Annotated in this window: 29 protein-coding genes (2 of these 29 only partly in view); 13 read left to right on the forward strand and 16 right to left on the reverse strand. The window is 72.6% G+C overall.

The window, feature by feature from the left end; genetic code table 11:
• The 3 genes from WMF42_RS16025 to WMF42_RS16035 all read right to left on the reverse strand — a co-directional run.
• Nucleotides 1-678, reverse strand: partial view of a PLP-dependent aminotransferase family protein gene (locus WMF42_RS16025; protein WP_437692856.1) — the 5' end (the start) only. The gene continues 762 nt to the left of window position 1, outside the view; the window shows 678 of its 1440 coding nt (coding positions 1-678); its start codon is at nt 676-678; the stop codon falls past the left edge of the window.
• A 3-nt stretch (nt 679-681) separates the two neighbouring features.
• Complete coding sequence (locus WMF42_RS16030; protein ID WP_437692858.1) at nt 682-1269, reverse strand: LysE family translocator; 588 nt, start codon at nt 1267-1269, stop codon at nt 682-684.
• Between the two features lie 381 nt (nt 1270-1650).
• Nucleotides 1651-3555: a M6 family metalloprotease domain-containing protein gene (locus WMF42_RS16035; protein ID WP_437692860.1), complete on the reverse strand. Its 1905-nt coding sequence runs from the start codon at nt 3553-3555 to the stop codon at nt 1651-1653.
• A 304-nt stretch (nt 3556-3859) separates the two neighbouring features.
• On the opposite strand from WMF42_RS16035, the gene WMF42_RS16040 reads away from it, so the two are divergent.
• Together WMF42_RS16040 and WMF42_RS16045 are read left to right on the forward strand one after the other, a co-directional pair.
• Complete coding sequence (locus WMF42_RS16040; protein WP_437692862.1) at nt 3860-5323, forward strand: sigma 54-interacting transcriptional regulator; 1464 nt, start codon at nt 3860-3862, stop codon at nt 5321-5323.
• The gene (locus WMF42_RS16045) at nt 5320-8655 is read left to right on the forward strand and encodes a protein kinase domain-containing protein (RefSeq protein ID WP_437692864.1); all 3336 of its coding nucleotides are present in this window, start codon (nt 5320-5322) and stop codon (nt 8653-8655) included. The genes WMF42_RS16040 and WMF42_RS16045 overlap by 4 nt, the downstream gene beginning before the upstream one ends.
• A 44-nt stretch (nt 8656-8699) precedes the next feature.
• Here the strand turns inward: WMF42_RS16045 and WMF42_RS16050 are convergent, their stop codons facing one another.
• On the reverse strand, nt 8700-9488 hold the full coding sequence (locus tag WMF42_RS16050; protein WP_437692866.1) for a hypothetical protein: 789 nt from the start codon (nt 9486-9488) through the stop codon (nt 8700-8702).
• Between the two features lie 391 nt (nt 9489-9879).
• Nucleotides 9880-10671 carry a hypothetical protein gene (locus tag WMF42_RS16055; RefSeq protein ID WP_437692868.1) on the reverse strand — a complete coding sequence of 264 codons (792 nt, stop codon included), beginning with the start codon at nt 10669-10671 and terminating at the stop codon, nt 9880-9882.
• 462 nt (nt 10672-11133) lie between these two features.
• Between WMF42_RS16055 and WMF42_RS16060 the strand changes: the two genes are divergently transcribed.
• The 6 genes from WMF42_RS16060 to WMF42_RS16085 are packed head-to-tail and all read left to right on the forward strand — an operon-like array spanning nt 11134 to nt 19874.
• Entirely contained in the window at nt 11134-12024 is an 891-nt protein-coding gene (locus WMF42_RS16060) for a hypothetical protein (protein WP_437692870.1), read from the forward strand.
• Nucleotides 12024-13049 (forward strand): caspase family protein, encoded by a 1026-nt coding sequence (locus WMF42_RS16065; RefSeq protein WP_437692872.1) that lies wholly within the window; start codon nt 12024-12026, stop codon nt 13047-13049. Before WMF42_RS16060 ends, WMF42_RS16065 begins: the two co-directional genes overlap by 1 nt.
• A 16-nt stretch (nt 13050-13065) precedes the next feature.
• Complete coding sequence (locus WMF42_RS16070) at nt 13066-14163, forward strand: hypothetical protein (protein WP_437692873.1); 1098 nt, start codon at nt 13066-13068, stop codon at nt 14161-14163.
• Nucleotides 14160-15056: an AAA family ATPase gene (locus WMF42_RS16075; RefSeq protein WP_437692875.1), complete on the forward strand. Its 897-nt coding sequence runs from the start codon at nt 14160-14162 to the stop codon at nt 15054-15056. Before WMF42_RS16070 ends, WMF42_RS16075 begins: the two co-directional genes overlap by 4 nt.
• Nucleotides 15053-16240, forward strand: a complete 1188-nt coding sequence (locus WMF42_RS16080; protein WP_437692877.1) for a VWA domain-containing protein — start codon at nt 15053-15055, stop codon at nt 16238-16240. Before WMF42_RS16075 ends, WMF42_RS16080 begins: the two co-directional genes overlap by 4 nt.
• 1 nt (nt 16241) lies before the next feature.
• Complete coding sequence (locus tag WMF42_RS16085; RefSeq protein ID WP_437692879.1) at nt 16242-19874, forward strand: SUMF1/EgtB/PvdO family nonheme iron enzyme; 3633 nt, start codon at nt 16242-16244, stop codon at nt 19872-19874.
• Nucleotides 19875-19951: 77 nt separating this feature from the next.
• Here the strand turns inward: WMF42_RS16085 and WMF42_RS16090 are convergent, their stop codons facing one another.
• Nucleotides 19952-20305 (reverse strand): calcium-binding protein, encoded by a 354-nt coding sequence (locus tag WMF42_RS16090; RefSeq protein WP_199693432.1) that lies wholly within the window; start codon nt 20303-20305, stop codon nt 19952-19954.
• A gap of 194 nt (nt 20306-20499) precedes the next feature.
• A complete protein-coding gene (locus WMF42_RS16095) occupies nt 20500-21837 on the reverse strand; it encodes a phosphotransferase family protein (RefSeq protein WP_437692881.1) in 1338 nt (445 codons plus the stop codon).
• Nucleotides 21838-21949: 112 nt separating this feature from the next.
• On the opposite strand from WMF42_RS16095, the gene WMF42_RS16100 reads away from it, so the two are divergent.
• The gene (locus tag WMF42_RS16100; RefSeq protein ID WP_437692883.1) at nt 21950-24358 is read left to right on the forward strand and encodes an SEC-C metal-binding domain-containing protein; all 2409 of its coding nucleotides are present in this window, start codon (nt 21950-21952) and stop codon (nt 24356-24358) included.
• Nucleotides 24268-25314 carry a hypothetical protein gene (locus WMF42_RS16105; RefSeq protein ID WP_437692885.1) on the forward strand — a complete coding sequence of 349 codons (1047 nt, stop codon included), beginning with the start codon at nt 24268-24270 and terminating at the stop codon, nt 25312-25314. Before WMF42_RS16100 ends, WMF42_RS16105 begins: the two co-directional genes overlap by 91 nt.
• Nucleotides 25315-25336: 22 nt before the next feature.
• Here the strand turns inward: WMF42_RS16105 and WMF42_RS16110 are convergent, their stop codons facing one another.
• The 3 genes from WMF42_RS16110 to WMF42_RS16120 form a co-directional block, all read right to left on the reverse strand.
• A complete protein-coding gene (locus WMF42_RS16110; protein ID WP_437692886.1) occupies nt 25337-26182 on the reverse strand; it encodes a PfkB family carbohydrate kinase in 846 nt (281 codons plus the stop codon).
• Nucleotides 26183-26304: 122 nt separating this feature from the next.
• On the reverse strand, nt 26305-27258 hold the full coding sequence (locus WMF42_RS16115) for a class I SAM-dependent methyltransferase (protein ID WP_437692888.1): 954 nt from the start codon (nt 27256-27258) through the stop codon (nt 26305-26307).
• A gap of 168 nt (nt 27259-27426) precedes the next feature.
• Complete coding sequence (locus WMF42_RS16120) at nt 27427-28197, reverse strand: SDR family NAD(P)-dependent oxidoreductase (protein WP_437692890.1); 771 nt, start codon at nt 28195-28197, stop codon at nt 27427-27429.
• A 118-nt stretch (nt 28198-28315) separates the two neighbouring features.
• On the opposite strand from WMF42_RS16120, the gene WMF42_RS16125 reads away from it, so the two are divergent.
• Nucleotides 28316-29227 (forward strand): LysR family transcriptional regulator, encoded by a 912-nt coding sequence (locus WMF42_RS16125; protein ID WP_437692892.1) that lies wholly within the window; start codon nt 28316-28318, stop codon nt 29225-29227.
• 22 nt (nt 29228-29249) lie between these two features.
• On the opposite strand, the gene WMF42_RS16130 is transcribed toward WMF42_RS16125, so the two are convergent.
• The 6 genes from WMF42_RS16130 to WMF42_RS16155 all read right to left on the reverse strand — a co-directional run bounded on the left by WMF42_RS16130 (nt 29250) and on the right by WMF42_RS16155 (nt 37311).
• Nucleotides 29250-30110 carry an SDR family NAD(P)-dependent oxidoreductase gene (locus WMF42_RS16130; RefSeq protein WP_437692894.1) on the reverse strand — a complete coding sequence of 287 codons (861 nt, stop codon included), beginning with the start codon at nt 30108-30110 and terminating at the stop codon, nt 29250-29252.
• 482 nt (nt 30111-30592) lie between these two features.
• Nucleotides 30593-31342, reverse strand: coding sequence for a hypothetical protein (locus tag WMF42_RS16135; RefSeq protein ID WP_437692895.1), 750 nt, complete (start codon nt 31340-31342; stop codon nt 30593-30595).
• A 7-nt stretch (nt 31343-31349) separates the two neighbouring features.
• On the reverse strand, nt 31350-32432 hold the full coding sequence (locus tag WMF42_RS16140) for a TRAFAC clade GTPase domain-containing protein (protein ID WP_437692897.1): 1083 nt from the start codon (nt 32430-32432) through the stop codon (nt 31350-31352).
• 113 nt (nt 32433-32545) lie between these two features.
• The gene (locus WMF42_RS16145; RefSeq protein WP_437692899.1) at nt 32546-33685 is read right to left on the reverse strand and encodes a hypothetical protein; all 1140 of its coding nucleotides are present in this window, start codon (nt 33683-33685) and stop codon (nt 32546-32548) included.
• A complete protein-coding gene (locus tag WMF42_RS16150; protein WP_437692901.1) occupies nt 33685-36453 on the reverse strand; it encodes a TonB-dependent receptor domain-containing protein in 2769 nt (922 codons plus the stop codon). Before WMF42_RS16150 ends, WMF42_RS16145 begins: the two co-directional genes overlap by 1 nt.
• 174 nt (nt 36454-36627) lie before the next feature.
• Nucleotides 36628-37311: a potassium channel family protein gene (locus tag WMF42_RS16155; protein WP_061612361.1), complete on the reverse strand. Its 684-nt coding sequence runs from the start codon at nt 37309-37311 to the stop codon at nt 36628-36630.
• Between the two features lie 935 nt (nt 37312-38246).
• Here WMF42_RS16155 and WMF42_RS16160 point away from each other — a divergent pair.
• Both WMF42_RS16160 and WMF42_RS16165 read left to right on the forward strand, forming a co-directional pair.
• Nucleotides 38247-52964 (forward strand): SDR family NAD(P)-dependent oxidoreductase, encoded by a 14718-nt coding sequence (locus WMF42_RS16160; RefSeq protein WP_437692902.1) that lies wholly within the window; start codon nt 38247-38249, stop codon nt 52962-52964.
• Between the two features lie 6 nt (nt 52965-52970).
• Nucleotides 52971-57671 carry the 5' portion of a beta-ketoacyl synthase N-terminal-like domain-containing protein gene (locus tag WMF42_RS16165; RefSeq protein WP_437692904.1) on the forward strand. Its footprint extends 180 nt past the window's final position, so only the first 4701 of its 4881 coding nucleotides appear in the window; its start codon is at nt 52971-52973; its stop codon lies beyond the right edge, outside the window.

A 57671-nucleotide genomic window follows, 5' to 3' on the forward strand; every position in this document is an offset into this window, starting at 1 on the left:
CCTCCGCGCCACCGGCACGATGCGGCAGCCCGCCTGCCGCAGACGCCCGAACATCAGGAAATACCCCGGGTTTTCCACCAGCACCGCGTCGCCCGGCTGAAGAAAGGCGCGGCAGATCATGTCGATCGCATGCGTCCCGCCCCACGTGGTCATCAGCCGCCCCGCATCGGCCGCGATGCCCTGCGCGCGCATCAGCATCGCGATGCGCTCGCGCAGCTCGGGCAGCCCCTGCGGCGGGATGCGCGCCGCCATCCCGGCTTCGTTGCGGGCGAGCGCGCGCTGAAGCACCGTCGCCGGGATGGCGTCGCTCAGCCAGGTCGCCGGCAACGCGCCGCTGCTGGCCAGCAGCACGCCGGCGCGCTGGTCGTTGGCCTGCTGCGCCAGCCACACAGGCTCCTGCTGCTCTCCGGCCTCGAGCCACGCCTCGTCGGGCATGGCCGCGGCCGCCTCGCACACGAAGAACCCGGCCGTGCCGCGCGACTCGAGCAGCCCGGCCGCCACCAGGCGATCGTAGGCCGCCACCACGGTGTTGGGGCTCACGCCGAGCTGGCCTGCGAGCTGGCGGATCGACGTCAGCCGCGCGCCCGGCGGCAACTGCGCGCCCTCGATCAGCGCGCGCAGCCGCGCCTCGATCTGGTCGGCCAGGGGAACGGTGGAGTCGCGGTCGAGCGAGAACATGGGTCAGCGCAGGAACAGGAGCGCCAGCACCGCCAGCGCGGCGGCCATCATGCCATTGAACACCCGCTGCCGTCGCGGGTCGGTCAGAAGACGCCGGATCGCCACGCCGAACAGCGCCCACGCCGAGATGCACGGAAAGGTGATGACGAGGCCGATGGCCGACACGAGCAGCGCGCCGCTCACCAGGGCCATGCCCGCCGGCATGAACACCGAGGCCAGCGTGACCGCCTTGACCCAGCTCTTCGGGTTGACGGCCTGGAACAGCGCCCCCTGCGCGAACGACAGCGGCCGCGGCACCTCGGCGCCCTTCATCGCGACGCCGCCGGTGAGCTTCCACGCCAGCACCAGCAGGTACAGCGCGCCGGTCACGCGCAGCACGCCGTGCAGCACCGGATAGGCCGTGAACAGCGCGCCCAGGCCGAGGCAGGCGACGAAGGTCTGGACCGCGCCGCCCACGCTGATGCCGAGGACATGCGGCAGCGAGCCGCGGTAGCCGAAGTTGGCGCCCGAGGTCGTTAGCATCATGTTGTTCGGCCCCGGGGTGCTGGACATCACGAAGCAATAGGTCGCCAGGGGCAGCAGCTCGGTCATCGCGGGTCGCTCCGGTCAGGTGTGGCCCGGAGCGTAGGCAGGCGGCGTTCGCCGGTGAAGGCACAGGGGCCGCGCCGATCGAAGGCACTGTACCAGCCGCGGGACCGGTACAGACGGCGCGAGCGCGCACCTGCTACGCTGGAGCAGCGCAGCCGGACGAGGCCGTGGGCGCGGAGGAGATATGAAGGAGGAATCAGCGGCACGCGGGCCGGACAAGGCATCCTTCTTCACCCCGGAGGTCCGCTTCTTCGACTTCTCGGGCGAGGTCCCTGGTGAGCGATGCAGCGACGGCGGGCGCGTGACAACCGCCCTGCCGCCACCCACGCCGACACAGGTCCCGCGTGGCCCTGGAGCTCGCTCCAGCCACCCCGACACACCCCCTCAGTCGCACCCCCCCACGCTCCACATCCCCGGCGCCTCCACGTGGAGCGTCACGACCTCGTCCTTGTCGACCCCCAGCCCCTCGAGCGCCCCGGTGGTGCGGTATCCAAGGAAGAGCTGCTCGTCGCCGACGTCGAGGACCTGCTTCTGCGCCCGGCCGTGGATCTCGTGCTCCGCCACCGACGCGGTGATCTCGTTGCAACCGAACGGCCCGTAACTCACGTGCGCCAGCATGATCGGCCCGGCTTCGTTGAACCCCGTGATCGAGAGCCCCGTGAACATCCCGTCCCCGTCGTCGCTGCTCGGATCCGTGAACGGCGTGAACGTCCGCTCGCCCTCCAGGTTGTAGAGGTTCGCCACGGTGCTCGGCGCGCCCGGGTTGCTCGCCATGAAAGCGACCTTCCCTTGGCTCGCCGACCTGGCCTCGTCGATCCGGTAAATCCCCACGCCGCCGGAGACCTCCCCGAACCCGATCCACTTCTGCAGCCCTCGGTCGTATCCCTCGTTCTGCCGGTTCTCGACAAGGAAGTACTGGTCCGGATCCGACGTCTCGATCTTGTAGATCGTCGGAGCCACGCTCTGCCCGAAGAGCTCCGCGCCGGCCGACTGCACGATCGGAATGTCCTGCGCCGGCGCCCCCGGCTGGATCACGGTCGGCGCCAGGAACCCGGCCTTGAGCCGGCTCCACGCGCCCATGGCCACGGGCGTCGAGCCGGCGGGCGATCCGGTCGTCGTGCCCCAGCTCCCGCTCGCCATCACGCACCACGCCCCGACCGGGGTCGGGCCCTTGTAGAGATCCGGCAGGCCGATCGCCGAGTGCCCGAGCTCGTGGACGATGACGCCCACGGTGGCCGGCATCGTGGTGGGCACGCCGCGGATCTTGTGGACCTGGCGCTCGCCGATCACCGCGTAGCCGCCGAGGACCTTGCCGTCGAGGGTGATCGGGTCGTCAAAGCCTGTCGCGTGGGCCCAGACCGAGGGCGTCTTGCCGGTGTTCGATGTCTCGTAGCCGGCCACGACGAAGAGCACGTTGAGCTCGTCGCCGCGGACCTTGCCGTCGCCGTTGGCGTCGAACGAGGCGAAGTTGACGAACGGATTCGCCATCACAAGCGCCTCCTTCAAGTAGGGCTGGAGGAGCGCGAAGTCCTTCTTGCTGTTCGGGTGCGCGAACGGCAGCTTGATCCGGACGATGCCGTCGTTGGCCGTGCCGTGCGTCTCCCGCGCGCGGATGAACGAGAACTTCCCGCGCGACATGTCGGCGTAGTAGTGGTTCACCGAGCCAGGGAGGCTCCCGTACAGGGTGTCCTTCCATGTCGCGATGTCGGTCACGAAGCCGCCGGTGAACGCCCCCGGCGCGGTGATCCCGCCGCCCTGCGTGAACTCCAGCAGGATCGTGAGCAGCGGGCGCCGCACCCCGGTGCTCGCGGGCGGGGCCGCGAACGACCGCGCGCCCGGGGAACGCGCGATCGCCGCCTCCCAGAGGTCGTCGAGCGCCTCCTCGTCGATGCGCGCGAGCAGCGCCGGATCCACGGGGCCGCCCAGCGCGCGGAGATCGCGGACCAGCACGCCCGAGGGCACGAGGGCAGGGGCGCCGCGCGCGTCCGAGCCGAGCTCGGCGACCTCGTAGTCGCCCGAGAGGTCGTTGAGCACCACGACGGTGCCGTCCCGCATCCGGAGGTAGTCGAAGTGCTCGTCGCCGATCACCTCGGCGTGGAACATCGCGCCGGTGGGGTCGAGCGGGATCTCGCGCAGCCCCGGCTCGGCGAGCACAGCGGCCGCCGGGCGGCTCACGCAGACGGCGCTCGCCAGCGCGGCCAGCGCGACGAGCCCGAGCCTCGCCCCGCGCCGCGCCCCGAAGATCGCCCGCTGCTCCACCGTGTCTGCGCCGCTGTCACGAGATGTCATGTCCGCATCCTCCTCGATCCGCGTTTCGTCGCGTTCGAGGGGGCACATCGCAACGCGTGTGCCGCGCCCGGACGGCGCGGATCGCCGCGCTCTCAGGCCGATTCCGGGGTCTCCCGCGAGCGCGTCGCCGCTGCGTCGCCGCGCGATGACACCTCGCCGGGACACCCGTCACGCGCGCATGACGGCCGCTGTCACGGCGGCGTTACAGCCGATCCAACCATGGATCCCAGGGGCAGCGCGCCAGCGGTCCGCGCTCCCGCGGGCGCGCCGGTTCCGGGTTGACGCGCACCCCCTCAGGGGCACCATGGCGCTCATGGGCGAGGATCCCGGGGCGACCTGCACGCTCACGAGCTTCGATCAGGGCCGCGCCCTGCGGCTCCCGGCCGTCACCGTGACGGTCACCCTCCCGGACGGGCGCACGCTCGCCGCGCCGCTCGATCTGCGCCCGCTCATCGTCGGCGCGGGCGCCGACTGCGATCTGGTCCTCGCCGATCCCCGCGCCTCGCGGCGGCACTGCGAGATCCGGATGACCGAGCGCGGCGTGCTCCTCCGCGATCTCGGCAGCAAGAACGGCACGCAGGTCCGCGACATCCGCATCGTCGAGGCCTTCCTCCCGCCGGGCGTCCCCGCCACGGTGGGCAGCTCCGAGCTCGTCGTCGGCGCCGCGGGCCCGCCGTCCGTCCTGCCGCTCTCCGCCGCCGACGCGTTCGGCGACGCGGCGGGCCGGAGCCTGACCATGCGCGCGCTCTTCGCGAAGCTGGAGCGCGCGGCGCCGACGGACGAGACGCTGCTCCTGCTCGGCGAGTCCGGCACCGGCAAGGAGGTCCTGGCGCGCGCGATCCACGCCCGGAGCCGCCGCAAGGACGGCCCCTTCGTTGTCGTGGACTGCGGCGCCGTCGCCCCGAGCCTCGTCGAGAGCGAGCTCTTCGGCCACGTCCGGGGCGCGTTCACGGGCGCGGCGGGGGCGCGGCCGGGGCTGCTCGAGCAGGCGAGCGGCGGCACGCTGTTCATCGACGAGATCGGCGAGCTCCCGCTCGATCTCCAGCCGAAGCTCCTCCGCGCGATCGAGGGGCGGCAGATCCGGCGGCTCGGGTCGAACGAGTGGGTCCCCTTCGACGCGCGGATCGTGGCGGCCACGCACCGGAACCTGCGCGCGAAGGCCCAGGACGGCTCGTTCCGGGCCGACCTCTACTTCCGGCTCTCGGTGGTGGAGGTCCACGTCCCCGCGCTCCGGGAGCGCAAGGACGACATCCCGCTCCTCGTCGAGCGGTTCCTGGCCGCGCGCGAGCCGCCGCGCGCGCTCGCGGACCTGCCGGCGGGCGCGCTCGCCTTGCTGGAGGGCCACGACTGGCCGGGCAACGTGCGCGAGCTCCGGAACACCGTGGCGCGCCTCGTCCTGTTCCCCGAGCTGCTCCACGAGATCGTCGGCGCCGGGCCGCCGGCGCCGCGCGGGAGCTCCGGCCCGGAGCCCGCGAGCGCCGCGCCCTCCGGCGCACCCCCCGCCGGCGCCTCTCCCGCCGGCGCCCCCGCCGGCGCGTCTGCCTCCGGCGCGGAGCCTGCCGCCCCCGCGGACGCCCGCCTCCGCCGGCTCCTCGCGCTGCCGCTGCCCGAGGCGCGCGAGATGGTGCTCGAGGAGCTCGAGCGCGCCTACGTCACCGAGAAGCTCCGCCAGCACGGCGGCAACATCTCGCAGGCGGCCGACGCGATGGGCGTCTCCCGCCAGCTCGTCCACCGGCTGATGCAGCGCCACGGCCTGCGCGCCCGATGATCCCGCCCGCGGACGCCGACGAGCCCTGCGCCGCCGCCCCGCCGGGGCCTCGGCGCGGCCGCGACGACGCGACGCTCACCGGCCCTGTCACGCCCGCCGCCCCTGGCAACGGCCTCGGCGCGGCGGGCGACGCCCCCGCCGCCGCGCCCGAGGCCACCCCGGACCTCCGCCTCGGCGAGGGCGCCTCCGGCCCCGCCGCCGCGCCGGAGGAGCCCTCGCCGATCCCGCCCTCGCTCCACGCCCGCTTCGAGGACTTCCACCTCCTCGGCCGGGGCGGCATGGGCGTCGTCTACAGGGCCCGCGATCTCCGGCTCGGCCGGCGCGTGGCCATCAAGCTCGTCCTGGCGGGCGCGCACGTCGACGGGACGTTCCTGCGCGAGGCCCGGTCGCAGGCGCGGCTCCGCCACGAGAACGTCTGCGAGGTCTTCGAGGCCGGCGTCGCCGATCGCGTGCCGTTCATCGTGATGCGCTACATCGAGGGCCGCTCCCTCCAGGAGGCCCGGGACGACCTCACGCTCGAGGAGAAGGTGCGCGTCGCCCGGACCATCGCCGCCGCGCTCCACGAGGCGCACCGGATCGGCCTCGTGCACCGCGACGTCAAGCCGAGCAACATCCTCCTGGAGCGCGGCGAGGACGGGTCGCACCGCCCCTACCTCATGGACTTCGGCATCGCGCGCGACGCCGGCGAGGGCGGCGCGACCCTCACGGGCGCCGTCCTCGGGACCCCCGCGTACATGGCCCCCGAGCAGGCGGCCGGCAGGGTGCGCGCGCTCGACCGGCGGACCGACGTCCACGGCCTGGGCGCGACCCTCTTCGCGCTGCTCGCCGGCCGCCCGCCGTTCGTGGGGGGCTCGGTCATGGACGTCCTCCGCCAGGTGCTGGAGGCCGACGCGCCGCCGCTGCGGGCCCTGGACAGCGACGTCCCGCAGGACCTCGAGGCGGTTGTGGCGCGCTGCCTGGAGAAGGAGCCCGGCGCCCGCTACGAGTCGGCGCGGGCGCTCGGCGAGGACCTGCAGCGCTTCCTCGACGGCGATCCCGTGCTCGCGCGGCGCGCCTCCCTCGCGCGCCGCCTCGCCCGGCAGGCGCGGCGGCACCGGGCGGCGGTCGCGGGCGCGGCCGCGCTTGTCGTCGCGGCGCTCGTCGTCGTCGGCCTGTTCGTCCGGAGCCGGCGCGCCGCCGCGGAGCAGGCGACCCTCGCGCGTGAGCTCGGCGAGACAGTGAAGGAGATGGAGCTCTTCCTCCGCGGCGCCCACGGGATGCCGCTCCACGACGTCGAGCGCGAGCGCGACGTGGTCCGCGCCCGGCTCGCGGCCGTCGAGGCCCGGATGGCGACCGCGGGCGAGATCGGCCGCGGCCCCGGCGAGTACGCGATCGGCCGCGGCCTGCTCGCGCTCCAGGAGCCGCGCGCCGCGCTCGACCACCTCCGGGAGGCCGAGCGTGCCGGGTATCGGTCGCCGGGGCTCGACTACGCCGCCGGGGTGGCGCTGTCCGAGCTCTACCGCCACGGCCTGGAGGAGACCCGCCGCATCCAGGACAAGGCGCAGCGCGAGGCCCGGATCGCGGCGCTGGAGGCCGAGTACAAGGCGCCGGCGGTCCAGCACCTGCGCGCGGCGCTCGGCGGCGCCATCGAGGCGCCCGCGTACGTGGAGGGGCTGCTCGCGTTCGCCGAGGGGCGGCACGAGGAGGCGCTGGAGAAGGCCCGGGAAGCGTTCGCGGGGGCGCCCTGGCTGCACGAGGCGAAGAAGCTGGAGGGCGACGTGCTCTTCACGATGGGGAGCCGCCACCGCCACGACGCCGCTGCCTTCGACTTCGAGAAGATGAAGGGCCCCTTCGATCGCGCCGCCGAGGCGTACCGGATCGCCGCGGATCACGGCCGATCCGACCCCTCGGTCCATGTCGCCGCGTGCGAGCTCTGGGCCCAGCTCATGAACGCCGCCGGCATGCACGGCGACTCGATGCGCCCGAGCTTCGAGCGGTCGCGGGAGGCCTGCGGGCGGGCGATCGCCGCGAGCCCGCGGAGCCCCGAGGCGTACATGAAGCTCGCGTGGGTCCACAACTGCTTCGCCTGGTGGGTCGCGATCGGGATGCAGAACAGCGAGGACGCGGAGGCGGCGCTCCGCGAGGCGAGCGCGCGCGCCGAGGAGGCGCTCCGGCGGAGCCCGGACGACACCATGGCGCGGTACGTGGCCGCCAGCGTGTTCCGGGCGCGGGCGTACCACGCGAACCTGATCGGACGCGAGCAGGGCGAGGCCCTCGAGCGCGCCATCCAGGGCTACGAGGCCGCGCTCCAGCGCGAGCCGGACTTCGCCTGGGCGCTCAACGAGCTCTGCGCGGTGTACTCCGAGCGCGGCCGCTACCTGTCCCTGCGCGGTCAGGATCCGGGCGGCTCATTCGAGCGCGCGCGGGCCCGCTGCGATCACGCGCTGGCGCTCGATCCAGACTTCGGCCACGCGCGCACCTCCCGGCTGGGCCTCGACCTGTACGAGGTGGACCACCTCCTCCGTACCGGCCGCGCGCCCGACGAGGTGGTCCAGAGGACGCACGGGCTCATCGACGCCATCGGTCACAAGGATCCCTCCTGGAAGTGGGGCCCCTACTGGCGGCTCTGGCTGGACCACGCGCTGGCCATGCACGCTGTCGAGGCCGGCGGAGATCCCGGCCCGGCGCTCGAGCGCGCCAGGGCGAGCGCGCGGGAGATGGCGCCGGACGCTGTCGCGTTCCCGGAGGCGGTCCGGGCGACGCTGGCGATCCTCGAGGCGCGCGTCCGGATCGCGCGAGGCGAGGACCCGACCCCCTCGATCCGGATCGCGCGCGAGGCGCTCGATCGCAAGCTCTCCGAGGCGCCCTGGGACGTCGCGGATCGCATGCAGCGCGCCGAGGCAGAGGTCCTCGCGTTCCAGTGGAGCGCAGCGCGGGGTCGCCTGGACGCGGCGCGGCTCGACGCGGCCCTCGCCTCGCTGAGCGACCTGCTCGACGAGCCGCGCGCCGATCCGCAGCTCTACGCGCTGCTGGCCGAGATCCACGAGGCCCGCGCCGCCTTCCGGGCGGACCGCCGCCAGGACGCCGCCGCCGACATCGCCGACGGGCTCCGGCACGCGGACGCGGCGCTCGGGATGAACCCGCGGTCCGATCGGGCGCTCGTGGCGCAAGGCAAGCTCTGGCTGCTCCGCGCCGCGGCGACGCCCGACGCGGCCGCCCGGAGGGAAGCCGCCCGGCGCGGGGCCGCGGCCCTCGAGGCGGCGATCCAGGCCAACCCGCTGCGCGCCCGGACCGCCGCCGTGCGCCTCGCCGAGGCGCAGCGGCTCGCGGGTCAGGCGCCCGCCCCGCCCTGACCATGCCGGGAGGGGGAGCGAGCCCGCGCGGGCACCCCCTGAGCTCACATGGGAGGGGAAGGCGGCGGCTGGCACCAGTCGGGCTTGTTGTCCGTCAGCCACGTCATCGTGCACGGCTTGCCCTCGCATTCGTAGTGTCCCGACCCACCCACATTGATGCATGAGCTGTGCTCGAGGAGTCCGCCGTAGTTGAGGCCGCAGTTCGCCACGGCCTCCTCGTCTTCGCTGCAGTACCGCTGCTCCAGCGCCGTCTTGGCGTCGATCCCGCACCCCCGAGCGAACAAGGTTGTCGGGTAGACATCGACGGAGACATCGATGACTCCACCGCCGGTGATGGATCGGGTGTGCGCGCACCAGACGGCCTCGCGATGAATGAACTCGGGGTGATCCTCTTGTGCGTTGAACGCTGACCCCGCGATCAGGATGTCGACCCCCACGGTCTTGTCGTTGACGAATGCGATCACGCACTCCATCACGCTGGCGATCACCTGGTCATCGAGCCCCTGCTTCGCCCAGCTCGACGCGCCGAGCACCATTCCCTCATTCCCATCCATCGCCCCGACCGTGCAGTCGAGGAGGTGCCCGAAGAGCTCCTCGTTGCCCCCGAGCTCGGGCTTCCCGACCTTGACGATGTTCGGGTTCATCACGTCGCCCTGCATCAGCGGCTGCTTCAGCGCGTTGGCGATGGTCAGCTTCCAGGTGTGCCACGCGGCGTTCGGGACGCCGTTCGTGCCCGGCATTCCAAGCGCCGTCACCTCGATCCTCGGCGCGTCCACCTCGATCTCCGCCTCGGGCGCCGTCGCGCAGGCCGTCGAGAGGAGCCCAACCCACATCACCATTCCTGGCGCACAGCTGGAGTGTTTCATCGCGATCTCCTCATCCAGAGAGTTTCAAGCCTTCTTTCCGGCGCGCTCGCCGGTCAAGGAAGCAAGGGGCGGTGTTCGCCGCCCCGCGCTCCGAGGAAGATAGCATGCGCCGTGCCACGCTCGCGAACGGCGCGAGATCCGCGGAGCGCCTGCGCCCTTCGCGTCGAGGCGGCACGACGGCGTGACGGCGGCGCGACAGGTGACCGCCGCGCGGACATCGGCTGTCACGCTGCCGTGACAGCGCGGCCGGACCGTCGCCGTGCGCCTCGCCGAGGCGCAGCGGCTCGCGGGTCAGGCGCCCGCGCCGCCCTGACCAGCCCGGGAGGGGGAGCGAGCCCGCGCGGGCACCCCCCTGAGCTCACATGCGAGGGGAAGGCCGCCGCCGCTGGCACCAGTCGGGCGTGATGTCCGTCAGCCACGTCATCGTGCACGGCTTGCCCCCGCACTCGTAGTGTCCCGGCGCACCCACGATTGTGCATGAGCTGAGGTCGAGGCGTTCGCGGTAGTTGAGGCCGCAGTTCGCCACGGCCTTCTCGTTTGCGCTGCAGTACCGCTGCTCCAGCGCCGTCCGGGCGTCGATCCCGCACCCAAAAACGAACGAGGCTGTCGGGTAGACATCGACAGAGACATCGAGGACTGCACCGCCGACGGTGGAGTCGGTGCGCGCGCACCAGACCGCCTCGCGATGAATGAACTCGGGGTGATTCTCTGTTGCGTTGAACGCTGCCCCCGAGATCAGGATGTCGACCCCCTGGTTCTTGTCGTTGACGAATGCGATCATGCACTCCATCACGCTGTTGATCATCGGCTCTTCGAGCCCCTGCGTCGCCCAGATCGACGCGCCGAGCACCATTCCCTCCGTCCCATCCATCGCCCCGACCGTGCAGTCGAGGAGGTGCCCGAAGAGCTCCTCGTTGCCCCCGAGCTCGGGCCTCCCCACGGTGACGATGTCCGGGTTCATCACGCCTTCCTTCATCAGCGGATGCATCAGCGCGCTGGCGATGGTCAGCTTCCAGCCGTGCCACGCGGCCTTCGGGACGCCGTTCGTGCCCGGAAGTCCAAGCGCCGTCACCTCGAGCCCCGGCGCGTCCACCTCGATCTCCGCCTCGGGCGCCGTCACGCAGGCCGTCGAGAGGAGCCCAACCCACATCACCATTCCTAGCGCAGAGCTGGAGTGTTTCATCGCGATCTCCTCATGCAGAGAGCTTCAAGCCTTCTTTCCGGCGCGCTCGCCGGTCAAGGAAGCAAGGGGCGATGTTCGCCGCCCAGCGCTCCAAGGAAAGCATGCGCCGTGCCACGCCTGCGAACCGCGCGAGATCCGCGGATCGCCTGCGGCCTTCGCGTCGAGGCGGCACGACGGCGTAACGGCGGCGCGACAGGTGACCGCCGCGCGGACAGCGGCTGTCACGCTGCCGTGACGGCGCGGCCGGAGGGCGGGGAGCCCATCCTCATCGCCTGGCCCAGGCCACCGCAGGCCGGTGAGCGCGGCGATGGTGCCACCTGAACGGAGGCCCCGCGCACTTGACTGGACCGGTTCGCATGTGGTCCAAACGGTGGGGAATCCCCGATGAACGCGCGCTCCGGGCGCGCCGCGGGACGAAGGGGTGGATTCATGGACGAAGAGCAACGCTGGTTCGACGACCTCCCGGTGATCGGCCGCCTTCCCCCTGCGCAGCGCGCCGCGGCGCTCCGGGCGCTCGATCCGACGCCGGACGCCGAGGTGCAGGCGCGAGCGAAGGGGTTCTTCTCGTCCGTGCCAGAACCGTGGGAGCACACGTCGCACGCGTTCGGCTTCCTCCCGCCGGCCGCCCCTGGCTCGGGCCTCGTCGACGTGCTGCCCGCAAGCCAGATCAAGGCCGATCCCGCGCTCAAGAACGCGCGCATCGCCGTCAAACTCGACCGCCTGCGCGTCGCCGCGTACCCGGGCCGCGGCGTGCACCGGATCCTCTTCGATTTCTACGCCAGGAACCAGCGAGAGGGCGGGGAAGACGACCTGCACTTCAACATGGTCTTCCGGGCGCAGCAGGGGCAAGGCGCCGCGGTGGTCGGCTACCCCATCTTCCTCGGGCTGGGCGTCGGCGCCAGCGGGGTGGGCTTCCGCTGCCATACGGTCAACGTCAAGAACGAGCAGGACGAGGCGCTCCTCGGCGTCCTCGAGTCGGACTCCATGCGGCGGGGGCTTCAGCTCCTCTCCACCGTGCAGCCCGCGCTGGCGCCGCTCTCGACGATGGCCGTGGGGATCACCCGCGCGCTGGCCGGTCGCCATCGCAACGTCTCGGTCCAGGATTTCTACCTGGGGCTCGATTTCGGCGACTCGGCGACCGGCGCGCGGCTCCGCGAAGGCACCTATTTCGCGGTCCAGGCGCCCGAGGAGATCACCGCGTCGTGCTGGCAGCAGTGGGCCTACAACGCGCAGGGCCAGCACCTCGTCTCGCGCGACAACCCTGCGGTCCCCATCGCCCACAACTACATCGCGTTCAGCGTCTCCCGGCATCCGGCGTGATGAGCGCCGCCTTCTCGAGCGGGTACGCGTTGCTCGTCGGAGTCGGCGGCGACCTCCCCGTCACGGCCAGGGATGCCGAGGACCTGGCGGCGCTGCTGCGCGACCCTTCGCGCGCCGGCTACCCGGACGGCCAGGTCGATGTGCTCACGGGCTCGCAGGCCACACGGGCGGGGATACTGGCGGCCCTGGACCGGCTCGCCCAGCGCACCCTGGGCGATCCCGAGGCGACCGCGATCCTCTACTATTCGGGGCACGGCGGCCGCTTCGGGCCCACCGCGGAGATGGCGAGATACTACCTCCTGCCTCACGGCTGGGACGAGGCGCGCCGCGACGAGACAGGCGTCTCCGGCGAGGAGCTCACCGCGCGCATCCGCGCGATCCCGGCGAAGCGGCTGCTCGTGCTGCTCGATTGCTGCCACGCCGCCGGCCTCCCGAGGCCCAAGGACGGCGCGAGCGTCGCGGCGTTCGCGAAGTCCGGCCTGCCGGAGATCGACGGGCTCCGGAGCGGCGCGGGGCAGATGGTCCTGACCTCCTGTCGCGGAGACGAGCGGTCGTACATCCGGCAAGGCGCCGCGAACAGCGTGTTCACCGCGTGCCTCCTCGAGGCGCTCCAGGGCAGCGCGCCCTCGTACCTCGGCTTCGCGTGGGCGCTCGACGTCGTGAGCTACCTCCTGCGCGAGGTCCCGGGCCGCGCGCCGGCGCCGCAGCACCCGGTCCTGAGCTGGGCCGACAGGACGGAGAGCTTCACGCTCTGCCGGGTGCCGGCGGCGAAGGGCGCGGCCGCGCCGGCGCCGGCGCCGGCGACTGGGTGGCGTCGCAAGCGCGTCCAGATGGAGATCGGCAGCCTCATGCCGGCCTTCGAGCTCCGGCGCACTCTGATCGGCCGGCTGAGGACCGCCCGCGCGCTCTCCACCGATCCCGCGGAGCAGCTCCGGATCGAGCGCCAGATCGACGAGGCCGAGCGCGCGGCGGAGTCCGACACCCAGCGGCTCGATCGTCTCCACGCAGAGCTCGACGAGGCCTAGCGGAGCGAGGGCAGGGATGATCGAGGCGCTGCTCCAGTCCACCATCGACAGGATCTTCGACGTCCTGAAGCGGCTGCGGAACGAGCACGTGACCGCGCGCCCGGAGCAGCAGCTCGCCCTGGAGCGCCGCATCCAGGAGCTCGAGGGCGCCGTCTCCGAGCTCGGGGAGCTGCACGACGGGCTCGACGCCCTGCTCGCCTGCTGCCTGGATCGCGAGGAGCACGTCCGCGACCTGCTCACGAGGGAAGTGCGGCTCCGCGCGGCCCACGCCGAGAGCACCGACGAGGCGTCGCGGCTCCAGTACGAGGGGCAGATCGCGGAGCTGAGGTCCCAGCGCGACGGCGTCGCGCGGGAGCAGTTCGCGCGGGTGATCCGCGCGCTCGACTTCGCGCGGCAACGCTCCGAGTTCAAGCGGCGCCTCGACGCGCACCGGCTCGCGTCGGTCCTCATCCAGGGCGACTCCGAGCACGGCCTGTACTGGCTCTCTCACCGGCTCCGCGACCTCGTGCGCCCCGGGAAGCCGATGATCCTGCGGCACTCGTTCCGCGCGGCCGCCGTGGATCACTCGCTGGACGGCCTGCTCATGGGGATCAGGCGCCAGCTCCGGCCGAAGGTCCAGGACGCCGATCTCACCCGCTGCGTCGTCGACGAGATCTGCAGGCTCTGGCCGCAGCAGAGCGTCGTCCTCGTCCTCGACAACGTCGATCTGCTCGGCCCTGCGGGCCTCACCGCGCTGCTGGACGGCCTCTGGTCGCCGCTCGTCGACGCCGCGGAGGCTCGCGCGCGGCCTCCGGGGAAGACGTGCATCGCCGCTTTCCTCCTCGTCCACACGAGCGCTCCGGGCGGTCCTCCCGCGCTCGCGCGGCAGGACGACTCCCCCCGCAGGCCGCTCCGGATGGATCTCCCGTGCTTCGACGTGAGGGTCCTGGAGGAGTGGATCAACGCGCACATCGCGGGGGGCGTCCCGCCCCACCTGAACGATCCCGACCTGCTGTTCGACATCCTCGAGGAATGCAGCGGCGTGCCGTGCGACGTCGTGGACGAGCTCTGCCAGCGGTGGCCCTACGATTGGTATCGCCAGAGCGATCTCCAGAAAGAATGGTTTCAGCCATGAGCCAGCCCAGACGATCCTATGAGGGACGCGAGCCCGCGCCGGGCGGAGGCCTCGGCGTTCGGCCCTACATTCCCAGCCCGGAGCTCGTCGAGGCGGTGCGCATCGCCCAGCTCCTCGAGCGCCCGCTCCTGCTCAAGGGCGAGCCCGGCTGCGGCAAGACGCGCCTCGCGGGCGCGATCGCCGCAGAGCTCGGGCTGCCTTATTTCGAGTGGCACGTGAAATCCACGAGCCGCGCGCGCGACGGCCTGTACACCTATGACGCCGTGGGGCGGCTCCGCGACGCCCAGCTCGTCGCTGCCCGCCTCGTCGAGCCGCGCGACGACCGCAGCTACGTCCGCCTCGGCCCGCTGGGCCAGGCGTTCGTCGCCGAGCAGCCGGCCGTGGTGCTCATCGACGAGATCGACAAGGCCGACATCGATTTCCCCAATGACCTGCTCGTCGAGCTGGATGAACGGCGGTTCCGGATCGACGAGATCGACGAGACGAAGATCGCGAAGCACGCCCCGCTCGTGGTCATCACCAGCAACGACGAGCGCGACCTGCCGGACGCGTTCCTGCGGCGCTGCGTCTTTCACTACCTCGAGTTCCCGGGAGAGCAGCAGCTCTTGACGATCGTCCGGGCCCATTTCCCCGCGCTGAAGCAGGACCTCCTCGACGCCGCGATCCGGCGGTTTCGCGAGCTCCGCGCGAGGATGGCGGCGGAGAAGGGCGAGGGCGGCAAGCGGGTCGGCACGAGCGAGCTGCTCGACTGGGTGCGCGTGCTCGCGGCCCGCCCGGAAGACGAAGCGCTGCGCCTGCTGGCGGGGGCGCTGCCGTTCCCCGGCGTTCTCCTCAAGAGCTGGGAAGATCACGCGCGCTTCGCGAAGCGCGCGGCCGACGAGGGCGCGCGGTGAGCGGCGGGGCGACGCCCGGGCCCGCGCCGCCGCTCGTCGCGGAGGAGCTGCCCCTCCTCGAGCTCTTCCAGGACCTGCGCGAGGCCGGGCTCTCGCTCGGCACCCGCGATTACCTGGAGCTCCTGCGGGCCCTGCGGATGGGCGAGGGCCTCGACGACACGCGGGCGCTGCTGCGCCTGTGCCAGCTCCTCTGGACGGGGACGCGCGAGGAGGCCCGGTTGCTGGAGCGCCTCTTCGATCGCACCGTCGAGGCGGCCGCCCGGCGCGCGCGACAGGCGCCGGAGCCAGCCGCCGTTGCGCCCGAGCCCGCGCCGTCGCCGCCCGCGCCGGCCGCAGGCTCCCCCGCTGCGCCGCCGCCGGCCGCGGCGCCTGCTGCCGGCGCCGCGCCCTCCGCGCCCGCCGCGACCGAGGCGCGCCCGCCGCCGCGCGGCCGCGCGCTGGAGCTGGCGCTGGCGATGCTCCGCGGCGCGCCGGGCGAGGTCGAGCCGACCGCCCTGCGCCGCGCGCTGCCGGACGAGTACCTGCCCGTGAGCCCCCGGCAGATGCGGCAGGCGTGGCGCCGCCTGCGCCGCATGGAGCGCCGGGGCCCCCGCACCGAGCCGGATCTCGACGCCACCCTCGCGCAGATCGCACGTGACGGCGTGTTCCTGGGCCCCGCGCTCGTGGCGCGCCGGACCAATGTGGAGCGCCTCCTGCTGCTCGTGGATCGGCACGGGTCCATGACGCCCTTCCAGGTCATGACGAGGCGCCTCGTGGAGACCGCTCGCCGGGGCGGCCGCCTCGCGCACGTGGGCGTGTGGTACTTCGACAACACGCCGTTCGAGCTCGACGCGGGGCTCGCCGTCCACAGCGAGGGCGCCGGGAGCGAGCTCGTGCTCCTGCGGGACGTCCTCTCCGCCGGCCCGCGCGCCGTCACCGGCGCGCTCGTCGTCAGCGACGCCGGCGCCGCGCGCGGCACCTACTCCACCGAGCGCATCGAGGCGACCCGCCGCTTCCTCGGCGAGCTCCGCGCCCAGCTCCGGCGCGTCGCCTGGATCAACCCCGTCCCGCGCCATCGATGGCCGGGCACCAGCGCGCAGGCGGTCCGCGCGGTGGTCCCCATGTTCGAGGCCGATCGCGCCGGCCTCGACGCGGCGCTCCGCGTGCTGCGCGGCCGGCGCCCTCATCCGCACGGAGGCCCCTGAGGTGCAGCCCGAGCCTCGCCGCCGAGTCCGCCCGGACCGCGTCTCGCGGCTCCTCGACGCGTTCCGCGCGCGCTTCGGCCCCGCGCACGAGCTCTTCGCCTGCCATGCCGCCTTTCCGGCGGCGCTGACCCCGGAGCTCGCGTACCAGCTCTGGGCGGCGTTCCGCACCGACGTCCGGGGCCAGCCGCTCGGGGTGCCGTGGATCGCTGTCGCCGATCTCCTCCTGTCCTCGCTCTGCGCCGAGATCGGCGAGGAGCTCTACGAGATGGCCCCCGACGTGCGCGCTGCCCTGCGCCGCCGGCTCACCGAGGACCCGCGCCTGGGCCCGCAGCGCGTGCAGGAGCTCTCCGGGTTCCTGATCGATGCGGCGGCGGCGGCGCTGCACGCCGAGGATGCCTACGACCGCACCCTCGCGCAGACGCAGCGCCTCACGGCGCTGGCCTACGGCGCGCCCGAGCGGACCGCGGCGCTGCTCGCGGGCATGCTGGCGGAGCTCGGCGCGGACGATCTCGCGTCGTGGATACGCATGGCGTCGCTGATCGGGGGACTGGCCGAGCCGCTGGCTCAATTTCCGATGTTGCTGCAATTTGCGCAGGCCATGGCGGCGTGGGGCCGCGGGGAGCCGCGGCCGCTGGCAGCGTTCGTGGCGGCGCATGGGCCTGCGACGGAGGTGGCGGGGGTGCGCCTCGAGGTGCCGGTGCCGGTCGAGGCGATCGCAGCGCGCGTGGATCGCGGCCCGGAGACGGTCGTGGCGGGCGCCCCGGAGCCGGCGCCCGCGGAGCCGCCGAGGGCTCTGCGGGTGCTGGTCGCGGGCACGGGGAGCTTTCCGAGCCTGCCGCTCCACGACGTGACGACCTGGGCCGCCAAGGCGCTCGGTGAGGCGCTCGCCGACGCGGGCCATGTGCTGCTGACGGGCGGCTACCCCGGCGTGGACGAGGTCACGGCGCGCGCGTTCGCCGCGCAGTGCGAGCGCCTCGGGCGGCCGGTCGAGGGGCGCCTGGAGCAGGTGGTCCGCCGCGGCATGCGGCCTGTCTTCCGGGGGGGCCGCACCATCGAGGTCGCGGCCTCGCCGCCGGAGGGGTGGGCGGACGAGGTGCTCCGCCGCTGCGACGCGCTGGTCATCGTCGGGGGGGCCGAGCTCGTGGCGGAGCTCGCGACCGCCGCGCTGGAGCGCGGCAAGCCGGTGATTCCGCTGCCATGGACAGGCGGCGCCTCGCAGCGGATCGCGGAAGCAATCCGGGAGCTCCCTCCGGACCTGGATGCGCCCGTGGCGACGCAGGCGCGCGCGCTCCGGCTGCTGGAGGGGGGGCCTCGGTTCCAATCGGACACACGCGCTCTGGTGGATCGTGTGATGGCCGTGCTGGCGCTGCACAATCCCGCCGCGAGAAGGGATTACAGCCGGTTCGCGCTCGGCATGGCGAATCTCGTGGGGATTCTGGGGGTGCAGGTCTTCGCGTCGCTCCCGATCGAGTCGTCCCGAGCCGACGCGTCGCTCCCGAGTCTGTCGTATATGACCGAGCTCCTCACGGCGGCCGGCGTGGATACCGTGCCGGCGCTGGCGTCGGCGGCTCCGGCGTCGGCGTTTCAGCAAGCGCTCCAGGAAGAGCTCCAGCGCATCGAGGCGACCCTGCCGGCCATGGCACCCTGGCTGGTCGAGGATTGGCTGACGCTCCGTGGCGCGGAGGGCTGGGTCGCCCGGGAGAGGGCGCTCGCCGTGCTCACGCCGCTGCTCGCGCGGCACGCGCAGCCGCTCGCCCGTGCCGTGATCGGCCGCGTCTTCGACGTTGGCGCGGGCTTCACGGCCTCCGTTGCCGAGCTGGACCCCGCGTATCTCGCCTGGATCCAGGAGACGCGGCACGTCCTCGGGTCCGACGAACATCAGCGGTGGGTCCAGGACATCGCCACTCGCTGGGCGGAGGCGTACCTGGTGGAGCGGTCGCCGACGGAGGGCGACCGCATCGTCCACGGCATCGTGCGCGCTCTCCAGGCCGCCGAGCTGGCGCCGCGGCTCGACCTCGTGCTCCCGTTGCTGGACTCCGAGCACCCGGCAGCGCGTGTTGCAGGATACCTCGTCTGCCGCACGTTTCATCTCCCTGTCTCGGCCGAGGCGCTGGACGTATGCCTGCAGATGGAGCGACGGGAGCTGGAGCAGCGCGGCGCTGCGAGTGCGCTCCGGCAGCTCCTCGCGTGTTACGAGACGCTGCCCGGGCTGGACGATGGCGCCCCGTCGCGACGTGCGGCGGCGGGGCTCGCGCGGACGGCGCAGATGCTCGACGCGCAGGAGCGCGCCGATCCGGACGGCAGGTATCGTCAGCGCATCCGCGCGCTCCTGCAGGGCCGGTTCAAGGCGGCACGGACGCTGCTCGATCGCCTCGACTCAAGCGCGAGGCGCTACGAGGAGATCCGGAGAACGTTGCGGAGCGGCGCAGTACGGACCGACCTGCTGGACGAGCTGGTCAGCGAGTTTCACAAGACGCTCCAGGGCGCGGGGCTCACGCCCGAGGAGCTCTCAGCGAGGTTTGATGCCGGCGGTGGTGGAGATCGGATCGTCGCGATCGCCGGTGTGCTCGTCACGCCGGATCCTGCGTGCTTCGAACTTGTGCGGCGGGGCATCGACTCATCCAGATCCGCCTTCGAGCAATACTGGGCGATCATCGCTGCTGGGCGCATGGTGAAGAAGCTCGATCGTCGCTCGCTGAAGGCGCTTCGCGCAGCGCTGGAGCATCAGATAAGCGGCGCGCCCGGGACGAGGCTCAAGACGAATGATGTGGCCCGCCGCGGGGCCGCGCAAAACCTTTTTCAAGTCGTCCGCGACATGCTCGGAGAGGCACCGCGCAAGACGCCTGTGCCACCGTCCGAGTCGCCGTCCTTCCGTGCGCTGCTGGACATGGTGTCCATCCCGGCGGGGCGGTTCTGGATGGGCAGCGACGCGGGGGAGCCCGGCGCGTTCGATGACCAGTACCCGCGCCGTGAGGTGGTGATCGCGGCGTTCGAGATGGCGCGGGTGCCGGTGACCCAGCGGCAGTACCGGGAGGTGACGGGAAAGAACCCGAGCACGATCGAGGGCGATGAGCTGCCCGTGATCAACGTGAGCTGGGAGGACGCAATCCGCTTCTGTAACGTCCTTTCCGAGCGGGATGGCCTGACGCCGGCATACCGGCTCGACGGCGGCGAGGTTCAGTGGGATCGCGGCGCTGACGGCTACCGCCTGCCCACGGAGGTCGAGTGGGAGTACGCGGCCCGGGGCCACGACGGCCGGATCTACCCCTGGGGCAACGCGCTTCCCTACGACCAGCTCTGCTGGGACGGGCACGACGACGAGCTCGGGCGCGGCAAGCGCGCCGGCCCGAGCGCCGTCGGAATGTATCCGAGCGGCGCTTCGCCGTTCGGCCTTCTGGACATGGCAGGCAATGTCCAGGAGTGGTGCTGGGATCGCTACGGTCCGTACCCAAAGACGACGGAGCCTGACGTCGACCCGACGGGCCCGGCGGAAGGGGAAACCCGCGTGCTGCGCGGGGGATCGTGGCGCAGCGTGCGCCGTGCGCATGTGCGCGCGGCCGACCGCGCCCGCCATGAGCCGTCGTGGCGTGACAGCCGCGTCGGCTTCCGCTGCGCGCGTGGACCCATCGAGTGAGCGCAGGTCTCGGGCGGCAGGAGCGAGCGCGCGTCTGGCCTGTATGCCTCAACCCCGTCCCCGGGCGGGCGCTTCGTTCACCAGTCGCCGCGCCGGAAGAGTCGATAGGCCTCGATCCACTCGAAGCCGCCTGGCGGAGGCCTCGGGAGCGGTAGATCCAGGACCTGGATCCGCTGCACACGCGCGTCGCGCTTGCATGTGGCCACGATTTCCTCGGTGTCATCGAGGTCGATGCCGATGACCTGAACCGGAACGCCGAGCACTTCCGTCTCGAAGGGGATCTCGAGGTGGTCCTGCATCATGGTCAGAAACCCGACGCGCTGCTCGGACTCCCCGTAGGCGTCGACGATCGCCTCTTCGATGAGCCCCCTGAGCCGTGCCTTGTCGATTGCCGGCAGCGCTGAAGGCGCTGGCCTGCGCGATGTGCCCACCGCGCGCCTCGGCGTGCCGGGCCCTTTCGTTCGTGAGCTTCGTGTAGCCATCGGGCGCCTCCGCGCGGATCCTTCACCGCGCCCTTGCAGGTCTCCATCGCCTCACGGGCATACCTGCGTCTGGTTCTGTACCGTGCTCCCGTGGGCACGACAAGCGGGCCCATGGGCGAGATGGATGAGACGAATCGAGCGGCTCAGCCGCTCGCCTGGGTCATTCGCCCTCCGCTCGCCCCGCGGGCTCGCCTGAGGAGGCTCTCGAGACGCCGCAAGAGCTGATCCGGTGGCTCCCCGCCAGCGTCGCCCTCGAGCGCCTCGCGGTACCAGCGCCCCACCAGGCACAGTTCGTACAGGTGCACGGCCGGCCCCTCGATGCGCGGCCGCCCCTGGGCGGCGTACGCATCCAGGAGGCGTGTCAGGCCATGATCGACCTGGAACGGCCTCGCGCTCCCGCGCGTGACGATGGCCATGTCGTACGCGGGGTCGCCGCGGGTCGCAACCTCCCAGTCGATGACGGCGTAGGGCTGCTCCCAGTGAAGGAGGATGTTCTGCCCCAGGAGGTCCCCGTGGACGAGCGTCGAGGGCGCTTCCTCCGGCAGGTGGTCGAGCGCCCACCGCTCCGCCTCGCGGAGCGCGGGAACGCCGTGGAGGGCCGAGATCTCCGAGAGGGCGTGCGCGCGTCGCGTGGCGTGCCCCCCGAGGCCGAGGATGTCGCCCGCGTCGACGGCGTGCACCGCCGCGGCGACCTGCGCGACGACCTCCCAGGGCGCCACGCTGGGTTGGCGACCGGCGCGTAAGTCGAGCGGGACCCCCTCGAGGTAGGAGCGAACCGCCACGTCCTCCCCGTCGATGGGCACGATCGCCGTCAATGTCGGCACGCGGATCGCGCGCGTTCGGGCGGCGACCCGTTCGAGGAGTGCGCCCTCGCGTTGCCAGCTCGTGCGCGTCCGTGCGGCGCTGCCCCTTGCGGGGATGAACGCGGCATATGCCCCGGAGCGGCCCTCTGGATCCGGAACCAGCTCGACGTGAGCCGCATAGACCTCGTTCGAGAGGCCGTGACCCACCTTGACCACGCGATCGATCCGGGGACTCCCGAGGCCCGAGAAGGCGGCCTCGAGGGCTCGCTTCGCGCGCGCCCATCCCGCCCCGGCGTACCGGGCAGCCATCTCACGCAACCTCCGCGACATCGATCGCATCCCCGACGCGCGCAGCGAACCGCGCGCGCCGCCCGCGAGCCGTCGAGAAGCAACCGGTCGGCCCGAGGACAACGCCAGAGGAGACGCGACGCTCGTCGTGTTTGTCGTGGAACGAGAGTAATCCGGCCATGACCCACGCCACATCATCGCACGGGTGAAGGCCGAAGTTGAGCCCCCTCGTGCATGAGTACGCCGCGCTCTTACCGAATACCGAATCGGCGAGGGAACGCACCAAGCTATGATGCACGCAGTCGCTGCATTCCGAGATGAGTTCATGGGTTGCCAAGTTCTTTTTTTTTTTGCCAGAATGTCGCGTATCCGAACGGAATTCCCGTGCATTTCTTTTAGAAAATAATCCTGCTCGACGTAATGGAATGAGACTCCGCGCGCCTTCGCGACACTGCCTCATCACCCCTCGTACAGCAGCGCGGATCGCGTACCCTGCGCCGCGATGAGAAAGGTCGGTCGCAACGAGCCCTGCCCGTGCGGCAGCGGGCGCAAGCACAAGAAGTGCTGTCTCGGGAACGGGGGCGGCGCGCCGTACACGCGCGCCGATCGTCAGGCCGCGTTGCAAAGGGTCCTCCTCTCGGCGCATCCCGACGACATCGACGATGCCAGGAGGAGGTTCTTGGGCAAGCACGCCCCGCTCCTCGATCGGTGGAGGGACGACGTTGTGCTGGAGATGGCCGAGGTCGCATTCCAGTTCTGGCTCATCTTCGACGTCGACGCGTTCCGCGAAGGGGTGACGCTCGCCGAGGAGATCCTCCAGGATCACCACGATCTCGGCCACGGCGAGCGCAGGTACCTGGAGATGGGTCGCGCGAGCTCCATGCGGCTCTACGAGGTGGTCCACGTCGTGCCCGGAGCGGGCGTCACCCTGCGCGACGTGCTCCACGGCGGCGAGGTGCGCGTGCGCGAGCGGTCCGCGTCACGCGCGCTCCATACCTGGGACCTCGTCGCCGCTCGCGTGATGCCGAAGGGCGCCTCCGGCGAGCCGGAGATCGACGGCGGCCTCTTCCCGGTCCAGAGCCGGCTGCGGGATCGGCTGGTGGAGCAGCTCACGGCGCTGAGCGCCGACCTCGACGAGGCCACGCTGCGCGAGGCGCGCGTGCCCATGTTCTTCGACGCCTGGATCGGCCCCGGTCTGCCGCAGCTCGTGAACCACGACGGCGATCCGATGATCGTGACGCACGTCCACTTCGACGTGATCGACGAACGCAGGCTGGTGGCAGCGCTCGACGGCGCGCGCGACCTCAGCCGCGACGGCGGGGAGCAGGTCTGGTCGTGGGTCGGCAAGGCCGCGCAGCGAAGCGGGCCGGTCTGCCGCGCTTTCCTGCGCATCTTCCAGGGGCGCCTGGAGATCCAGACCAACTCCCGCGAGCGCGGCGAGGCCGCGAAGGCGCTCGTCGAGCGGCTCGCCGGGGCCGCGGTGACGTACCGCCTCACCGAGCACCAGGACGTCGAGCAGGCCTTGCTCGCGCACCCGCGAGGCGACGCAGGCGGCACGCCCGCGGCGGCGCCGGAAGCGCTGCGCCAGGCCGCGGTGCAGATGCTCCAGCAGCATTACGAGAAGTGGCTCGACGAGGCGGTGCCGGCGCTCGACGGGCTCACGCCGCGCGCAGCCGCATCGGTGGACGACCTTCGGCCGCGCGTCGCAGAGCTCATCGAAGGGCTCGAGCGCCTGTACGAGCGCGCCCTGGCGGAGGGGTCAGCCGCGTTCGATCCGACATGGATGTGGGAAGAGCTGGGGATCGAGGACCTCGCGCGCGGCCGATCGCGCAAGCAGGCGGCGCCGCGGTTGCCCCACGAGATCATCGCGGATCTCGCGCCCGATCTCGTGGAGGTCGCCGCGGACATCGGCGAGCGAGCCCGGAGGGCGTCCCGCGACGATCTGACGTGTGCGATCGACCGCCACGAGGTCGAGATCGATCTCGGCTTCCGCCGCCTCCTGCGCGACCTGGCTCAAGACGCCGAGGGCGGCGTCGCCGCGGAGCCCGATGCCGCGGACGGGCGCGCGATCGTCGCCTCGTGGGTCGAGAGCCTCTCGAATTTCGAGCTCCACCTGCGCAAGGTCTTCTGGGTCGACGAGGGGCTCTCGTGGATGCTCGGCGCCACGGCGCTCGACGTCATCGGCGAGGCGCTGCGCCCGCCGTTCACGAGCTTCGCGCTCGTCTTCACCGACCGCTACGCGCTCGGGCTCGCGGAGCGCCTGCTCGCCGAGGACCCGTCGGCGCGCCTCCGCGGCCGGATCCTCTCGGTGCTCACCGTCTACGTCAGAGCCACCGCGGACGGCGCAGGGCCCATGGACCTGCGCCTCGCGTTCGCGGCCGACGCCCGCGATGGCGGATGGCCCGAGCTCGTCGTGCGCGAGCTCTCGGTGCGACAGGACGCCCGGATCGTCGATCTCCTGAGGACCCTCTCGCCCGGCGACGAGCCCGGCGAGGAGGTCGAGACCCTCATCGCCTCACCGCCGCTCCGCGGCCTGGTCGGCCTCATCATCAACGCGATCCTCTACGCGACGAGCGCCGACGCGGGCGCCGTCCCCGGCGACCCGCGCGGCGACGACGCGCCCCCGCCGCGCCGCCGCCGCGGTGGCGCGATCCCGCCCACGGACGGCATCTTCCGCCTCCCCGGCAAGATCGACGTCACCTCGCTGAAGCAGCTCAAGCGCGTGCGCCGCGGCGCATCCGATGCACAGGCGATCCGGCGCTGCATGGTCCGGGGCCACTGGCGCCGCGCGGGGCGGAGCTGGAAGGACGCGAGCCCGCGATGGATCAAGCCGTACTGGCGAGGACCGAGCGCGGCGGCGATCGTCGAGCGGGAGTACCGGCTGAGCTGCGCCCCAGGGGTGGACACGTGAGTGACGACGCCCGCGCCACCCGCCCGCCGCGCCCGGCGGAGCGTCCGCTCGAGGACGGCAGACGCTACGGCCCGGAGCCGTGGCGCGAGATCGAGGGCGTCTGCTTCTGCCACTGGGACCGGTGGCTCCTCCGGCTCGCGCTGACCGATCCGCGCGGCCTCGACGGGATGGCGCGCGAGCTCCGCGCCCGCGCGGCGAGCCGGCGCGTCAGCAGCGACGGGGCCGAGGCGATGCTCGCGCAGGTCGCCGACCTCCGCGGCCGGCTCGCGCGGCTCGCGCGGACCCCGGAGGAGGTCCTCGACGCGGAGGAGCGAGCGAGCGAGTGGCTGCTGAAGAAGGCCTTCAAGCGCGTATGGCACGCCGGTCCGAACCGCCGCACGGACGCGATGCGCAACACGCCCCGCCGGCGGCTTGAGGCGCGCGCGCTCCGCGGCAACTGGCCGCGATTGCCGGTGTCGCCTGCGCGCTTCGAGCGCGAGCTCCGTGACGTTGCCGGCGTCGATGGCTATTACGACCACCGCGCCACGGACCTGCTCGCGTTCCTCGTCGAGAACCGCATCGGCGTCCTCCTCGTGACGGCAGTATCGGATCTCGAGCGCATGGCGCTGCACCGGGGAGCGATGACCGCCGTCATCGAGATGATGGAGCAGGTCGACGATTCCTTCGCACGGATGAGCGAGGTGTTCAGGGCGAGCGAGCGCGCGTATCTCGATCTCGCTCGTGCCCACGCCGGGCTCGACGGCGTCCTGCGCGATATCCTCGAGCTCGCCGTCTGGGAGGACTATGGGATGATCTGCCAGGTCGAGGCCTTTCTGGGGGCGCTCCCGGAAGAGCACGCGAACCTCGCCGTCCGCGAGCTGGCCGCGATCATCTCGGAGCTGCGGCGAGAGCGCCTGGATTACCAGCTCGCGCGCGCGGTCGCGCTCCGCCGGGCGGTGCTGGCTCCCTGGGAATGAGCCGAGCGGCTCACCTGGCGCGCTATCGAGGCGCGATGAGGGGAGCCTGCGTCTCCAGCGGATCGATCCCCCGCAGCACCGCGGCCCCGTGCGGGCCGGCGCGGCGGCAGCCTTCCTCGACCGAGAGGCCGTGGGCGAGGAAGAACGTGAGCGCTCCCGCGAAGCTGTCGCCGGCGCCGTAGTCGCCGACCACCCTGCCGGGCGCGGGCGGCGCGTCCACGAGCGTCGTGCCCCCGTCGCGAAGGACGCGCACCGGGCGCGGGCCATCGGTGAGCACCAGCGCGCCGGGGCGCGGATCGTAGGCGTCGATCGGCGCGTTCTCGCGCGGGTCCTCGACGCTGCCGATGACCACCTCGGGCGCGACCGCCGCAGCGCGGAGCGCCGCGCTCCTGCGGGCCGTCACCACGAGCCGGCGCGCGGCCCGCGCGAGGCGCAGGCTCTCGGGATCGGCGCCGGTGAAGTACACGGCGTCGCAGTCGGCGAGGATCGACCAGGGGAGGGGATCGGTCGCGGCGGGCTGGAGCGGGCTCCCGGTGACGATGATGGTGCGATGCCCGTCGGCGTCGACGACGGTCACGACGCGCGGGTGGTCCACGCCGCGCCGCGCCGCGTGGATGTGAACGCGCTCGCTCGCGGCCCGGATGCGCTCCTCGACGGCCCGCGCCGCCTCGTCGCGCCCGAGCGCCGTGAACAGGTGGATCTCGGCGTCGCTGCGGCAGAGCTGCGCGAAGGCGACGCCGCCGCCCCCGCCGGGCAGGAAGCGCGGGTCCTGCAGGTGGACGATGTCGCCCGATCTCGGGATGCCCTCGGTGCGCCCGAGCGTCACGTGCTCCACGTGGCCCACAACGGCGATGCGCGGCGTCGTCATGCGGCTCGACATAGCACGGCCGCCCCGCGCGCAGCGGGCGCGCGGGCGTCACGCAACCCGGCGACGCCTCCGGTCAGATGCCTCGACGTCCCCGCTCCGGGGGCGTCAGAGCTACGGCTCGCTCAGCGCGCCGCCAGCATCCACGCCGGCGCCCACCAGTACGGGTAGAGCAGCCGGCGGTCGACGCGCGCGAAGCCGGCCTCCTGCAGCAGCGCCGCCCAGTCGTCGATGGGGTGCTCGAACGTGGTGCGGGTGGCGCCGCGGTCCGCGTAGCCGAAGAGCACCGGCATCAAGAAGCCCTGCGCCACCGCGTCGAGATCGGCGCCGGCGTACTCGGCCAGCCCCTCGCGGTAGCGCTCGAGCACGTGCCGCGCGGTGTCCGGCGAGAGCGGCTCGTCCATCCGCGGCGCGTCGAACTCGGCGACGAGCAGCACATCGCACTGCGCGCGCGCCCAGCGGAGCAGCGCCGGCCTCTCGGCCGGAGCGATCGCGTGCAGGCAGAAGGTCGCCTGCGCCGCCGTCCAGCGCCGCGACGCCATGTCGGGGTCCGCCGCCAGATCCTGGAGCCGCCCGCCGAACGCCTCGAAGGCGACGCCCCGCGCCGAGAGCGCCGCGGCGCACCGCTCGAGCAGCGGCGCCGCCGGCTCCACCACCGTCACCCGCCGCACGGCCGGCGTCAGCGCGGGCAGCAGCGCCATCCCATCGCCGGCGCCGATATCGAGCAGATCGAACGGCGCCTCCGGGTACTGGCTGGCCAGCGCCGCGCTCGTCTCTCGGTAGAGCGGCACGTTGCCGCCCCCGCGGATGAAGGCGGCGAATCCCTCGGCGGACACATAGACGTTGCGCTTCCCCTCCCGGGCGACCCGCGCCAGGTGCGCCGCGGCCGCCTGGAACAGCAGATCCCCTGGCGAGGCCTGCGCTGCGCGGGCGGCGAAGGCCGCCGCGTCCGGATAGCGCTCGTCGGAGAACGCCAGCATCGCGAGGTAGCAGAGGTCCTCCGGCGACGGCGCCGCCGCGGCGGCCGCCGCTGCGTCGAGCCCGCCGGCGCGGTGACGATCCCAGATCCGTTCCAGCATGGTTCTCCTCTCGGCGTGGAGTCACCCGCTCGGCGCCAAGCGGGCTCAGGATCCATGTTCAACGCTCATGGATCGTTCTTGATGACTGCTTACAAATATCACAGAGCCGACACACCCGGGTCGAGCGACGCAGGCCAGGCGCCTGCGTCGCCCGGCCCGGGGCGCGCCTCAGAGGAACATCCCGCCGGAGGCCTCGATGCGCTGGCCGTTGATCCAGTGGCCCTCGGGCGAGAGGAGCAGCGCGACAGCGCCGCCGATGTCGTCGGGGAGGCCGACCCGGCCGAGGGCGGTCTGGGCGGCGATCATCCTGTTCAGCTCGGCGTTGTCGCGCACGGCGCCGCCCCCGAAGTCGGTCTCGATCGCGCCCGGCGCGAGCACGTTGACCGTGATCTTCCGCGGCCCGAGCTCCTTCGCCAGGTAGCGGGTGAGCACCTCGACTCCGCCCTTCATCGCGGCGTAGGCGGCGTACCCGGGCAAGGTGAACCGCGCGAGCCCCGACGAGACGTTGAGGATCCGCCCGCCGTCGGCGATGAGCGGGAGGAGCTTCTGCGTGAGGAAGAACGTCCCCTTCAGGTGGACGTTCATGAGGGCGTCGAACTGCTCCTCCGTCGTCTCGGCGAAGCTCGCGTGGGCGCCGATCCCGGCGTTGTTCACGAGGTAGTCGAGGCGATCGCGCCCGAAGCGGCCGGCGAGCTCCGCCTTCACCGCCCCGGCGAACGCGTCGAAGCCGCGGACGTCGCCGACGTCGAGCGCGAGGGCCGCCGCCTTGCCCCCCTTGGCCTCGATCTGCTTCACCACGTCCGCCGCCTCGGCCGCGTTGCTGCGGTAGGTGATGACGACGCCCGCGCCGCGATCGGCGAGGTGGAGCGCCATGCTCTTTCCCAGGCCGCGGTTTCCACCGGTGATGAGGGCGACGGGGTTGCGCTTCGATGTGCTCATGGTCAGGTCCTTTCGCGGGTGACGCGGCCGCTCGCCGCTGTCTGAGGTAGTGAATAGCGCTCCGTTCCTGGTTGAGAAGGACCGGGAGATCCGACACACTGTTTCGGCAGGCGAAACAATGAGCGTCGACCTCGAAGCGCTGAAGATCTTCGTGAAGGTGGCGGAGCTCGAGAGCTTCACGCGCGCCGGCGATCACCTCGGCATGCCCAAGGCGCGCGTGTCGCTGCGGCTGAAGGCCCTCGAGGCGGAGCTCGGCAGCCGGCTCCTCCAGCGCTCGACGCGGGTCGTGCGCCTCACGCCGGACGGGGAGGCGCTGCTCCCGCGGGCGCGGCGCCTCGTGCTCGAGGCCGACGACATCGGCGGGATGTTCCAGGCGGCGAGGGCCCTGCGCGGGCGCGTGCGGATCGATCTCCCGGTGAACTTCGCCCGCAACGTCATCATCCCGCGCCTGCCCGAGCTGCTCGCGCGCCACCCCGAGCTCGAGATGGTCCTCAGCACGACCGATCGACGTGTGGAGCCGCTGCGCGAGGGGTTCGACTGCGTCGTGCGCATCGGCCCCCCGGGCGACGCGGAGCTCGTCGGCCGCAGGCTGGGCGTCCTGCGGATGATGAACTGCGCGAGCCCGGCGTACCTGCGCAAGCACGGCACGCCCCGCCGGCTCGAGGATCTCGATCGGCACCTCCTCGTGCATTACTCGTCGACGCTCGGCGCCGAGGCGCCCTCGTTCGAGTACCCCGACGACGGCGGCTACCGCGAGCGGCCGATGCGCAGCGCGGTGACGGTCAACAGCGCCGACGCCTACCGCGCGGCGTGCGTGGCGGGGCTCGGCATCATCCAGGCGCCGCGGGTGGGGATGCTCGAGAGCATCACCTCGGGCGCGCTCGTCGAGGTCCTGCCCGCCCTCACGTGCGCGCCCATGCCGGTCTCGCTCCTCCACACGCACGGCAGGAGCGTGCCGCGCCGCGTGCGCGCGGTGATGAGCTGGATCGCCGAGGTGCTCTCTCCGCACCTCGACGCGCTCGACCGCTGACCACCGTTCAGGGGCGTGATCGTCAGGGCTTCGCGGCGCCGGCCATGAAGGCTGCGAACGCTTCTGCGTGATCCGGGTGCCAGCGCGACAGCGCGGGTCGATTCCGGATCAGATCGTCGGCCGCCCACTGGATGCGTCGCTCGTCCATCTCGCGCGTCACCGCGTTGTCGGGGCACAGGATGTAGAAGTCGCCCCGGCCCATGCTGTCGACCATCAGGTCCACCACCTGATCCGCGGTCCATGCCTCGGCGGGCTTCTCCGGGCCTCGCGCGGTCATCCCGGTGAACGTGTAGCCCGGGATCAGGAGGTGGGCGGTGATCTGGTTGCCGGGGACGTTGCGGAGCTCGTGAGCGAGCTGCTCGGTCAGCACCTTCACGCCGGCCTTGCTGACGTTGTAGGCGGCGTCGCCCGGCGGGGTGGTGATTCCCTGCTTCGATCCCGTGTTGACGATGGCGCACGGGGTGCCTTGCGCGAGCATCGCCTCGGTGAACGCCTGCACGCCGTTGATCACGCCCCAGAGGTTGACCTCGATGATCCGCCGCCAGCGCTCGGGGTCCTTCCACGGCTTGGCGCCGTTGCCGATGCCGGCGTTGTTCATGAGGATCGCGACCTCGCCGAAGGCGTCGTAGGCGACCTGCTTGAGGCGCTGCACGTCCTCGAGCCTGGCGACGTCGGTGGGCACCGCCCGCACGTCGTCCTTGCCGCCGGCCGCGACGGCGGCCGCGCTCGCGGCGGCCTCGTGGAGCGCCGGCCCGTCGAGGTCGGCGAGGCAGACCTTCAGGCCCATGCGCGCGAAGCGGCTCGCGGCGGCGAGGCCGATGCCGCTGGCCGCGCCGGTCACCACGGCCACGCGGCCGGGCGTCAATGCGGGATGGTCATTCACTGGGGATCTCCGTCCTGCGTTGCGGCCGCGCCGTGGTGGCGCGACGGCCGCGGCGAGTGTAAAGGGCGTCGGCCCGCTCAGCCACCGTCTCCGGCGCCGGTCGCCGCCCGGCGCCGGCCGCTCGTTCCCACGCCGCGAGAGAGCTCCCGTCTCCCGTCTCCCGTCTCCCGTCTCCCGTCTTCCGTCTCCCGTCTCCCGATCCTCGTCCTCGTCCTCGTCTGGCGTGCTCGTGCGCGTGCGCGTGCGCGTTCCCGATCCATCCCTTCTCCCGTCACCGTGAGATGTATAGCGGCACGACCGAGGACGGGAACGCGCACGCGCACGCGCACGCGCACGCGCACGCGCACGAAGAGGGGAGACGGGGATCGGGAGACGGGAGACGGAAGACGGAAGAGAGGAGACGGAAGAGAGGACCCGGGACGGGTGGACTTGACAGCGTCGACTCCCGGACGACCGGTCTCCCTGAACACCGCGCCGAGCGCTCAGCCCAGGTGAATCACCGCCCCGCACGCCACCAGTTGATGCACGGCGACCAGCATCATCACGAGCGCCGTGAAGCACCCGAACACCCTGCGCACGCCTCCGCGCCTTCCCCCCGCCACCACCAGGCTCACCTCCCTCGGCGGCTCAGGAGACTTTTTTTTTATCGTCCCCAATCTCTTCCACCTCGCGTCCGGGGCCGACGGCGCCTCCTCCCCCTCGAGCAGCGCCACCGGCGGCGTTCGCTTCACGATCGCCATCGCGCTCGCCGCCCGGCTCTCCTGATGGCTCCGCTTCCAGGCGCGGATCGCCTCCTCGGGCAGCCCGAACACCTCGCAGGACCCGTACGTCGCCGCGAGCCCGCCGAGCACGCGAAGGTGCCAGTCCTCCGGCACCGCCGCGGGCAGCGCCTCGACCTCCTCCGGCGGGACCGGGGGGAACCAGACAGCGAAGTGCTGCACCGGCCGCCCCGTCCAGTCCCTCCGCGCCGGATCGAGGAACCGCGCCGCCACATAGGCGAACGCGCGCGGCGCCTCCCGCCCGCGCCCCTCGATCTCGAGGAGCCCATAGCGGAGCTCTCCGGCGCCCGCGTCGGCGTCGCCGAGCATCGCCTCGAGCGTGGTGAGCCAGGCGGGGAGCGCAGGGATCTCGGGCACGCAGATGAACTCGTAGTCCCAGTGCTCGCCGCGCGTCCTCCACAGGAGGCGCGATGTCTCGACGGCGCGGGCGGGGACGGGCACGGGCGCGAGCATAACGGCCCTACTGGTTCTGGTGGTAGGCCCTCAGCCCCTCGTCGTCGCGCAGGGCCGCCACCATGCCGGTCAGGACCGCCTTGAACGTGTCGCCCCTCCGGATCGCGTCCTCCCGCATCCTCTTCAGCCGGTCGACCCGGGTGCTCGCGAAATCCTTGATCGACACGAACCTCAGGATCTTGCTCACGATCTGGTACCGCTTCGGCAGGAAGTCATCCACGGAATCGACGAACTGCATGAGATCCCGCAGGCCCTGGAAGAACGTCTCCTTGGCCGACTTCTCCTTGCGCGAGGCCTGCGCCTCGCGGACCGCGCCCTCGACAGTGCTCACCAGGACCGCGGGGGCGAGGGTGCGCACGCCGAGCGAAGTCTTCGGGTCGACCTGCGCGTCGGGCGGGGCGGCGACCGACGAGAGCAGCATGAAGCGGTGCCCGAACGCGTGCTCGGCGCGGAGCACGGCGCAGAGCTTCGCGAGCTGGTCGTCGGCGTCGCGGCAGACCTCGCGCTCGAAGTCCCTCGCGCTGTACTCCGGCGGGAACAGGTCGGCCTTGCTGAGGGCGAGGATCCACTCGCGCGGGAAGCTCACCTCCTCGCCCGCGGCGGCGCTCGTCCGGCGCAGCCGATCGCACTCGTCCGCGAAGTGCTCGAAGAGCCAGCGCATGTACCCGGTGCCCTCGCTCCTGTACTTCGCGCCGTCCGCAAGGAGGATTCCCACCTGGCTCATGCCCAGCCGGAGCAGCCCCTCGCGCATCGCCTCGCGCTCGTCCGCGTCCACGGGCTCTTCCTCCCACCAGCGCCCGGGGTAATCGTACCAGTGGATGCGGACCGCCGGCTCCGGAAGGTCCCGCGGGAAGAAGTCGAACTCGATCTCGTCGAAGCGCGTGCTGCCGTCGGGGAACGTGCCCTCCTCGAGGCGATAGAAGCGCCCGAGGAGCCGGTTGCCCTGCGCCTTGTTCACCGCCTGGATCTTGTACGCGTACTCCTGCTGGAACGAGGGCTGGGTCTGCGCCCGGTAAAAGGCCGCGAGGAGGACCGTCTTGCCGGCGCCGGAGGCGCCGAACACCGCGACGTGCAGATCGAGGGGCGGCATGCCGGGTGCGATACGGGAGCGCGCGCCCCGGCACAAGCGCCGCCGCGCGGCGCCGGCCCGGGCTCCCACCGCGCCCGCCCGCCCGCCCGGCCGCCGCCGCCGCGACGCGCGCGCTACTCCGCCACCCGCACCTTGCGCCGGAAGACGCTCGATCCGCCCCGCGTGTCGTGGACCACCGCCCACAGCGACACGACCCCCGCCTCCGAGGGCGGCGTCCACGTCGTGCCGTGGTCCGCGATGAAGCCCCGCGTCGTGTCGCTCACGAGCCGCCTGGCGCCGTCGAACCCGCCCCCGTCGGTGTAGTAGTCGACCCAGATCGCCTCGCGCACGGGCGGCCCGCCGAGCCCGGCAACCTCGACGTCCTCCTCGGCGACGTCCCCCACGACAGCGTCGATGTCGTACGTCGTGCACTCGTCGGCGCCGCCCGTGGCCGGCGGGCTGCAGCCCTGGGCCGGCTGGGGCTCGTCCGCCCGAGCGCACCGCTGCACGACGGGCAAACCCTCCTCGTCCTTCTCGAGCTCGCTGTCCCCGCGCTTCACCGTGAGGTCCGTGATCGGCGGGTTCGCGTTGGGGCGCCGGTCCGCGAACGCATAGACCTGCGTGTAGCCCACGACGAAGCTGTCCGCGCCGAGCACCGCCCCGTCCTCGCCGACGCACTCCAGCGGAAACCCGGCCTCGAGCGGCGACGACGCCACGCGCGTCCTGCCGGCGCACACGGTGAAGAACACATAGGCGCTCGCCTCGAAGCTACCGGTCTCGGTGGGCCGCGCGCCCTCGAAGATGTCGTCGGGCAAGCGCATCTTGAACCTGGCCCTGCCAGGCTCGCCGCTCTCCTCCGCCTTCATGTCGTCCCGATCGAAGAGCCTCGGCGCGCCTTCCGTCTCCTCGTTCTCGCCGTCCTCCGCCGCGCCGCCGGGGGCGAACGCCGCCGCCGCGCCGAGGAGCTGCGGCAGACACCCGATGTGCTCGTCGATCCCGATGGGCGGGTTCACGCAGCCGCCGAGCCACGTGACCTCGACCGGCCGCGGGCCCGCGCCCTCGCCGGGCGCGTCGACGTAGGTCATCTCGAACGTCACGCCGTCGCCGAGCGGCGCCGCCGCGTAGGGCCTGTCCGCCGTCACCGCGAGGACGCGGAGCCCCTCCACCTCGGACGAGGGCGCGAAGCCGGCCCCCGCGCAGCAGGGGACGCCCAGGGCCAGGGTCGCGAGCGCGGCGAGCAGCGCGCGGCGCGCGGGCAGTGCGGTCCGTTTCATCAGAAGTCTCCTCGCAGCCCGAGCGTGGGCAGGAAGGGGAGCCCCGTCACGTACTCCCGCTTCGAGTAATTGAAGTTGTAGCTGATCCCCTCCGCGGCAGCGTGGTTGTAGACGTTCTGCACGTCGAGGTAGAGCCCGAGCTGCCACGTCTTGAATCGCCACGTCTTGTCGGCGCGGATGTCGAGCTGATGAAAGAGCGGCATCCTCTCGCTGTACTCGCCCCCGAGCGGGAACGGCGAGTAGCGCGCCGAGGACGCGTGGTAGACCGCGTTCACCCGGTTCGGATTGCACCCCTTCTCCTCCGGATCGCAGACATAGGGCGTCTGCAGGTTGCCCGACACGAGGCGGAAGCGCGCGCCGAGCTCCCAGCCGCGGCCGAGCCGCAGGCTCCCGAGCACGGTCAGGACGTGGGGCTGATCGAACGGCATGGGGTGCTCCTCCTCGCCGGGGCCGTCGGTGCGCATCGACCGGGAGAGCGTGTAGGCCGCCCAGCCGAAGAAGCGCTCGTCGGGCTTGTACTTCAAGAGCACCTCGCCGCCGACGGCGTAGCCGGTGCCGTCGTTGGCGTAGCCTTCCTTCTCCGGCGAGAAGACCACCAGCCGATCGAGCGCCTTGTAGAACCCCTCGACCGTCACGTTGATCTGCTTCGTGATCTCCTGCTCCACGCCGAGGCCGTAATGGACCGCGCGGTTCGACTTGAGGCCCGCGGTGCCGAACGGCTCGATGGCCTCCTGGAACTGGGGCGCCTGGTGGTACAGGCCCACGCCGCCCTTGACCGTCGTGCGCGGGAACTCGCTCCGGACGTCGTAGCGCCCGTTGATCCTCGGGCTCACGTCGAACGTGCGCGTGTCGAGCGCGTAGTCGAGCCGCACCCCGGGGACGAGCCGCGCGCGCGGCGAGGGGACGACCTCGAACTCGGCGTAGGCGGCCGGCCGGGAGTACGCGCCCTTGAACGACTGGTCCTGGAACGGGGCGAGCGAGAACGGCTGGTTCGACGGGTGGCCGGCGGGCGACCGCGTCGGCGCGCGCACGTTGACCGTGGCGATGCCGCCGGAGAGGTCGGCGCCGGCGTTCATCGTGAGGTACCGCGCGAACCTGTGCGACAGCTCGAACCGGAGGTCGAGCGAGGTCGAGGTGACGTTGAAGGTGAGGGGAGCGGCCTCGAAGTCGACGACGTCCCGGCCGAGCGCGAGCGACCAGAGGAGCCGATCGCGGCTCCCCAGGCGGTTCTCGTAGCTGAGCTGCAAGCGCTGGAACGCCGTGTGAAACCCGAAGTCGCCCGTCAGCGCCGGCTCGTCCTCGGGCGGGTTGTCCAGCGTGATCTCGAAGCCGTCGTCCGATCCGTAGAAGCTCGCGCGCACGCGCTCGGCCGGCGAGGGGCGGCCCTCGAGGACGAACTGGTAGTCGTAGTAGGCGGGCGCCTGCGTGACGCTGGAGCCCGCCTCCTTGAGCACCGGCCCGAGCCACGCGTCGACCCAGCTCCGCCGGCCTGCGGCGATGAACGTCCAGTCCTTCAGGAGCGGGACGGGCCCCTCGAGGAGCAGGCGCCCGTCGATGAGATCGAGCTGGACGACGCCGTGGTACTTGCCGTCCTGCTTCGGCGAGCGGAGCCCGACGTCGACGATGCCGCCCATGGCACGGCCGTACACGGCGCTGAAATTGCCCGGGTAGAAGTCGATCTTCTCGAGCATCTCGGTCGGGACGACCGACGAGAGCCCGCCGAAGTGGTAGATGATCGGCACCGGGGTGCGGTCGATGAACGTGAGCGTGTCCTGGGGCGCGGACCCGCGCACGATGAGCAGCCCGAAGCCGCTGCGCGCGACGCCGGGCAGGCTTTGCAGCGAACGCAGCGCGTCGCCGCCGGTGCCGGGGATGCGGTCGATCTCGCGGCGCTCGAGCGTCCTCCGGGTCACCTCGCGCGGCGGGCGCTCCCCCTCGACGGTCACCTGGAGGCCCGCCGGCGCGCTGCCGTCCGTCGGCGCCGCGAGCGAGATGCGGTAGCGCACCTCGATCGCCTCGCCGGCCGCGATCTCCTCGTCGGCCGCGAACGGCGCGAACCCCACGGCGGCGACCTCGACGCGGTACTTGCCGGGAGGGAGGTTCTTGAAGCGGAACTTGCCCTGCTGGTCGGTCTTCGCCTCCTCGCGGCCGCCGTCGGGGCGGAGGAGGCTGACAGCGACGTCCGGGAGCGGCTCGCCGGTGCCCGCGGCCATGACCGTCCCGACCACCGTCTCGACGTCGGCCGGGGGCGCTGGCGCGGCCGCCTCGGCGGGCTTCGGCGTGAGCGTGAACGCGTAGCGGTAGAGGATCCGGGACGGCGCCGGCGTGCCGTCCGGGCGCCGCGCCGGCTCGAACACAAGGCCGGGCGCGGCGGCGAGCGCGGCCTCGTCGAACCCGTGTCCGCCCGGCGTCGCGACCTCGGCCTTTGTCACGCGCCCGGTCCTGTCGATGTCGAGCTTGAGGATGACGCTCCCCTCGACGCCCGCGCGCTGGGCCTCCGCGGGATACGCGGGCGGAGAGTACGTGATGAGCTTCGGCTCGGAGGCGGCGGCGGGCGGCGGCTGGGCCGTGCCCGGCTCGGGGACGACGACCGCGCCCGCGCCGCCGCGGGGGACCGAGGCGCCGCCCGGGTCCCCGTCGGCGGCCGGAGGCTCGGCCGGAGGCGCGCCGGCGGGCTGCGCGCGCGCCGCGCTGCCGGTGAGGGCGACAGCGAGCAGCAGCGCTTCGGAGACGAGGAGGCGCATCGCGGAGGACGCTGTGGAACGCATGCGCCGCCCCTCTCGCATGACGGGCGCGAGGCGAGAAGATGCGTCGCGAGGTCGGAGCGTGCTTCTCAGCGTCCGGATCCAGCGTACCGCGGTTCGCGGTCGCGCTTCACGGGCGCGCGTCTGCGGTGATGTGCGCGGCCTTGCCGCGCCGCCGGCGCGGCGATCTCCCGGTGATCAGCCCCCGACCTCGGCCATGAAGCGGCTCACGTCGTCGCTGTCGCCCACGAGCAGCAGCGTGTCGCCGTCGCGGATCACGTAGTCCGGCGTGGGCGGCTCGAGGCGCGGCTTGTCGACGGGCAGCTTGCTCGTGTGCGGCCGCACGCCGAGCACGTTGATCCTGTAGCGCTGGCGGATCTTCGACCCCGCGAGCGTCTGCCCGACGAGCGGCCCGTGGGCGCTCCAGGGGACGACGCGGTAGTGGCTGGCGAGATCGAGGAGGTCCTGGGCGAGCGGCGTGGTGATGTCGGCCCCGACGCGGCGGCCCATCTCGGTCTCGATCTGGATGACGCGGGTCGCGCCGACGGCGCGCAGGATGTCCGCCTGGCGGTCGGTGGCGGCGCGGGCGATGACCTCGCGCACGCCCATCCGGACCAGGGAGGCCACGCAGAGCACCGACGGCTCGAAGTGCTCGCCGAAGGTCACGATCGCGGTCTCCACGTACTGCGCGCCGATCCCCTCGAGCACCTTGTGGACGGTGGCGTCGCCGACGAACGCGGCCGAGGTCTTGTCCTTCACCGCGTCGACGGCCTCGGGGTTGTTGTCGACGGCGATCACCTCGGCCCGGTTCTTCCAGAGGGTCTCCACGATGGAGGTGCCGAACCGGCCGAGCCCGATGACGAGGACGCTCTTCGATTTCATGGCCTCAGGTCGCGCGCCGCTCCGCTGCGGCGCGGCGCCGTGAACCTCTCACGGATGCGCGCCCGGCGCCACCGAATCGGCGCGCGCGAGAGCCCGCGCGCGGGCCTCCGGCGCAGGCGCATGCAGCATGCGGGTGACCTCCTCCACGCAGTCGACCCACGCGGGCCATCCGGCCGGTGCGGTGCGCGTCGACCTGCCTGCGGGTCTCGCTAGCCACGCGGTCGACCAGGCCAGCCTCCCAGTCGTAGGCGGTGGAGAGCGCGGACTGGACCCAGGCCACATTCGCCGGCGATCCCTCCTGTGCTTCCACAGCGCCAGGGCGAAGACGAAGGCCGGCGCCGAACAACGCGCCGACGACCTGGGTTCCGGCGCGAGCGAGAAATTTGGAGAGTGTTATGGCTGCATCCATCGAGACTGACCCTGATTGGCTGGCGTTGGTGTGATCCGGCCAGCGCGATGTGCCTGGCCAGGTGGATGAAGCAACGAGCCGGCCCGCCCATCGGCGCTCGTGTGAGCTCGCGGGCCCGCCGCCGGCGCGCTCGTCCTCGAGTCGCAAGCTGTGACTACATGGAGTGCATCATCTGACGATGGCGGAGGCGAGAGCCGCCATCGGACCGAATCGTCTCCCGACAAAGCGTTATTCGGGAGGTCCTCACGTCGCAGCCTGTCTCGACGGCGGTGGTCGTTGTTTCGAGACGTGCGCGGCGATGCTGCCACGTCCTTGACATAACTATATGAATGTGGTCCTGGTTACTCGCCGGCAATGCCTTTGGTATTGTGGGGTTACGCCTCATGCGTGCGCGCGAGGGGCTCGTAGCTCTACCGTGTCCATCGTTTGTTTGTAATAAATATTTGTATATTTGATTACTTTGTCTCCGAGGTCGCAGTGTCGGTACGCCGGAGTGGAGCGCGTGATGAATAGGTCTGCTGGTCACTTGACCTCTCTCGACGACATCCGGACATGGCTCATCGCGCATCTCACCGCGCGTGTCGGGGTGGACCCGCAGGCATTTCATCCGACCGAACGGTTCCAGCGGCTCGGCCTCAACTCGTTGAGCGCGACCGCGATGCTGGCGGAGCTGGGCGCGGCTCTCGGGCGGCCCCTCTCGCCGACGCTGGCCTGGGAATATCCGACGCCCGAGGCGCTGGCGCGCCACCTGGCCGGAGGTGATGCGGCAGGGGACGCGCCGGAGGTCGCCCTCCAGGCGAGGCGGGCCGACGACGAGCCCATCGCGATCGTCGGAATCGCCTGCCGCTTCCCCGGGGCGCCGAGCCCGGAGGCCTTCTGGGCGCTGCTGCGGGACGGCGTCGACGCGATCTCGGAGGTGCCGGCGGACCGCTGGGACGTCGACGCGCTCTACGCGCCCGACGCCGCGGCGCCGGGCAAGATGAGCACGCGGTGGGGCGGCTTTCTGCCGGACGTCGACCGCTTCGAGCCGGGCTTCTTCGGCATCTCGCCGCGCGAGGCGGCGCAGATGGACCCGCAGCAGCGGCTCGCGCTGGAGCTCTCGTGGGAGGCGCTCGAGGATGCTGGCATCCTGCCGGCGAGCCTCAGGGACACACGCACCAGCGTCTTCTTCGGCGCGATGTGGATGGACTACAGCCGTGTCCCGGGGGCGGTGCCGGAGCAGATCGCCCAGCATACGGCCACCGGCCAGGACCTGAGCATCGTGCCGGCCCGGGTCTCGTACACGCTCGGGCTGCTCGGGCCGAGCGTCGCCGTGAACACGGCTTGCTCGTCGTCGCTGGTCGCGGTGCACCTGGCCTGTCAGAGCCTCTTGCGGGGCGAGTCGCGCCTCGCCCTGACCGGTGGCGTCAACCTGCTGCTCGCCCCCGAGAGCACCATCGCCATGACGAAGTTCGGCGCGATGGCCCCGGACGGCCGCTCGAAAGCCTTCGACTCGCGCGCCAATGGCTACGTGCGGGGCGAGGGGGGCGGCGTCGTGGTGCTCAAGCGCCTGTCCGACGCGCTGGCCGACGGCGACAGCATCTACTGCGTGATCCGCGGCAGCGCGGTCAACAACGATGGATTCAGCAACGGGCTCACCGCGCCGAGCCCCCGCGCGCAGCAGGGCGTGCTGCGGGACGCCTGCGCCGCAGCCGCCGTCGCGCCCGCCGATGTCCAGTACGTCGAGGCCCACGGGACGGGCACCATGCTCGGCGATCCCATCGAGGCAGGCGCGCTCGGCGCGGCGCTGGGAGCGGGCGCGGGACGGCCGCCGGAGCGGGTGCTGCGCATCGGATCGGTCAAGACCAACATCGGCCACCTCGAGGCGGCCGCGGGCATCGCAGGGCTCATCAAGGTGGCGCTGTCGATGCGCCACCGGACGCTGCCGCCGAGCCTGCACTTCCTGCAGCCGAACCCGCACATCGCCTTCGAGGCGCTCCGGCTGCGGGTGCAGACGACGCTGGAGTCATGGGAGGGAGAGCAGGAGCGGCTGCTGGCCGGGGTGAGCTCGTTCGGCTTCGGCGGCACGAACAGCCACGTCATCGTCGAGGCGAGCGCCCTGGCGTCGCCTCGGCTGTTCGTCCTCTCGGCGGAGGGAGAGGAGTGCCTGCGTGCGCATGCGCGGAGGCTGGTCGAGGCGCTGCGCGCCCCGTCGGCGCCCTCGCTGGAGGCGCTGTGCGCGGCGTCCGCTCGGGGAGCGCACGGGACGTGGCGGCTCTCGGTCGTGGTGCGGTCGCGCGCAGAGCTCTCGCGGCGCCTCACCGCCTTCGCGGAGGGCGATGCGCCGCCGGGGCTCCACGCCGGGCAGGCGCGCGTGCGGCGGCCGCGGATCGCGATGCTCTTCACGGGGCAGGGCTCTCAGTACGCGGGGATGGGGCGGTGTCTCTACGAGGCGCAGCCGGCCTTCCGGGCGGCGCTTGACCGCTGCTTCGAGCTGCTCGAGGGGGAGCTCCCGCGCCCGCTGCGCGAGGTGTTATGGGCGGCGCCCGGCTCGGCCGACGCTGCCCTGTTGAACCGCACACGGTATGCCCAGCCGGCGCTCTTCGCCGTCGGATACGCTCTCTCGGAGCTGTGGCGGGCCTTCGGGATCGAGCCCGACGTCGTGCTGGGTCACAGCCTCGGGGAGCTCTGCGCGGCCGCCGTTGCCGGCGTGCTCTCTCTCCCGGACGCGGTCAGGCTCGTGGCTGCTCGCGGGAGGCTGATGGACGCGCTGCCGGAAGGCGGCGCCATGGTCGCCATCGCCGCCGACGAGGAGCGGGTCGCGCCGCGCGTCGCGCCGATCGCCTCCCAGGCCGCCATCGGCGCCGTCAACGCGCCCGGCCACGTCGTCATCTCCGGCGCCGAGGACGCGGTCGCGGCGATCGCCGCCTCCTTCGCCGCGGAGGGCGTGGAGACGAGGCGCCTCGCCATCTCTCACGCCTGCCACTCGCCGCTGATGGCGCCGATGCGCGACGACTTCCGTCAGGTGGCGGAGACGGTGACGTACCGGCCGCCGCGGACCGCGCTGATCACCAACATCGAAGGCCGGAGAGCCGCCGACCCGATCGCGGGGCCGGAGCACTGGGTGCGCCACCTCGAGGCCCCGGTTCGCTTCGCGGACGGCCTGGCGGCGCTCGCGGCAGAGGACGTGGACGTCGCGCTGGAGGTGGGCGCCCACCCGGTCCTCCTGGGGCTCGCCGCGCTCTCTCCGCGGTTTGCTGCGGAGCGGATCCCGTCGCTCGAGCGGGGGGAGGACGACGCCGCGGCGGTGCTCGAAGCGTTGGGCAGGCTGTTCGTGGCCGGCGCGCCGGTGGAGATGGAGGGGAAACCGGACCTCGCCAGGCTCTTCGTGCTGTCGGCGAGGAGCGAGGCGGCGCTGCGTGCGCAGGCGGAGCGGCTGTGGTCGCACGTGGAGTCGCACCCTGAGCAGGGGCTCGGGGACGTGGCGTACAGCCTTGCGACGACGCGCAGCGCGATGGAGCACCGGATGGCGGTGGCGGCGAGCTCGCGCGAGGGGCTGCGGTCGGCGCTGGAGGCGGTGGCGCAAGGCGGGACGCCGGCCGGTGCGGTGGTGGGCGTGGTGCCTTCGTCGCGCGGCAAGCTGGCGTTCCTGTTCACCGGGCAAGGGTCGCAGGCGCCGGGGATGGGGCGAGGGCTCTACCGGGCGTGGCCCGTCTTCCGCGAGGCGATGGACCGCTGCGCTGCGCTGTTCGACCGGGAGCTTGCGCGGCCGCTTCTGGAGGTGATGTGGTCGGAGCCAGCGAGCGCCGAGGCGGGGCTGCTGGAGCAGACGGGTTTCACGCAGCCGGCGCTGTTTTCGCTGGAGTACGCGCTCGTGGCGCTGTGGCGGTCGTGGGGCGTGGAGGCGGAGCTCGTGGCGGGCCACAGCATCGGGGAGCTGGTGGCGGCGTGCGTGGCCGGGGTGTTCTCGCTGGAGGACGGGGCGCGGCTCGTGGCGGCGCGGGGCCGGCTGATGCAGGCGCTGCCGGCGGGCGGGGCGATGGTGGCGATCGAGGCCGAGGAGGGGGAGGTGGCGCGCGCGGTGGCGCCGCATGGGGCGAGGGTGTCGATCGCGGCGGTCAACGGCCCGCAGCAGGTGGTGATCTCCGGTGCCGAAGAGCCGGTGCGCGAGCTCGCGGCGTGGTTTGCGGGGCGCGGGGTGCGCACGACGGCACTGCGCGTCTCGCACGCGTTCCACTCGCCGCAGATGGGTCCGATGCTGGAGGAGTTCAGGCGGGTGGCGGAGTCAGTGAGCTACCGCGCGCCGCTGCTGCTGCCGGTGGTGAGCAACGTCAGCGGGGCGGTGTCGGGGGCGGAGCTGGCGACGGCAGGCTACTGGGTGGAGCACGCGCGGCGCGCGGTGCGCTTCGCCGACGGGGTGAGGGCGCTGTATGCGGCGGGCGCGAGCACCTTCGTCGAGGTGGGGCCGCGAGCGACGTTGCTCGGCCTCGTCCCGTCCTGCCTGCCGGGCGCCGAGCCCTCGCTGGTGGCGTCGCTGCGGAGCGGTCGAGAGGAGACGGCGTGCGCGCTCGCGGCGCTGGGCGCCGTCTGGACCGCCGGCCACGCCGTGGACTGGGCGGGCGTGTTCCCGGCCGGCGCCCGGCGGGGCCCGCTTCCGACCTATCCCTGGCAACGAGAACGGTGCTGGCTCGACGCGCCGGACACGGCGAAGGTCCCGGTCGGGGAGGAGACAGGGCGCCCGCCGGAGCCGCCCCAGCCATTCTATCGGCTCGACTGGCGAGAGGCGCCTCCGCCCGGCGCCTCCGAGATACAGGCCCAGGGTCGCTGGGTGGTGGTGTCCGCGCGTGGCTCGGCGGCGGCCGAGGCGCTCTCGGCGCGGCTCGGCGGATGCGCCTCGACAGAGCCCGCAGGCCTCGAGGCGGCGCTCCGCGGCACCGACGCTCCGGCGGGCGTGATCTGCCTCTGGGAGGCCAGCGCCGGGGAGGAAGCCCCGCAGGCGTCGCTCCGCGTGGCGACCGAGGGCCTCTCGGTGGTGCACGCCCTGCGCGAGCGGGCGCCCTCGCGCCTGTGGTGGGTGACCATGGGCGCGGCGCCCGTCCACGCGACGGAGCGGGTCGACGTGAGCACGGCGTCCCTCTGGGGTCTGGGGCGCGCGGTGATGCAGGAGCATCCGGAGCTCGGCTGCACGCTCGTCGACCTCGCGCCGGGCGAGGATGCCGTCGACGCGCTGATGCACGAGCTCGGTGCGCGCGACGAGGAGAGCCAGGTGGCCTGGCGCGCCGGCCGCCGGTACGTCGCGCGCCTGGTGCGCGCCGAGCCGATCGCGACGGCGTCTCCGGCCCCCCTCTCCCTGCGTGCTTCCACGCGCGGTTCCTCAGGAGGCGCCGTGCTGGTGACCGGCGGCCTTGGGGCGCTCGGCCTGCACGTGGCCCGCTGGCTCGCCCGCCAGGGGGTGCCGCACCTTGTGCTGACGGGCCGGCGGGGACTGGAGACGCCCGGCGCCGCAGACGCGGTCGCGGAGCTCACGGCCCTCGGCGCGCGCGTGACCGTCGCCGCGGTGGACGTCGCTGACCGACAGGCGCTCGGCGCGGTGCTCGCGGCCATTCCGGCGGAGACGCCCCTTCGAGGCGTGGTGCACGCCGCCGGCGTGCTCGACGCTGGCATGCTCGCCGACCAGACCGCCGCCCGCCTCGCCCGGGTGTTCGGTCCCAAGGTGGCCGGCGCCTGGAACCTGCACGAGCTGACCGCCGGGCAGGCGCTCGATTTCTTCGTGATGTTCTCCTCGGTGGCGGGGCTCTGGGCCGCGGCGGGGCAGGGCAACTACGCGGCGGCCAACAGCTTCCTGGACGCGACGGCAGCGCACCGGAAAGCCCAGGGGCTGCCGGGGCAGAGCCTCGCGTGGGGACCGTGGTCGGAGGCCGGCATGGCGGTGGAGCTCGGGGCCATGCAGCAGGCGCGGCTTGCCCGGCTTGGCATCCTGGCGCTGCAACCGGCGCAGGGGATCCGCCTGCTCGAGCAGGCGCTGGCGCGCCCGGAGGCCCACCTCGGGGTGGTGTCGCTCGATCTGCGGGCCGCGAGGCAGGCGTTCGGCGCGTCCGTGCCGGCGATGTGGCGCGCGCTCGTGCGAGCGCCGGCGGCGCCGCCGGCGACCGGCGCGCAGAGAGGCTGGACGACGCGGCTCGCGACGCTGCCGCCGGCGCGCCGCGCCGAGGAGGTGCGCGCAGCGGTGCGGGAAGAGCTGGCGCGGGTGCTGTCGCTGCGCTCGCCGGGCGCCGTGCCCGTCGACCGCCCGATGCGCGAGATGGGACTCGACTCGCTCATGGCGGTCGAGCTGCGCCGCTCGCTCGGCGAGCGCGTGGGCGCGTCGCTGCCGGCGACGCTGGCGTTCGATCACCCGACCGTCGACGCGCTGACGCGCTGGCTGCTCGCCGAGGTCTTGGTCGGGGCCGAGCCGGTCGAGGCGCCGGCGAGCGCGCCCTCGAAGAAGGTTGCCCTGAACGAGCCGATCGCCATCGTCGGCATCGGCTGCCGCTACCCGGGCGGCGTGGTCGATCCGGAGGGGCTCTGGCGGGTGCTGGAGGAGGGGCTGGACGTCATCGCCGAGATGCCGCTCGACCGCTGGGACGTGGACGCGCTCTATGACCCGGATCTCGACGCCCCGGGCAAGATGGCGACCCGCCGGGGCGGCTTCCTGACCGACATCGACCAGTTCGACCCGGCCTTCTTCGGCATCTCGCCCCGCGAGGCCGCCAGGATGGATCCGCAGCAGCGGCTGCTCCTGGAGACGAGCTGGGAGGCGCTCGAGCGCGCCGGGATCTCGGCCGAGCGGCTGATGGGCAGCGACACCGGGGTCTTCGTCGGGCTCATCTACCAGGAGTACGCATCGCTCGGCGGCGGCGTCGAGGCGCTGGACGGCTACGTGGGCACGGGGAGCTGGGCCAGCGTCGCGTCGGGCCGGATCTCGTACGCGCTGGGGCTCAAGGGGCCCAGCATGACCGTGGACACAGCGTGCTCGTCGTCGCTCGTGACCATCCACCTGGCCTGCCAGGCGCTGCGGCAGGGCGAGTGCAGCCTGGCGCTGGCCGGCGGCGTGACGCTGATGCTCACGCCGTCCACCTTCGTGGAGTTCAGCCGGCTGCGGGGTCTGTCCCCCGACGGCCGGAGCAAGAGCTTCTCGGCCTCGGCCGATGGCGTGGGGTGGAGCGAGGGCTGCGGCGTGCTGGTGCTCAAGCGGCTCTCGGACGCGCAGCGCGACGGCGATCCGATCCTGGCGCTGATCCGCGGCTCCGCCGTCAACCAGGACGGCCGCAGCAACGGGCTGACCGCGCCCAACGGGCCGTCGCAGCAGGCGGTCATCCGCCAGGCGCTGCAGCAGGCAGGGATAGCCCCTCCGGACGTGAGCTATGTCGAGTGCCACGGCACCGGCACCTCGCTGGGCGACCCGATCGAGGTACAGGCGCTGGGCGCCGCCCTCGGCGCAGGGCGGGCGCCAGGTCGACCGGTGGTGATCGGCTCGATCAAGTCAAACATCGGGCACACCCAGGCTGCGGCGGGCGCGGCCGGCGTGATCAAGGTCGCGCTGGCCATGCAGCACGGGCGCATTCCCAGGAACCTGCACTTCGAGGCGCCCAGCCCGCACATCCCGTGGGAGGCGCTGCCCGTGAAGGTGGCGGCCGAGCCGGTGGCCTGGCCGAGGAACGGGGCGCCGCGGCGGGCAGGCGTGAGCTCCTTCGGGATCAGCGGCACCAACGCGCACGTGGTGCTGGAGGAGGCTCCGGCGGCGGAGCCCTGGTCCGCGGCGCCTCCGCTTCCGGCAATCCCGGTGGTGCTGTCGGCGAGGAGCGAGGCGGCGCTGCGTGCGCAGGCGGAGCGGCTGTGGTCGCACGTGGAGTCGCACCCTGAGCAGGGGCTCGGGGACGTGGCGTACAGCCTTGCGACGACGCGCAGCGCGATGGAGCACCGGATGGCGGTGGCGGCGAGCTCGCGCGAGGGGCTGCGGTCGGCGCTGGAGGCGGTGGCGCAAGGCGGGACGCCGGCCGGTGCGGTGGTGGGCGTGGTGCCTTCGTCGCGCGGCAAGCTGGCGTTCCTGTTCACCGGGCAAGGGTCGCAGGCGCCGGGGATGGGGCGAGGGCTCTACCGGGCGTGGCCCGTCTTCCGCGAGGCGATGGACCGCTGCGCTGCGCTGTTCGACCGGGAGCTTGCGCGGCCGCTTCTGGAGGTGATGTGGTCGGAGCCAGCGAGCGCCGAGGCGGGGCTGCTGGAGCAGACGGGTTTCACGCAGCCGGCGCTGTTTTCGCTGGAGTACGCGCTCGTGGCGCTGTGGCGGTCGTGGGGCGTGGAGGCGGAGCTCGTGGCGGGCCACAGCATCGGGGAGCTGGTGGCGGCGTGCGTGGCCGGGGTGTTCTCGCTGGAGGACGGGGCGCGGCTCGTGGCGGCGCGGGGCCGGCTGATGCAGGCGCTGCCGGCGGGCGGGGCGATGGTGGCGATCGAGGCCGAGGAGGGGGAGGTGGCGCGCGCGGTGGCGCCGCACGGGGCAAGGGTGTCGATCGCGGCGGTCAACGGCCCGCAGCAGGTGGTGATCTCCGGTGCCGAAGAGCCGGTGCGCGAGCTCGCGGCGTGGTTTGCGGGGCGCGGGGTGCGCACGACGGCGCTGCGCGTCTCGCACGCGTTCCACTCGCCGCAGATGGGTCCGATGCTGGAGGAGTTCAGGCGGGTGGCGGAGTCAGTGAGCTACCGCGCGCCGCTGCTGCTGCCGGTGGTGAGCAACGTCAGCGGGGCGGTGTCGGGGGCGGAGCTGGCGACGGCAGGCTACTGGGTGGAGCACGCGCGGCGCGCGGTGCGCTTCGCCGACGGGGTGAGGGCGCTGTATGCGGCGGGCGCGAGCACCTTCGTCGAGGTGGGGCCGCGAGCGACGTTGCTCGGCCTCGTCCCGTCCTGCCTGCCGGCGGAGGCGGAGCCGAGGATGGTCGCCTCGCTGCGCGCGGAACAAGAAGAGGATCGAAGCCTCGCCGAGGCGCTGGGCGCCGTCTGGACCGCCGGCCACGCCGTGGACTGGGCGGGCGTGTTCCCGGCGGGCAGCCGCCGGGTCCTCCTGCCGACGTACTCCTGGCAGCGGCAGCGGCACTGGGTCGACGCCGCGCCGTCCGCGCCCAGGGGCCTCGGGGCTGCACGCCTCGATCCCCCGCCGCCGCGGGCGGAGCCGTCCGTGGGGGTACGCGCGGCGGTGCTGGACGAGGCCGAGCCGGCGCCGGCGCCGCCGCCGCGGCCGCGCGAGCGGGTCCCGGGGGCGTGGGCCGCGAGGCTCGCGTCGCTCCCGGCGTCGGCGTGCGCCGCGGAGGTCGACGCGGCGGTGCGCAGCGATGTGGCGAAGGTGCTGACGTTCCGCTCGAAGGACGACCTGCCCCACGACCGTCCGCTGACCGAGCTCGGGCTCGATTCGGTCATGGCGATGGAGCTGCGCAACGCGATCGCCGCGCGCCTGGGCCGGCCCCTCCCGCCAACGCTGGTGTTCGATCACTCGACCGTGGGCGCGCTGACGCGGTACCTGATCGATCAGGTGCGCTCGGCCGAGCCGAGCGGTACGGTCACGCGACCGGCGCCGAGGCGCTTCGTCGACGAGCCCATCGCGATCGTGGGCATTGGATGCCGCTTCCCCGGCGGGGTGCGGGATCTCGAGAGCTTCTGGCGCCTGCTCGAGCAGGAGGTGGATGCGATCCGCGAGGTCCCGAAGGAGCGGTGGGACATCGACGCTTATTACGATCCGGCCCCCGATGTGCCCGGGAAGATGACGACCCGCTCCGGCGGCTTCCTCGACGAGGTGGACCGGTTCGATCCAGGCTTCTTCGGGATCTCACCGCGCGAGGCGGTGAAGATGGACCCCCAACAGCGCCTCTTGCTGGAGGTGAGCTGGGAAGCCCTGGAGCAGGCGGGGATGCCCCCGGACCGGCTGCTGGAGAGCGAGACCGGGGTGTTCGTGGGGCTGGCGACCAACGATTACGCGCAGCTCACCTCGAGCGCGCTCGAGCAGCTCGACGGGCACGTGTTCACCGGCAACGCAGCGAGCGTCGCGTCGGGGAGGATCTCGTACCTGCTCGGCCTGAGGGGCCCCAGCGTGACCGTGGACACGGCGTGCTCGTCGTCGCTCGTCGCGATGCACCTCGCGTGTCAGAGCCTGCGGTCCGGGGAGTGCTCCGCGGCGCTGGCCGGTGGGGTGACCCTGAACCTGACGCCGGCCGGCTTCGTGGAGTTCAGCCGGCTCCGGGCGCTCTCACCGGACGGCCGCTGCAAGAGCTTCGACGCGTCGGCCGACGGGGCTGCGTGGAGCGATGGCTGCGGGATCGTCGTGCTCAAGCGGCTCTCGGATGCGCAGCGGGACCGCGATCCCATCCTGGCGGTGCTCCGGGGCTCGGCGATCAACCAGGACGGGCGGAGCAACGGGCTCACGGCGCCGAGCGGTCCAGCCCAGGAGGCCGTGATCCGGCGGGCGCTAGAGAACGCGGGGGTGGCCCCGAGCGCCGTGGGCTACGTCGAGGCGCACGGGACCGGGACGCCGCTCGGCGACCCGATCGAGATGCTGGCGCTCGGGAAGGTGCTGGCCGAGGGCCGGGCCGAAGGAGCCCAGGTCCTGGTGGGCTCGCTGAAGTCGAACATCGGACACGCAGTGGCCGCGGCCGGGGTCGGGGGTGTGATCAAGACGGTGCTGGCGCTGCAGCACGAGAAGATCCCCAGGTCGCTGCACTTCCGCGTGCCGAGCCCGCACATCCCGTGGGCGGAGCTGCCGGCGAAGGTCGCTGCCGAGGCCGTTCCGTGGCCGGCCAGCGGCGCCGCGCGGATCGCGGGCGTGAGCTCGTTCGGGGCGAGCGGGACCAACGCCCACATGGTGCTGGAGGAGGCGCCCCGAGCCACGCGCGTCGACGCGAGCGGGGAGACTCCCGTGGTGCTGCTGCCCCTGTCGGCGAGGAGCCCGGAGGCGCTCTCGGCGCTGGCCCGGGCCTACCGTAGCTTCCTCGCCCGATCGCCCGCGGATCCGCCGTTCTCTCTCGAGGACATCGCCTACACGGCGAGCGTCCGGCGCAGCCATCATGCGCATCGCCTGGCCCTCGTGGGGCGGTCTCGAGAAGAGCTGTGCGAATCGATCGATGCGCTGCTCGAGGAGCAGGAGAGCGCCGCGACGCAGGTGAGACCGAGCTCGTCTGCGCGACCAAGGCTGACCTTCGTGTTCGCAGGGCAGGGATCTCAGTGGGTCGGTATGGGGCTGGAGCTGCTCCACAAGGAGCCCGTGTTCCGCGCGTCCATCGAGACGTGCGACGCGCTGGTGAGGCGCCAGGCGGGCTGGTCTCTGCGGGACGAGCTCGAGGCCCCGGAGGCGACATCCCGCCTGGACGAGACCGAGGTAGTGCAGCCGGTCCTCTTCGCGATCCAGGTGGCGCTCGTCGCGCTGTGGGCGTCGTGGGGCATCGTGCCCGACGCCGTCATCGGCCACAGCGTCGGCGAGGTGGCGGCCGCGCACGTGGCCGGCGCGCTCAGCCTGGAGGACGCCGTGCGCCTCACCGTCGCTCGCGGGCGCGTGGCGCAGCGGGCGACGGGGCTCGGCAAGATGGCGCCGGTCGCGCTGTCGGAGGAAAAGGCGCTCCTCGCGCTGCAGGGCTACGAGGACCGTATCGCCGTCGCGGCCGTCAACGACCCCGGCTCGGTGGTGCTGTCCGGGGAGGCGGATGCCCTCGCGGAGGTGATCGAGCGCCTGCAGCAGCAAGGCGTGGATTGCCGGATGCTGCGGGTCGACTACGCCTCGCACAGCCCGCAGATGGCGCCGTTCCAGCGGGCGCTCGCGAGCGAGCTCGACGGGCTGTCGCCGGCGCAGGCGAAGCTCACCATGTACAGCACGGTGACCGGCGCCAGGCTCGAGGGCGGAGAGCTCGGCGCGGCGTACTGGGGGAGCAACCTCCGCGAGCCGGTGCGGTTCGCCGCGGCCGTCGAGGCGGCGATCGGCGACGGTCACCGGCTCTTCCTGGAGGTGGGTCCGCACCCGGTGATCTCGGCCAGCATCGAGCAGTGCCTCGCAGCGGCGAGGATGGCGGGCCACGCCGTCGCGACGCTCCGGCGCGGCAAGGACGAGCGGCGCAGCCTGCTCCAGGCGCTGGGCGCGCTGTACACGCAGGGCGCAGCGGTCGCCTTCGAGTTGCTGTATCCCAGCGGCGGACGCTGCGTCCCGCTGCCCCTCTATCCCTGGCAGCGGCAGCGATACTGGGTGGAACCGGCGCAGGAGAAGGCTGGACCCTCGCGGGCGGCAGCGTCGAAGTACCCGCTGCTCGGGGCGCATCAGGTGTCGGCCCGCACCGGCGAGCACCTCTGGGAGGTCGTGCTCGATCCGGAGGTGCTGCCGCTCCTGCGCGATCACCGCGCGCATGGCCTTCCGCTCGTGCCGCTATCGCTCATCGCGGACCTGGTCCTCGCCGCCGCCGGGGAGCTGTGGAGCACCGGGGCGGCCCTCGTGCAGAAGTGCACGCTGGAGGCGCCGTGGATCCTCCCCGACGAGGGCCGGCGCACGGGCCAGCTCGTCCTGATGTCGCAGTCTGACGACCGGCTCCTCTTCGAGCTCTTCAGCGCGCCCGACGGCGACGGCGCCTGGCAGCGGCGCGCCTCTGGCGAGGTGGTCCGCGCGCCAGCGACGCAGGGCGCCTTCGACGAGCACCAGTCGCTCACCGAGATCCGTGCACGGTGCCGCGAGGAGACGGCGGAGCAGGACGACGAGGCGCAGCTCCGCGCGCGCTGGCTCTCGCTCGCAGGGCCTTTCCGTTGCGTCGCGAACGTCTGGCGCTGTGCCGGGGAGGCGCTCGCGCGCATCCGGCTGCCCGAGCCCGGGTCGCCTCAGGTCGCGGGCTTCCGCATCCATCCGGCCCTGCTCGAGGCCGGCATGCGGACGCTGATCTCGGCGGCGCCGGAGACCGAGGCGTCCGTCCTCCTGTTGCCGGATCGCTTCGAGCGCCTGGGCCTCCATGGCCGTGTCGCGGGGGCAGCGTGGAGTCACGCCCTGCTGCACGACACGGGAGGCGACGGCGCAAGGACCGGCGACGTTCGTCTCCTCGACGACGACGGGCGTGTCGTCCTGGAGATCACCGGGCTCCGCCTCCGCCCCGCCCCTGCCGAGATCGCGCGGCAGGCCGCGGGGAGGCGCCTCCACGACTGGCTCTACGAGCTCGCGTGGGAGCCGAGACCTCTCGGGCGCGCGCGGACGCAGGTCGAGGAGGCCGGCCGCTGGCTCATCCTCGCGGATCGAGGCGGCGCCGGCGAGGCGCTTGCCGGCGCGCTCAGGGATCGTGGCCGCGAGGTCCTCGTGGCCTTCGCGGCGCAGGAGCGCGGCGTCATCGGCCCCAGGGAGCTCACGCTCGATCCTTCCAGGCGTGAGGACTTCGCGTGGCTCCTCGCGGAGACCCGGGAGCGGCTCGGTGCGCTGCGGGGCGTGGTGCACCTCATGGGCCTCGATGCTGTCGTCGTCGACGAGGCGGATCCCGCCGCGCTGAGGGCTGCGCAGGACATCGGTTGCCACAGCGTCCCGCCGCTGGTGCAAGCGCTGGTCTCCGCCGAGCTCCCGAGTCCCCCCTCGCTGTGGTTCGTCACGCGGGGCGCGCAGCCCGCGAGCGACAGCCCAGCGCCTCTCGCGGTCGCGCAGACGCCGATGTGGGGCGTGGGGAGGGTGCTCGCGCTGGAGCACCCGGAGCTCTGGGGAGGCATGGTGGACCTCGACCCGGTCGCGACGGGGGCCGACATCGCGCGGCTCGCCGAGGAGCTCTTGGGGTCCGACGGTGAAGACCACATCGCCTTCCGCGGCGACGAGCGGCGCGTCGCCCGCGTCCGGCGGGGCCATGCGGAGGAGCTTCCGAGCGCTCCGGTCGCCCTGCGCCCGGACGCCTCGTACCTCGTAACCGGCGGCCTCGGCGGTCTCGGTCTCCAGGTCGCCCGCCGGCTGGTCGATGCGGGAGCGCGGCACCTCGTGCTCACCGGGCGCAGGGGGCTGCCGGACCGCTCCACGTGGGACGCGCTGCCGGCGGACGACGCGTCCCGAGCCACGGTGGCGGCCGTTCAGGACATGGAGCGGCGCGGTGCGTCCGTGACGTGCGCGGCGGTGGACGTCGGCGATCCGACGCGGATGGCCGCCCTCATCTCGCAGATCGCGCCCGCCTTGAGGGGTGTCGTCCACGCGGCGGGCGTGTCGGTGCGGAAGCCGATCGTGCAGACGACGCGCGAGGACGCGACCGCCGCCCTCGCGCCGAAGGTGGAAGGCAGCTGGATCCTGCACCAGCAAACCCGCGATCTTCCTCTGGATTTCTTCATCATGTTCTCGTCGGCTGCGGCGATGTGGGGCGCCGCGACGCAGGGCGCCTACGCGGCGGCCAACCACTTCATGGATGGCCTGGCCCACCACCGTAGGGCGCTGGGGGCGCCGGCCACGAGCATCGACTGGGGCTCCTGGGAGGGAGGCGGCATGATCACCGGAGCTCCCGACGAGGTGCTGCGCTTCTTCGAGCAGATCGGCTTCGGCATCATCCCGGCGGAGCAGGCGATCGAGATCTTCGGCCGGTTCCTCGGGGGCGGAGCGCCCGTCCAGCGGGCGGTCGCCTCCGTCGACTGGAGCCGCTACAAGCCCATCTTCGAGAGCCGGCGGAAGATGCCGCTCTTCGAGCACATCGACGCGGGCGGCACCGCCCGGGAGGCCGAGGCCGGTCCTTCCGCGCTCCTCCGGCAGCTCGCTTCGGCCTCCGGCGAGGATCGGGCCGAGATCCTCCGGGCGCACGTGCGCCGCCGGGTCATGGAGGTGCTCGATCTGCCTGCGGATGCCCACGGGCCCCCGCCCGAACAGGGCTTCTTCCAGCTCGGGATGGACTCGCTCATGAGCGTCCAGCTCAAGCGGCGCCTCGACGCCGATCTCGGTCGAACGCTGCCAGCGACGCTCGTGTTCGAGCATGCGAGCATCGGGGCGCTCAGCGCTCACCTCGCCGACGTCCTCGGGACGGATCTGTCAGGCGCCGCGGCGTCGGAGGAGCGGCCTCCCCCGTCACGACGACCCCCCGCGCGGCCGCCGGCCATCAAGGCACCCCCGTCACGGCGGCCGTCGGCCTCCGAGCTCCCCGCGTCACGACGGCGCCTGGTCCGGCCGCCGCCGCCCGACGCGACGCCCGCGAGCGCCTCGGAGGACGAACTGCTGAACCTCCTCGCGAAGGAGCTGGCTGCGCTGAGCGTGCGGGGCGCGAGAGGCGCGCGGAAGTAGAGGCCCATGAGCAGCAAGGAAGATATCAGCCGTCAGAGCGTCCTCAGGCAGGCGCTCCTCGACATGAAGCTCCTGCGCGAGCGGCTCGACGAGGCCGAGCGCGCGAGGACCGAGCCGATCGCCGTCATCGGCATGGCCCTTCGCTTCCCCGGCGCGGAGAGCCCCTCGGAGTTCTGGCGCCTGCTCTCCGACGGCGTCGACGCGAGCGACGAGGTCCCGCGCGAGCGGTGGGACGTCGACGCCTGGTACGACGCGGATCCGAGCGTTCCGGGCCGCATGTACACGCGCCGGGGCAGCTTCCTCCGCGAGGTCGATCGGTTCGACGCCCGCTTCTTCAACATCAGCCCGCGCGAGGCCGTCAGCATCGATCCCCAGCACCGTCTGTTCTGGGAGACGAGCTGGGAGGCGATCGAGCGCGCGGGGCGGGCGCCGAGCGAGCTCTCCGGCAGCCGCACCGGCGTTTTCCTGGGCATGACCAGCAGCGAGTATTACGCCGCGAACCTGCTCGCGAAAGCCGGCGACCCGCGGCAGCTCGACGACTACGTGCTCACGGGCACGCTGCCGAGCGTCGCGCCCGGACGCCTCTCGTACATGCTCGGGCTCCAGGGACCGAGTCTGACGATCGATACCGCGTGCTCGTCGTCGTTGGTGGCGGTTCACCTGGCCTGTCGCAGCCTGCGGAGTGGCGAGACCGACCTGGCGATCGCGGGCGGCGTCAACCTGATCCTCACCCCGTGGGGGAGCATCCTGCTCAGCAGGATGCGGGCGCTCTCGCCCGACGGCCGCTGCAAGTCGTTCGAACAGACGGCGGACGGCTACGGCCGCGCCGAAGGGTGCGGCGTCGTCGTGCTCGAGCGGCTCTCGAGCGCGCTTCAGCATCGAAGTCCCATCCTCGCCGTGATCCGTGGCACGGCCGTCAACCAGGACGGGCCGAGCAGCGGCCCGACGGTCCCGAACGGGCTGGCGCAGCAGGACCTGGTGCGCCAGGCGCTCGCCGACGCAGGGGTGGAGCCTGCGGAGGTGGATTACGTCGAGGCGCACGGGACGGGGACGTCGCTGGGGGACCCCATCGAGGTCCGTGCGCTGGGGGAGGTACTCGGCGAGGGACGGCCCCCGGGCCGCCCCTTCTATCTCGGCTCCGTGAAGGCCAACATCGGCCATTGCGAGGGCGCAGCCGGCATGGCGGGGCTGATCAAGGCCGTGCTCTCGCTTCAGCACGGAGAGATCCCGCCGCAGCCCGTGCGCGATCCGAGCCGGAACATCCCCTGGCACGAGATCCCGGCGCGCCTGCCGGCGGAGCTCACCCCGTGGATCCCGCAGGGCGAGCGCCGCATCGCCGGGGTGAGCTCGTTCGGGATCAGCGGGACCAACGCGCACGTCGTGCTCTCCGACCCCCCTCCCGTGGAGCCGCCCGAGGACGCGCTGCCGACGGAGCTATCGATGCCCTTGCACATCCTCGCGCTTTCGGCGCGCAAGGGGGAGGCGCTCCGCGCGCTCGCCGCGCGCTATGAGGCCTATTTCGCCGGGTCGTCCGGGGTATCCCTCGCGGATGTGTGCTTCACGGCCGGCGCTGGACGGTCACATTTCGAGCATCGGCTTGCGGCCGTGGTCGCCTCTCCCTCGGAAGCGCGGTCCCGGCTCGCCGCGTTCGCGTCCGGGGAGCCTGCTCCGGGGATCGTCACCGGGCGTGTGCGCGGGGACGCCAGCCCGAAGGTGGCGTTCCTGTTCACGGGGCAGGGGTCGCAATACGTAGGGATGGGAAGGCAGCTCTACGAGACGCACCTGACCTTCCAGGAGGCGCTCAATCGCTGCGATGAGATCCTGCGCCCGCTCCTCCCGGTTCGACTGCTGGACGTGCTCTACCCCGACCAGCGACCCGGAGGCGCTCCCTCGCTGGACGAGACGGCCTACACGCAGCCGGCGCTTTTCGCGATCCAGTATGCGCTCACGGAGCTGTGGCGGGAGTGGGGGGTCGATCCGTATGCGGTGCTGGGCCACAGCGTCGGGGAGCTCTCGGCCGCGTGCGCGGCGGGTGCCTTCTCGCTCGAGCAGGGGCTCGCGCTGGTCGCCGAGCGAGGTCGGTTGATGCAGGGGCTGCCCCGCGACGGGCAGATGATGGTGATCTTCGACGGCGAGGAGCGCGTGTCGGAGGCGATCGCGCCATGGGCGAGCCAGGTGGCGATCGCGGCGGTGAACAGCCCGAGCGAGACGGTGATCTCCGGGGCGCGAGAGGTCGTGCAGCGGATCTCTCGGCAGCTCGAGATCGAGGGGGTGAGGACCCGGGAGCTGAAGGCCTCACATGCCTTTCACTCCCCGCTGATGGCCCCCATCCTGGACGAGATCGAGCGCGCCGCGGCCAGGGTCGATTACGCGTCACCTCACATCAAGCTGATCTCGAACCTCACGGGCAGCCCAGCGTCGTCCGGCGAGCTCGCGAGCCCTCTTTACTGGCGGCGCCACACGCGCGAGCCGGTGCGCTTCGCCGCCGGCATCCGGAGCCTTCAGGCCCTTGGCGTCGACATCTTCGTGGAGATCGGCCCGAAGCCGACGTTGCTGGGCATGGGTCGGAGATGTCTGCCCGCCGACGTGGGGGCGTGGCTGCCTTCGCTCCGCGACGGCAAGGGCGACTGGCATACGGTGCTGAGCTCGCTGGCCGAGCTCTATACGCGCCGGGTCGAGATCGACTGGCGCGGCGTCTACCGCGACGCTCCTCGCAACCGCGTCGTGCTGCCGACCTATCCTTTCCAGCGCGAGCGCTACTGGTTCGACGCCTCGGGGCATGAGCCCGCGGCGGGGCGCGCGCCGGCGCCGCGCGCGAGCGACGCCCGGGGAGGTCATCCGCTCATCGGGCATCGCGTCCACTCACCTGTCACGGTGGCCTTCGAGGTGAAGCTCGATCCGAAGGCGGTGAGCATTTTCCGCGACCACCGCGTCTTCGGGTTCAATGTGGTCTCGGGTGTCGCGCACCTCGCGATGGCGAAGGCGGCGCTGGGCGAGGAGAGCGGCGCCCCCCAGGCGCTCACGGTGGCCGATGTCGCTTTCCGGGAGGCCCTCGTGGTGGCCGAGGAAGAGCCTCGAGTCGTGCAGGTGGTGCTGGAGCCCGCGGCGAGCGGCGATGTGTCATTCCGGCTCTTCAGCGTCGATGGCGAGCTCGTCGGGAGCCCCGCCGGCTGGAAGCTGCACACGGCGGGCGTCCTTCGACCGGGGACCGCCCCGGCTCCTCGCTCTGCGGCGAGCGAAGGCTCCCTCGCGGGCGTGAGGGCCCGGTGTCGTGAAGAGATCGCCGGCGACGATTTCTACAGCAGGCACTGGAGCGACGAGCATCATCTCGGCCCGAGCTATCGTCTGGTCCAGCGCGTCTTCCGTCGAGACGGCGAGTCCCTCACCGAACTCCGCGATCCGTCGGAGACCGGCCTCGAGGCGGGGTCGTACGCGTTCGCTCCCAGAGCGCTCGTCGCCGAGGCGCAGAGCCTCGAAGCCGCGGTACATTCCTTCAAGGCAGCGCTGCCCGGCGAGCGCTCGCAGCATCCGAGCGGGAGGACGTATGTCGCCATCGGCATCGAGCGCCTGCATCAGCCCAGGGCCGCGCCGGGGAAGGTGCGCTGGTCCCACGTGCGAATTCGCGAAGAGGGAGAGGCCGGCGACAGCCTCGTCGTGGATGTGCGTCTGCTCGACGAGCGCGAGGAGGTCGTGGCCGTCGTCGAGGGACTGCGCTTCTGGCGGGCCGCGCCCGAGGCGCTCCGCCGCGTGGTGGAGGGCAAGCGCGGCGCTGGTCGTGGTCGCGAGGTCTCCGTCGCGGCACGCCCGGCGATCCAGCTCGACGCGGCGCCCGTCTCCGAGCGCCAGGCGCTCATCGAGTCGTACCTCCTCGAGCAGGTGTCCGGGGTTGTGAGCCTTCCGCGCGCCGAGATCGATCCCGGCGCGTCGCTCCGGGAGCTTGGACTGGACTCGCTCATGGCGATGGAGCTGAAGCATCGGATCGAGAAGGAGCTGGGCCTCGCGGTGCCCGTGGTCGACCTGCTTCGCGGTCCGAGCCCACGTGAGCTCGCCGGACAGATGGCCGGGGCTTCGCCCGCGCCGAGCGGCCGCGCGGCGGCGGAAACGGCCGCGGACGCCCGGACGAAGCTGTGGTTCCGCCGCCGCCCGCGAGCCTCCGAGGCACGCCTGCGCCTCTTCTGCTTCCCGTTCGGGGGCGGCAGCGACTTCACCTACCGTACCTGGGGTGACGCGCTCGGCGGGCGTGTCGAGGTCTGCCCGGTGAAGCTCCCTGGCCGCGAAGATCGGCGGGAGGAGCCCCCCTACGAGAGCTTTCCCCCGCTCCTCGACGCGCTGCAGCGAGCCATGGAGCCCCTCCTGGACATGCCGTTCGCCTTCTTCGGGACAAGCATGGGCGGGATCATTGGCTTCGAGCTTGCGCGGAGGCTGGAGGGCACGCGCGGGCGGGGGCCGATCCATCTCTTCATCGCCGCATCGCCGCCCCCGCACGGGGTGACCGTGGTCACCGAGAGCATCCGCGACGCCGTCGACACCGACGTCTCGGAGGCAGCCCGGCGGCGCGCGCTCCAGCGACTGGGGTTGATGTCGGATCCCATGCTGGATCACCCCGATCTGGTGGAAGTGCTCCTGCCAGTGATGCAGGCTGACCTTCGCTTGATGAGGAGCTACGCCTGCGACGAAGGCGAGCCTGTTCGCTGCCCCATTTCCGTG

This window comes from Sorangium sp. So ce176, from assembly GCF_051519835.1.
GTDB classification, from domain to species: domain Bacteria; phylum Myxococcota_A; class Polyangia; order Polyangiales; family Polyangiaceae; genus Sorangium; species Sorangium cellulosum_G.

Bases quoted from the DNA above. Each gene is read 5' to 3' on its own strand.
- WMF42_RS16030 (WP_437692858.1), bottom strand. From the start codon at position 1,269: ATGACCGAGCTGCTGCCCCTGGCGACCTATTGCTTCGTGATGTCCAGC.
- WMF42_RS16035 (WP_437692860.1), bottom strand. From the start codon at position 3,555: ATGACATCTCGTGACAGCGGCGCAGACACGGTGGAGCAGCGGGCGATC.
- WMF42_RS16040 (WP_437692862.1), top strand. From the start codon at position 3,860: ATGGCGCTCATGGGCGAGGATCCCGGGGCGACCTGCACGCTCACGAGC.
- WMF42_RS16045 (WP_437692864.1), top strand. From the start codon at position 5,320: ATGATCCCGCCCGCGGACGCCGACGAGCCCTGCGCCGCCGCCCCGCCG.
- WMF42_RS16050 (WP_437692866.1), bottom strand. From the start codon at position 9,488: ATGTGGGTTGGGCTCCTCTCGACGGCCTGCGCGACGGCGCCCGAGGCG.
- WMF42_RS16055 (WP_437692868.1), bottom strand. From the start codon at position 10,671: ATGTGGGTTGGGCTCCTCTCGACGGCCTGCGTGACGGCGCCCGAGGCG.
- WMF42_RS16060 (WP_437692870.1), top strand. From the start codon at position 11,134: ATGGACGAAGAGCAACGCTGGTTCGACGACCTCCCGGTGATCGGCCGC.
- WMF42_RS16065 (WP_437692872.1), top strand. From the start codon at position 12,024: ATGAGCGCCGCCTTCTCGAGCGGGTACGCGTTGCTCGTCGGAGTCGGC.
- WMF42_RS16070 (WP_437692873.1), top strand. From the start codon at position 13,066: ATGATCGAGGCGCTGCTCCAGTCCACCATCGACAGGATCTTCGACGTC.
- WMF42_RS16075 (WP_437692875.1), top strand. From the start codon at position 14,160: ATGAGCCAGCCCAGACGATCCTATGAGGGACGCGAGCCCGCGCCGGGC.
- WMF42_RS16095 (WP_437692881.1), bottom strand. From the start codon at position 21,837: ATGCACGGGAATTCCGTTCGGATACGCGACATTCTGGCAAAAAAAAAA.
- WMF42_RS16100 (WP_437692883.1), top strand. From the start codon at position 21,950: ATGAGAAAGGTCGGTCGCAACGAGCCCTGCCCGTGCGGCAGCGGGCGC.
- WMF42_RS16105 (WP_437692885.1), top strand. From the start codon at position 24,268: ATGGATCAAGCCGTACTGGCGAGGACCGAGCGCGGCGGCGATCGTCGA.
- WMF42_RS16110 (WP_437692886.1), bottom strand. From the start codon at position 26,182: ATGACGACGCCGCGCATCGCCGTTGTGGGCCACGTGGAGCACGTGACG.
- WMF42_RS16115 (WP_437692888.1), bottom strand. From the start codon at position 27,258: ATGCTGGAACGGATCTGGGATCGTCACCGCGCCGGCGGGCTCGACGCA.
- WMF42_RS16120 (WP_437692890.1), bottom strand. From the start codon at position 28,197: ATGAGCACATCGAAGCGCAACCCCGTCGCCCTCATCACCGGTGGAAAC.
- WMF42_RS16125 (WP_437692892.1), top strand. From the start codon at position 28,316: ATGAGCGTCGACCTCGAAGCGCTGAAGATCTTCGTGAAGGTGGCGGAG.
- WMF42_RS16135 (WP_437692895.1), bottom strand. From the start codon at position 31,342: ATGCTCGCGCCCGTGCCCGTCCCCGCCCGCGCCGTCGAGACATCGCGC.
- WMF42_RS16140 (WP_437692897.1), bottom strand. From the start codon at position 32,432: ATGCCGCCCCTCGATCTGCACGTCGCGGTGTTCGGCGCCTCCGGCGCC.
- WMF42_RS16145 (WP_437692899.1), bottom strand. From the start codon at position 33,685: ATGAAACGGACCGCACTGCCCGCGCGCCGCGCGCTGCTCGCCGCGCTC.
- WMF42_RS16150 (WP_437692901.1), bottom strand. From the start codon at position 36,453: ATGCGTTCCACAGCGTCCTCCGCGATGCGCCTCCTCGTCTCCGAAGCG.
- WMF42_RS16155 (WP_061612361.1), bottom strand. From the start codon at position 37,311: ATGAAATCGAAGAGCGTCCTCGTCATCGGGCTCGGCCGGTTCGGCACC.